General features: G+C 72.3%; 48 protein-coding genes, 1 tRNA gene and 1 pseudogene (1 of these 50 running past the window's edge). 34 read left to right on the forward strand and 16 right to left on the reverse strand.

Translation table 11 applies throughout. The annotated features are described in order from the left end of the window. Both BL253_RS21295 and BL253_RS45860 read left to right on the forward strand, forming a co-directional pair. A partial coding sequence (locus tag BL253_RS21295) for an IS66 family transposase (RefSeq protein ID WP_158230388.1) occupies positions 1-367 on the forward strand: 367 nt, incomplete at its 5' end. A gap of 192 nt (positions 368-559) precedes the next feature. Further along, on the forward strand, positions 560-724 hold the full coding sequence (locus BL253_RS45860) for a hypothetical protein (protein WP_198946342.1): 165 nt from the start codon (positions 560-562) through the stop codon (positions 722-724). A gap of 268 nt (positions 725-992) precedes the next feature. Here BL253_RS45860 and BL253_RS21300 read toward each other — a convergent pair whose 3' ends face one another. The 3 genes and pseudogenes from BL253_RS21300 to BL253_RS21310 all read right to left on the reverse strand — a co-directional run bounded on the left by BL253_RS21300 (position 993) and on the right by BL253_RS21310 (position 4648). Then, positions 993-2333 carry a nitrate- and nitrite sensing domain-containing protein gene (locus BL253_RS21300; RefSeq protein WP_241834998.1) on the reverse strand — a complete coding sequence of 447 codons (1341 nt, stop codon included), beginning with the start codon at positions 2331-2333 and terminating at the stop codon, positions 993-995. Positions 2334-2342: 9 nt separating this feature from the next. Then, a pseudogene (locus BL253_RS44810) lies at positions 2343-3111 on the reverse strand (serine/threonine-protein kinase); the annotation flags it as partial. Positions 3112-3271: 160 nt separating this feature from the next. Beyond that, positions 3272-4648 (reverse strand): FAD-binding oxidoreductase, encoded by a 1377-nt coding sequence (locus BL253_RS21310; protein WP_081438527.1) that lies wholly within the window; start codon positions 4646-4648, stop codon positions 3272-3274. A 319-nt stretch (positions 4649-4967) separates the two neighbouring features. Between BL253_RS21310 and BL253_RS41845 the strand changes: the two genes are divergently transcribed. The 3 genes from BL253_RS41845 (at position 4968) to BL253_RS21320 (ending at position 8464) form a co-directional block, all read left to right on the forward strand. Further along, on the forward strand, positions 4968-6335 hold the full coding sequence (locus tag BL253_RS41845; protein WP_131831536.1) for a MurL-like N-terminal domain-containing: 1368 nt from the start codon (positions 4968-4970) through the stop codon (positions 6333-6335). Next, on the forward strand, positions 6259-7629 hold the full coding sequence (gene murD, locus BL253_RS21315) for a UDP-N-acetylmuramoyl-L-alanine--D-glutamate ligase (RefSeq protein WP_081438529.1): 1371 nt from the start codon (positions 6259-6261) through the stop codon (positions 7627-7629). The genes BL253_RS41845 and murD overlap by 77 nt, the downstream gene beginning before the upstream one ends. Positions 7630-7720: 91 nt before the next feature. Beyond that, positions 7721-8464 (forward strand): purine nucleoside phosphorylase YfiH/LACC1 family protein, encoded by a 744-nt coding sequence (locus BL253_RS21320; protein ID WP_076818907.1) that lies wholly within the window; start codon positions 7721-7723, stop codon positions 8462-8464. Here the strand turns inward: BL253_RS21320 and BL253_RS21325 are convergent. Next, entirely contained in the window at positions 8436-9380 is a 945-nt protein-coding gene (locus BL253_RS21325; protein WP_081438531.1) for a phosphatase PAP2 family protein, read from the reverse strand. The two genes, BL253_RS21320 and BL253_RS21325, sit on opposite strands and share 29 nt — an antisense overlap. Before the next feature lie 479 nt (positions 9381-9859). Between BL253_RS21325 and BL253_RS21330 the strand changes: the two genes are divergently transcribed. Beyond that, positions 9860-10729, forward strand: coding sequence for a class II glutamine amidotransferase (locus BL253_RS21330; RefSeq protein ID WP_076818908.1), 870 nt, complete (start codon positions 9860-9862; stop codon positions 10727-10729). 47 nt (positions 10730-10776) lie between these two features. On the opposite strand, the gene BL253_RS21335 is transcribed toward BL253_RS21330, so the two are convergent. After that, a complete protein-coding gene (locus tag BL253_RS21335) occupies positions 10777-11163 on the reverse strand; it encodes a VOC family protein (RefSeq protein ID WP_076818909.1) in 387 nt (128 codons plus the stop codon). A 222-nt stretch (positions 11164-11385) separates the two neighbouring features. Here BL253_RS21335 and BL253_RS21340 point away from each other — a divergent pair, with 222 nt between their 5' ends. From BL253_RS21340 to BL253_RS21355, 4 genes are all read left to right on the forward strand, one after another. Then, entirely contained in the window at positions 11386-12222 is an 837-nt protein-coding gene (locus tag BL253_RS21340) for a helix-turn-helix transcriptional regulator (protein ID WP_241834980.1), read from the forward strand. A 260-nt stretch (positions 12223-12482) separates the two neighbouring features. After that, positions 12483-13805 (forward strand): cytochrome P450, encoded by a 1323-nt coding sequence (locus BL253_RS21345; protein ID WP_241834981.1) that lies wholly within the window; start codon positions 12483-12485, stop codon positions 13803-13805. 102 nt (positions 13806-13907) lie between these two features. Then, complete coding sequence (locus tag BL253_RS21350; RefSeq protein ID WP_076818910.1) at positions 13908-14939, forward strand: enoyl-CoA hydratase/isomerase family protein; 1032 nt, start codon at positions 13908-13910, stop codon at positions 14937-14939. Between the two features lie 287 nt (positions 14940-15226). Beyond that, positions 15227-15934 (forward strand): TetR/AcrR family transcriptional regulator, encoded by a 708-nt coding sequence (locus tag BL253_RS21355; protein WP_076818911.1) that lies wholly within the window; start codon positions 15227-15229, stop codon positions 15932-15934. 224 nt (positions 15935-16158) lie between these two features. Here the strand turns inward: BL253_RS21355 and BL253_RS21360 are convergent, their stop codons facing one another. From BL253_RS21360 to BL253_RS21370, 3 genes are all read right to left on the reverse strand, one after another. Next, positions 16159-17706, reverse strand: a complete 1548-nt coding sequence (locus tag BL253_RS21360) for an MFS transporter (protein ID WP_076818912.1) — start codon at positions 17704-17706, stop codon at positions 16159-16161. A gap of 228 nt (positions 17707-17934) precedes the next feature. Then, on the reverse strand, positions 17935-19935 hold the full coding sequence (locus BL253_RS21365) for an ATP-binding cassette domain-containing protein (RefSeq protein ID WP_241834982.1): 2001 nt from the start codon (positions 19933-19935) through the stop codon (positions 17935-17937). Next, the gene (locus BL253_RS21370) at positions 19932-22109 is read right to left on the reverse strand and encodes an ABC transporter permease (protein ID WP_081438533.1); all 2178 of its coding nucleotides are present in this window, start codon (positions 22107-22109) and stop codon (positions 19932-19934) included. The genes BL253_RS21365 and BL253_RS21370 overlap by 4 nt, the downstream gene beginning before the upstream one ends. A 61-nt stretch (positions 22110-22170) precedes the next feature. On the opposite strand from BL253_RS21370, the gene BL253_RS21375 reads away from it, so the two are divergent. From BL253_RS21375 to BL253_RS21400, 5 genes are all read left to right on the forward strand, one after another. Then, the gene (locus tag BL253_RS21375; RefSeq protein ID WP_241834983.1) at positions 22171-23406 is read left to right on the forward strand and encodes an ABC transporter substrate-binding protein; all 1236 of its coding nucleotides are present in this window, start codon (positions 22171-22173) and stop codon (positions 23404-23406) included. 292 nt (positions 23407-23698) lie between these two features. Next, positions 23699-24715 carry an ABC transporter ATP-binding protein gene (locus BL253_RS21380; RefSeq protein WP_076818915.1) on the forward strand — a complete coding sequence of 339 codons (1017 nt, stop codon included), beginning with the start codon at positions 23699-23701 and terminating at the stop codon, positions 24713-24715. Beyond that, a complete protein-coding gene (locus BL253_RS21385) occupies positions 24715-25461 on the forward strand; it encodes an ABC transporter permease (RefSeq protein ID WP_081438534.1) in 747 nt (248 codons plus the stop codon). The genes BL253_RS21380 and BL253_RS21385 overlap by 1 nt, the downstream gene beginning before the upstream one ends. Before the next feature lie 352 nt (positions 25462-25813). Next, complete coding sequence (locus BL253_RS21395; RefSeq protein ID WP_081438535.1) at positions 25814-27406, forward strand: sensor histidine kinase; 1593 nt, start codon at positions 25814-25816, stop codon at positions 27404-27406. Continuing rightward, the gene (locus tag BL253_RS21400) at positions 27399-28094 is read left to right on the forward strand and encodes a response regulator (RefSeq protein ID WP_076818917.1); all 696 of its coding nucleotides are present in this window, start codon (positions 27399-27401) and stop codon (positions 28092-28094) included. Before BL253_RS21395 ends, BL253_RS21400 begins: the two co-directional genes overlap by 8 nt. Before the next feature lie 87 nt (positions 28095-28181). Here BL253_RS21400 and BL253_RS42970 read toward each other — a convergent pair whose 3' ends face one another. Next, the gene (locus BL253_RS42970) at positions 28182-28322 is read right to left on the reverse strand and encodes a hypothetical protein (RefSeq protein WP_198946343.1); all 141 of its coding nucleotides are present in this window, start codon (positions 28320-28322) and stop codon (positions 28182-28184) included. A gap of 509 nt (positions 28323-28831) precedes the next feature. On the opposite strand from BL253_RS42970, the gene BL253_RS21405 reads away from it, so the two are divergent. From BL253_RS21405 to BL253_RS21415, 3 genes are all read left to right on the forward strand, one after another. Continuing rightward, positions 28832-29296 (forward strand): SRPBCC domain-containing protein, encoded by a 465-nt coding sequence (locus tag BL253_RS21405; protein WP_076818918.1) that lies wholly within the window; start codon positions 28832-28834, stop codon positions 29294-29296. Continuing rightward, positions 29293-29625, forward strand: a complete 333-nt coding sequence (locus BL253_RS21410) for an ArsR/SmtB family transcription factor (RefSeq protein WP_076818919.1) — start codon at positions 29293-29295, stop codon at positions 29623-29625. Before BL253_RS21405 ends, BL253_RS21410 begins: the two co-directional genes overlap by 4 nt. Before the next feature lie 62 nt (positions 29626-29687). Continuing rightward, positions 29688-30128 (forward strand): SRPBCC family protein, encoded by a 441-nt coding sequence (locus BL253_RS21415; RefSeq protein WP_076818920.1) that lies wholly within the window; start codon positions 29688-29690, stop codon positions 30126-30128. A gap of 1188 nt (positions 30129-31316) precedes the next feature. Here BL253_RS21415 and BL253_RS21425 read toward each other — a convergent pair. Next, positions 31317-31592 carry a hypothetical protein gene (locus tag BL253_RS21425; protein ID WP_131831537.1) on the reverse strand — a complete coding sequence of 92 codons (276 nt, stop codon included), beginning with the start codon at positions 31590-31592 and terminating at the stop codon, positions 31317-31319. 159 nt (positions 31593-31751) lie between these two features. Here BL253_RS21425 and BL253_RS42375 point away from each other — a divergent pair, with 159 nt between their 5' ends. Then, positions 31752-31901: a hypothetical protein gene (locus BL253_RS42375; protein ID WP_158230389.1), complete on the forward strand. Its 150-nt coding sequence runs from the start codon at positions 31752-31754 to the stop codon at positions 31899-31901. A 92-nt stretch (positions 31902-31993) separates the two neighbouring features. On the opposite strand, the gene BL253_RS21430 is transcribed toward BL253_RS42375, so the two are convergent. Continuing rightward, positions 31994-32083: transfer RNA gene (locus BL253_RS21430), tRNA-Ser, on the reverse strand. A gap of 156 nt (positions 32084-32239) precedes the next feature. On the opposite strand from BL253_RS21430, the gene BL253_RS21435 reads away from it, so the two are divergent. The 8 genes from BL253_RS21435 (at position 32240) to BL253_RS21470 (ending at position 45379) form a co-directional block, all read left to right on the forward strand. Continuing rightward, positions 32240-37375, forward strand: coding sequence for an FtsK/SpoIIIE domain-containing protein (locus tag BL253_RS21435; RefSeq protein ID WP_081438536.1), 5136 nt, complete (start codon positions 32240-32242; stop codon positions 37373-37375). Further along, positions 37372-37641: a pyrophosphorylase gene (locus BL253_RS21440; protein ID WP_076818923.1), complete on the forward strand. Its 270-nt coding sequence runs from the start codon at positions 37372-37374 to the stop codon at positions 37639-37641. Before BL253_RS21435 ends, BL253_RS21440 begins: the two co-directional genes overlap by 4 nt. A gap of 68 nt (positions 37642-37709) precedes the next feature. Beyond that, a complete protein-coding gene (locus BL253_RS21445) occupies positions 37710-37994 on the forward strand; it encodes a hypothetical protein (protein ID WP_076818924.1) in 285 nt (94 codons plus the stop codon). 386 nt (positions 37995-38380) lie between these two features. Beyond that, a complete protein-coding gene (locus BL253_RS21450; RefSeq protein ID WP_131831538.1) occupies positions 38381-41239 on the forward strand; it encodes an AfsR/SARP family transcriptional regulator in 2859 nt (952 codons plus the stop codon). 168 nt (positions 41240-41407) lie between these two features. Next, complete coding sequence (locus BL253_RS21455) at positions 41408-42937, forward strand: acyl-CoA synthetase (RefSeq protein ID WP_096336056.1); 1530 nt, start codon at positions 41408-41410, stop codon at positions 42935-42937. 343 nt (positions 42938-43280) lie between these two features. Then, entirely contained in the window at positions 43281-44117 is an 837-nt protein-coding gene (locus BL253_RS21460) for an SAM-dependent methyltransferase (protein ID WP_076818980.1), read from the forward strand. A gap of 140 nt (positions 44118-44257) precedes the next feature. Further along, positions 44258-44983 (forward strand): SRPBCC family protein, encoded by a 726-nt coding sequence (locus tag BL253_RS21465; protein ID WP_076818926.1) that lies wholly within the window; start codon positions 44258-44260, stop codon positions 44981-44983. Continuing rightward, positions 44984-45379: an ArsR/SmtB family transcription factor gene (locus tag BL253_RS21470; protein ID WP_076818927.1), complete on the forward strand. Its 396-nt coding sequence runs from the start codon at positions 44984-44986 to the stop codon at positions 45377-45379. It abuts the gene before it with no gap. 87 nt (positions 45380-45466) lie between these two features. On the opposite strand, the gene BL253_RS21475 is transcribed toward BL253_RS21470, so the two are convergent. Genes BL253_RS21475 through BL253_RS21485 form a run of 3 tightly spaced genes read right to left on the reverse strand, consistent with a single transcriptional unit; the run spans position 45467 to position 48299 of the window. Next, on the reverse strand, positions 45467-45700 hold the full coding sequence (locus BL253_RS21475) for an acyl carrier protein (RefSeq protein WP_076818928.1): 234 nt from the start codon (positions 45698-45700) through the stop codon (positions 45467-45469). A 2-nt stretch (positions 45701-45702) separates the two neighbouring features. Beyond that, positions 45703-47760 (reverse strand): HAD-IIIC family phosphatase, encoded by a 2058-nt coding sequence (locus BL253_RS21480; RefSeq protein WP_241834984.1) that lies wholly within the window; start codon positions 47758-47760, stop codon positions 45703-45705. Further along, on the reverse strand, positions 47757-48299 hold the full coding sequence (locus tag BL253_RS21485; protein ID WP_076818929.1) for a serine O-acetyltransferase: 543 nt from the start codon (positions 48297-48299) through the stop codon (positions 47757-47759). The genes BL253_RS21480 and BL253_RS21485 overlap by 4 nt, the downstream gene beginning before the upstream one ends. A gap of 629 nt (positions 48300-48928) precedes the next feature. On the opposite strand from BL253_RS21485, the gene BL253_RS21490 reads away from it, so the two are divergent. Next, entirely contained in the window at positions 48929-50254 is a 1326-nt protein-coding gene (locus BL253_RS21490; protein WP_241834985.1) for a wax ester/triacylglycerol synthase domain-containing protein, read from the forward strand. Between the two features lie 92 nt (positions 50255-50346). Further along, positions 50347-51141, forward strand: coding sequence for a GNAT family N-acetyltransferase (locus tag BL253_RS21495; RefSeq protein ID WP_076818931.1), 795 nt, complete (start codon positions 50347-50349; stop codon positions 51139-51141). A gap of 28 nt (positions 51142-51169) precedes the next feature. Here BL253_RS21495 and BL253_RS21500 read toward each other — a convergent pair whose 3' ends face one another. Continuing rightward, on the reverse strand, positions 51170-52201 hold the full coding sequence (locus tag BL253_RS21500) for an S-adenosylmethionine:tRNA ribosyltransferase-isomerase (protein WP_076818932.1): 1032 nt from the start codon (positions 52199-52201) through the stop codon (positions 51170-51172). Beyond that, entirely contained in the window at positions 52198-53097 is a 900-nt protein-coding gene (locus BL253_RS21505; protein WP_076818933.1) for an SDR family NAD(P)-dependent oxidoreductase, read from the reverse strand. Before BL253_RS21505 ends, BL253_RS21500 begins: the two co-directional genes overlap by 4 nt. Before the next feature lie 102 nt (positions 53098-53199). Here BL253_RS21505 and soxR point away from each other — a divergent pair, with 102 nt between their 5' ends. From soxR to BL253_RS21530, 5 genes are all read left to right on the forward strand, one after another. Further along, on the forward strand, positions 53200-53670 hold the full coding sequence (soxR, locus tag BL253_RS21510; RefSeq protein ID WP_076818934.1) for a redox-sensitive transcriptional activator SoxR: 471 nt from the start codon (positions 53200-53202) through the stop codon (positions 53668-53670). A gap of 344 nt (positions 53671-54014) precedes the next feature. Continuing rightward, positions 54015-54398 carry a hydrogenase maturation nickel metallochaperone HypA/HybF gene (locus BL253_RS21515; protein WP_076818935.1) on the forward strand — a complete coding sequence of 128 codons (384 nt, stop codon included), beginning with the start codon at positions 54015-54017 and terminating at the stop codon, positions 54396-54398. 28 nt (positions 54399-54426) lie between these two features. After that, complete coding sequence (gene hypB / locus BL253_RS21520; protein WP_076818981.1) at positions 54427-55395, forward strand: hydrogenase nickel incorporation protein HypB; 969 nt, start codon at positions 54427-54429, stop codon at positions 55393-55395. Between the two features lie 73 nt (positions 55396-55468). After that, positions 55469-57349, forward strand: coding sequence for a hypothetical protein (locus BL253_RS21525; protein WP_241834986.1), 1881 nt, complete (start codon positions 55469-55471; stop codon positions 57347-57349). Further along, positions 57346-57671, forward strand: the 5' portion of a protein-coding gene (locus BL253_RS21530) for a hydrogenase maturation protease (RefSeq protein WP_081438538.1). Its footprint extends 388 nt past the window's final position; 326 of the gene's 714 nt are visible here — the first part of the coding sequence; the start codon lies at positions 57346-57348; the stop codon falls past the right edge of the window. Before BL253_RS21525 ends, BL253_RS21530 begins: the two co-directional genes overlap by 4 nt.

Here is a 57671-nt window from a genome sequence, read left to right on the forward strand (position 1 = left end):
CCGCAACCACTACCTCGGCGCACTCGCCCGCGGCGAGACCGACAACCACGGGAAACGGAACCCGCTCGCCGCCGATGCCCGGACCCTGATCCGCCGGTTCCGCGCCTACGAGGACCTGATCCTGCGGTTCGCCACCGACCTGACGGTCCCGTTCTCGAACAATCTCGCGGAGCGCGACGTCCGGCCGGTCAAGGTCCAACAACGCGCCTCCGGCGGCTGCTGGCGCACCCTGGAAGGCCTCGCCGACTTCGCGATCGTCCAGTCCTACCTGTCCACCGCCAGCAAATGGGGCCTCGACACCCTCGACGCCCTCACCCGGCTCTTCACCACCGGCCCCTGGCTACCACCAGCGGCACAACCCGTCTGATGACCAGCACAATCAGCTACGACGCCAGCTGAACAGCTACCCCAGGTCCGCAAATACGGCCTCGGACTCGTCTTCGCGACCCAGGCCCCGAAAGGGCTCCACAACCGAATCCCGGGCAACGCGGCGACCCAGTTCTTCGGTCGGCTGAACTCGCCGGTCCAGATCGACACAGCCCAGGAGATGGCAWAGGTGATGGGCGGCGACGCCCCCGACATCGGCCACCTCGGCGTCGGCGAGTTCTACGCCGTCAGCGACGGCGTCCCGTTCCAGCGACTCACCACACCGCTGTGCCTCAGCCACCACCCGGCCAGCCCGCTCGCCCCCGAGGAGGTCATCGCCCGAGCCAAGAGCTCCTGAATGGATGATTCGATGACTCTCCATAACTGATGATCGCTGCCGTGTCGAGCGCGCCGTCGCGCCCGGTATGGGCTCGTTGCGTCGTCCGACGCGCGACAATTCGGAGAATGCGTCGCCCATCGCGGCTGGGACCGGAGCGGGTTCGCGGCTCAGCCAAGATCATCGACATGGTGGGGCTTGACGACGACGACTGGGGCGATGCTTCGTCTGACTGGCGGTCAGGATTGGCCGTCGCGCCTGTGCCGTCTTGGGCCGGCCAGCAGCTCAGCTACCTCATGTGGCCGGCTCGATGAGCCAGCCTCGCCTGCGCTTCCGCCTGCCGCTCCGTCCTCCCAGCGGCGACTCGCTGCGCCCGTTGCTGGCGTGCCGCGCGAAACGCCAACAGCGCCAACAGCGCGACCGCAAGCGTGATGGCCAGCGCGGTGGTCCCGGCGGCGAGCCACACCTTGGTCCGTGTCGACGACGCGAGCGAGTCAGCGCGGTCGGTGAGGTCGGCGGCGATCTGCGCCTGGAGGTTGCGTAGCTGGTCGATCTTGGCGTTGGCGGCGGACAGCCAGTCGGGCCCAGTGACGTCGGCGGTCTCACCGGTCTRCACAGCGCGCAGCGCCCGGTTCTGCAACGAGGCCACCGGGCCGAGCGTCGGTCCGACGATCTGGTCGTAGAGCTGGCGCTGGTTCTGGTCGGCGTAGACGTCGAACTGGCTGACCCACGCCGCCTCGGCGCCGCTCGCTGCTCGGATAAGGCCGAAGCTGTCTGGGTCGAGGCGGTGCAGGATCAGCAGGCTACTGATGTAGCCGCGCTGTTGGGCCGACTGCTCGGCGACGTTGCTGATCGCCGTCAGGGCGGCGACGGTGCGGACCACCTCGGGGTCGGTCGTGCCGACACCGGACTGGGCCGGAGTGACGGCGAGCCAGGCGTTCACGATGCCGTTGAAGACATCCGAACCCGTGCCACGTCTCAGGGCGTGTGTGTCGATCTGGCGACGCAGCTCGGGCAGCTTGCCGGTCTCGGTCATGGCGGCGCCGACGGCGGCCCGCAGACGTGCGTCGTCCGGCAACGAGACGGTCGCGCTCCTAGCCTCGGCATAGGTCCGGTCCACTGGTGTGCGGGAGGCCGCGGTCTCCGCCGCGAGCGCGTGATAATCCGAATTGATATATGCCGACGACGCATAGCGCTCCTGGGACAACGCCCGCACCAGCGCGTTCACCTTCACGATGAACTCGGCCGCCGTTTTGCCCTGGCTCGCCGCGCGGGCCGCGCCTACCTGTTCATGCAGCGTAAACCCGCTCAGTCCCGCGAGCGACAGCAGCAGCACAAGCAGCCCGCCCGCCAGCCAGGACCGAATCGGCGAACTGCGGGTCCTCCGCCGCCCGGCCGCTCTGCGCCTGTGCGGTGTCGGTCCCGTTCCGCCATTCGGTCTTCGTTTCACGCGCGAGAGGGTGACCGTGGCCGGCGTCAGCGTGACCGGCTCGCGCGCAGCAGGTACGGCCTCGGCAGAGGAAGCCAGCTGGTAGGCCGCACCGGAGGCCGCGGCGGCCGCGAAATACGCATCGCCGAGGTAGTCGAGCAGTTCAGCCGCGGTGGGGCGGTCGGCAGGGCTCTTCGCCATGGCGTGGGCGACGAGGGGACGCAGGACATCGGGAACACCCTTGAGATTTGGTATGTCCTCAATGATCTGGCGCATGACCGCGGGGATCGTCGCGCCATCAAACGGCGCATAGCCCGTCGTGGCGAACACCAGTACCGCCCCCCAGGCATGGATGTCCGCGGCGGCGGTGACGACCTGGTTGAGGGCCTGCTCCGGTGCCATGTACGCGGGGGTACCAATCATGCCCTGGGTCTGCAGCGAACTCGCGTCGAGGGYGCGCGATACCGARGTCGATGACACGAGTGCCGAACGGTGACAGCAGGATGTTGCCGGGCTTCAGGTCGCGGTGGACGACACCGGCCTCGTGGATCGCGCGTAATGCGGCAGCGACCGCCCTGGCGAACCATTCCAGTTGGGTCGCGGACAACGGCCCCTGATCGTGAACCCGCGCGGACAACGTCGGCCCGTCGATGTACTCGGTCACCAGATAAGGCCGGCTGCCCGACGTGTCAACATCGAAGACCGCGGCGGTATACGCATGGTGAACGCGCTGAGCGGCTCTGGCCTCGTGCTCGAAGCGTCTCCGGAATTCCGGGATGCTCGCCAGATCAGGCCGGATCACCTTGATCGCTACCAGCGGTCCGTTAGCTTGGGAGCCAGTTCCGCCGGGCGCGAGGTGATCTTCGGCGCGGCGGCCGAGGTAGACGCTGCCCATGCCGCCATGACCTAGCCGGCCCAGCAGAACATAGGGGCCGAGCCGAGACGGATCGAACTCGTCGAGCGGGGCCGCCAATGGCATGCCGACCACGCCACCCCCAGTGAAGACCCCGCCCGTCCAGGCCCGCTCAAGACCAGGAAGCTGTCGGCACGGACGATATCCCAGCGGTACCACCGCCCTCGAACCCACTCGATTACCCGACGGTCACCAGGCCTCGGCGTCAGGGACCGGTATAGGCGCCTCAGCGGGGTAGGACGCTGGGGTTGAGAATTCCCGCTGGGTCGAACGCGGCGCGGATGCGGGCGAAGAGTGCCCGTTCGGCGGCTGTACGGGAGAGCGGCAGCCAGGCGGCCTTCAGCGCGCCGATGCCGTGTTCCGCCGAGATCGAGCCGCCCAGGTCGGCCACGAAACCGAAGACCGCGTCCTGGTGCCGGCCGTCCGCCTCGGCGCCCGGGGCGATGTTGACATGCACGTTGCCGTCGGCGACATGGCCGAACGTGATGACCCGCGCGCCTGTGTCCACGGCGGCCACCACGTCGCCGATACGCGTGGCCAGCTCCACCCAGCGGGCGGCCGGGACCGAGACGTCGAGTTTGAGGGGCGGCGCCAGGAAACCCGCCGCTTCGGGATGGCGCTCCCGGTACGCCCAGAGGCGGGCACGCTCGGCCGCGCCGCTGGCGACGGCGGCTGGCAGGTCGCCGGCCAGCTCTGCGAGGGCCTCCATCGCGCCGGCGTCACTGACCTCAAGCAGCAGATAGGCGTCGGTGGGCACGCTCAGCGGCGGCGTCAGGTCGGTGTGCCGTAGCAGGACGTCGAGCCCCGTGCTGGTGAAGAACTCCGCCGAGACCAGCCCGGGGATCTCTCGGACGGCCCTGACCGCCAGGCTGTGCAGGTCCGCCAACCCCGGCAGCCCCAGGAGCGCGACGACCGGATCGCGCGGGCGCGGCACCAGCCGCAGGCGCGCCTTCGTGACGACCGCCAGGGTGCCTTCCGAACCGGCCAGCAGGCTCGGGTAGTCATAGCCCGTGTTGTCCTTGACCAGCCCTGACAGGTGCGACAGGACCGTGCCGTCCGACAGCACCGTCTCGATGCCCCGGATCTGCGCGCGCATGGGCCCGTAGCGCAGGACGCGCAGGCCACCCGCGTTTGTGGCGATCGCGCCGCCCACGGTCGCGCTGTGGCGGCTGGCGATGGCCACCCCGAAGTCCAGGTCGGGATGCGCGTCCGCGAGCCGCTGGAGAGTCACACCGGCCTCGGCCGTCACCTGCGTCGCGTCCCGGTCGACCGGGCCGAGACGGTCGAGGCGCTCCAGGCTCAGCACGAGCTCGCCGGAGCGCGGCACCCCGCCGCCGACCAGGCCGGTGTTGCCGCCCTGCGGGACGACGGGCATGGCCGCCGTGGCGCACAGCGCGAGCACCGCGGCGACCTGGGCGGTATCCCGCGGCCGGACGACGGCGGGGGTGAGGCCTCGGTACCGGCCGGTCCAGTCGACCGAGTACCCGGCGGTCCGCGAGTCCGTCAGCACGTGCTCCTCGCCGACCACGTCGACCAGGGACCGGCGCAGAGCCGCCGGGAGCCCGCGACGGGAACCCGATCCGTCGACGGGTGGCACTGCCATCGCTCGCTCCTTGCCTGGGTTCCCCTTCCGGCACCCACATTCTGGGCACCCGAGCGTGGTCGGACATATCGCTCCACCCGAATCCGCACGCCCGGCCATCGTCACCCACCGTGACAAGGGGCCTCCGTCCACCACGCTATTGATCAGGCGCRGGCCCTCCTATTGACCCAAGACTCCGCCCCGCGAGCCGGCCCAACCAGCAAGATCCGGCATCCGGCCTGACCAGCAAGATCCGGTACCATCTCCTAGACTGCGGACCTACCTGACGTCGGTTATGGGAAGGTAGAAGCTTGCGCGGCAATCAAGGTGGAGGTAGTCGATGAGTAGTCTGCCCATGGTTATCCGCCAGGTTGGAGAAGAGGGGCCGCCGCGCGGGGACCGGTTCGTCTACCAGGGGTTCGACATCGATGCCGGCACGGGTACCGTCCGCTGTAGGTACAGCACCGACACCGACGACTTCACCGAGGTGTTCACGTTCTCGCCCGACGGCGGCTGGGACAGGCCGGAGGTGCGGGCGGCCGCAAGAATACTGTTCCTGGCCGCGGGCGTCTCCTACTACAAGACGACGGCCGCTCGAATCATCGACCTCGGGCCCGCCGGGATGTCCAAGATCGAGGAGCGGTTTCTCCGGGCGTATTACTTTCACGGCCTTGGTGAGTATGCCTTCAAGAACCGGCTCGACCTGAGCGACATCGAGTTCAGCGGCGATCTTCGCGACCCCTCCCCCGGCCGTTACCGGAGTGTGAGCCGCAGGCCGCTGATTCCCTTCGGCGGCGGAATCGACTCGATCGTCACGACGGAACTGATGGCGCCGTACAGCACGGACGCCGCCCTGTTCATCGTCAATCGACGGAACGACAGGTTCTCCGCGATCGAGGCTCCCGCCGCGGTGACCGGCCTGCCGATCGTGCGGGCGGAACGAGAGCTCGACCCGAAGGTCCTGGCGCCGACGAGCAGGACCGGCTATCTGAACGGCCACGTCCCGGTCACCGGCGTCCTGTCGGCGGCGGCCGTGCTCGCGGCGGTCCTCGGTGGCCGCGACGCGGTCGTGATGTCGAACGAATGGTCGGCGTCGTCCCCGACCGTGATTCGTGACGGCACGCCCGTGAACCATCAGTGGTCGAAGTCGGAAGAGTTCGAGACGCTCTTCCGCGAGGTCGTGTCCGAGAGCCTGGGAGACGGACTCCAGTACTTCTCACGCCTGCGCTCGTTCAGTGAGCTGAAGATCGCCGAGATATTCTCGTCACTCGAGCGTTATCACCACACCTTCAGAAGCTGCAACAGGGCCTTCGCGCTCAAGCCACAGGACCGGTACGAGAAGTGGTGCGGCGAATGCGACAAATGCTGCTTCATAGACCTGATCCTGGCACCGTTCATCGAGCCCGAAGCGCTGCGCGAGGTATTTTCCGGCACGGAGCCGCTTGATCGCGTGGAGCTGCTGGACCGGTTTCGGACGCTGGTCGGGACGATGCCGGACTCCAAGCCGTTCGAGTGCGTGGGTGACCAGCGGGAGTGCATAGCCGCGGTGAAGCTCGCCGTGAAGAACCCGAGGCGGAAAGGGCAGCGCGTCCTGGAGGCCATCGACAACGAACTAGGGGAGCCGGCCACCGGTGTCGAAGAGCTACTCCGCCCCATCGGACGGAACTTTGTACCCGACACCTACGCGTCCGCGACTGAGGTGGTCTGACCTCTCCGGCCGGCGAGTCGGTATCTGGGGATTCGGCACGGAGGGCCGCGCGAGCGTCGCCCGCCTTCAGGCGATGGGAACCACGCCGGCGGTGATCGTTGATGACCGCGACGTCGAAGGCGGCGGCGTGCCGGTCATGAGTTTCGACCGCGGCGGCCTGGAGGCTCTCGCGGACTGCGACGTCATCATCAAGACGCCGGGCGTCACCCGCTACTCCACAAGATTTCGCACGCTGGCGGACAAGGGAATCCCGATCGTCGGAGGTCTCGCCCTCTGGCTGGAGGAGCGCGACCTTTCCCAGGTGGTCTGCGTGACCGGCACGAAGGGCAAGAGCACGACGTCGGCCATAGTCGGCCACATGCTGCGTGGGCTTGGAAAATCCCCTTTCGTGGGAGGCAACATCGGGCTGCCTCCCTGGGATCCCAACGTCGACCACGAACGCCATGACTGCTGGATCATCGAGACGTCGAGCTACCAGGCCACGGACGTGAGCGTGTCACCTCCGGTCGTCGCGGTCACCTCGCTCTCGCAGGACCACATCGACTGGCACGGAGGATCGCCGGAGAACTACTACAGGGACAAGCTGTCCGTCTGCCGGCAGCCGGGGGCGGACCTGACCGTCGCCAACGGCGATGACAAGCTGATCCGGGATCGGAGCGGACTGCTGGGTCCCAGGGTTCTATGGGTCTCGTCGGCCGAGGCTTCGCCGTCCTGGATCCGCTCGATCAAGCTTCCCGGAAGCCACAACCAGATGAACGTCCTCATCGCCGCGGCCTGCGTCCGAGCGATGGGGGTGGCCGGCGCGGACCGGGACGAGGCGCTTCAGGACGCCCTCCGGGGGTTCGAGGGCCTCGAGAGCCGCCTGAACCTGATCGGCGAGGCCGGCGGCGTCACGTTCGTCGACGACAGCCTCTCGACAAACGTCCTTCCGACCCTGGCGGCGCTCGACTCGTTTCCGGGTCGCCGCATAGCGCTGATCGTCGGCGGCTACGACCGGCAGATCGACTATGCCCCTTTGGGGGTCGCGCTGCGTGACCGAAAGCACCCGACCGCGGTCCACACGCTTCCGGACAGCGGTCCGCGCATCCGGGCGGCGATCGAGGCGGTCGACGGCACCCCTCCCGTCACCGATCACGACGATCTGCGGTCCGCGGTGCGCGCGGCCTTTGCCTGGGCGTCGCCGGACGGGATCGTGCTGCTGTCCCCGGCGGCACCCAGCTTTGGGCATTTCGCGGACTACCGCGACCGGTCGGCGGCGTTTCGGCGAGCCTTTGACGAGTGCGCGCGAGGCTGACATCTCCGGCACGGCTCGGCGGCGGCGTCACTACAGTGAGCGGGTGGATCCGAGTCTCGCGCCGCGGCCATTCCCCTTCAGCGGAGCCGACGTGACCGCCGTCGTCACGACGAGGCACGGCGGAGTGAGCTCGGGCAGCTACGCGAGCCTCAACCTCGGGGACCGCGTCGGGGACGACCACGAGGCCGTGCTGGAGAACCGGCGACGGGTCGCCGACGCGCTCGGCGTGGACCGGCTCACCGTGCCCGACCAGCGGCACACGAACCGGGTGGCCGTTGTCGGCCCGGCGCTGGCCGGCCGCGGCCATGAGGGTGCGGCGGACTCGGTCGCCGCGTTCCCCGCGACCGACGCGCTCATCACGGACCTGCCCGGCGTCGCGCTCGCGATCACGGGGGCCGACTGCACTCCGGTGGTGCTGTTCGACCGCGGCCGCCGGGCGATCGGAGTGGCGCACTGCGGCCGCGCCGGCACCGTGCTCGGCATGCTGCCGAGGACGATCGAGGCGATGACCGCGACCTACGGCACAGAGCCCGGTGACCTGCTCGTCGGCATCGGCCCGGCGATCGGCGCCGCGAGCTACGAGATCGGCGACGCGCAGGCGGCGGAGGTCACGGCCGCGTTCGGCGACGCGGGCCTTCTCACGCCGACCCGCCCCGGCCACTGCACGCTCGACGTCGTCGGTGGCCTGCGCATCCAGCTGCGCGCCGCCGGCGTCAAGGACGCCAACATCCACGACATGGCCATCGACACCAGGACCTCGACGGACATCTTCTTCTCCGACCGAGCGACCCGCCCGTGCGGCCGTTTCATGGCTGTGGCGGTCCTCCCGGCCTGAGCTCTCGCCGGCCCGGCGCCCCCGCTCGCGTGGCATCCGCTGGACGGGCGGTGACCGGACCGGCCGCGGTCGCGGTGGCCGGCCGGACGGCCACCGACGGCGTCGTGGGCAGCCGCGCCGCGAGCTGGCTGGTTCGGCCGGGCGTGGTGATCCAGATCGCGCCGACGACCAGCAGGCCGCCCACCATGCCGTCCATCCAGTAATGGTTGCCGGTCAGCACGACGACGAGCGTGGTGACGACTGGCTGGGCGAGCGCGAGCCACCGCGCCCGGGACCGCAGGATCGTGACGACCCCCCACGCCTCGAGGATCGCCCAGCCGACGTGCATGCTCGGCATGGCCGCGTACTGGTTCGCCGAACCGCCCGTCGGCGACGGGTACGGCGACGGGCCGATGAGCCGGCCGGTGTCGACGATGCCGACGTCCGGCAGCACCCCGGACAGGAAACGCGGGGGCGCGAGCGGGTAGGCCAGATGAATCACCAGCGCGGCGCCGGTCAGCGCGATCAGCGCGTTGCGCACCCGGGCCCAGTGATCACGGTGGCGCAGCAGTACCCAGGCCAGAAAGACAATCGACGCCGGGAAATGGACATACATGTAGAACCGGTTCGCCAGCTCCACCAGCGTGGTCGAGTGGAGGGCCAAGTGCTGCACGGACTCCTCGCTCGGCAGGCCGAGCGCCCGTTCCAGATGCCAGACCTCCCGTGCGTGCCCCAGCGCGTCGCTCTCGTGCCCGGCCGCGAGCTGCCGCCCGAGCCGGTAGATCTTGAACAGCCCAGCGAGCAGCAGGGCCTGTCCGAGGACATATCCGAGCCACCGACCGAGCGACCGCGCCCGTCCCAGCGGCTCGTCGGCGGACGGCGACGAGCCCCTGTCCGCCGTCTCCTGCCCCCCGGCACCCACCACCGCCGCGCTCATCGCGCTCCTCCTGCTCGCCCGCTCGCCTCGCCGCCGCCGCCGCTCACGCCAGGCCGCGCGGGCCGGCGTGAGCGTGGACCCCGGGTGTTCTGTTCATGTCTGGTTCGTGAACTCCAGGGTTGCACGTTCGGGACTTACCACCATCAGGCGGGTAAAACACCCGGCGACGCGGGCGGCCGACCGCGGACGGGCCAGGTCAGACGCACCGGGTCAGGCGGATCACGGCACGCCGGCCGGGCAGGCGAGCACGGCCCGGTCCGCGATGGGACGGTCTTCGGTGGTCGGCTGGAGGTGGGCCGGCCGGCAGTGAGTCAGCCGGCAGTGAGTCAGCCGGCGGGCCGAACCGCCGCCTCAGCACGAAAGGCTCGTGCGCCGACTCACGCGGGCCGATGCCAGCGGGAAGTGCCAGGGTGCCGGTAGCCAAGGCCGTCACCCGCTGGGACCGGCCACCCGGATTCCGGCGAGGAGCGCGATAGCGTATGTGTCGTCTGTTCGGTATGAGTAGTTCGCCGCGGCGTACTCGCGCCACCTTCTGGCTGCTCGACGCCCCCGACAGCCTCAGCGACCAGAGCAGGCGTGAGCCGGATGGCACCGGGCTCGGCTACTTCGACGCGGATGGCTCCCCGCGGCTACTCAAGGCACCCATCGCCGCCTACGAGGACCGAAGTTTCGCCGAGGCGGCCAGGCAGGTCGAGTCAGCGACATTCCTCGCCCATATCCGTTTCGCCTCCACGGGAGGAGTGGAAAAACGCAACACCCACCCCTTCGAACAGGAAGGTCGCCTGTTCGCGCACAACGGGGTAATCGAGGGCCTGACCGAGCTGGACGCCGAGYTCGGCGCCGACCTGTCGGCGGTGAAAGGCGACACCGATTCCGAGCGGTTCTTCGCCCTCATCACCCGTGAGATCAGATCGGCCGGCGGCGACGTGGCCGCCGGCATCGCCCGCGCCGCCCGCTGGGTCGCCCAGCGCCTGCCCCTGTATGCCCTCAACATGATCATCACGACCTCGCGAGGGCTGTGGGCGTTGCGCTATCCCGACACCCACCCGCTGTACGTCCTCGAACGCCGCGCCGGCGGCCATCACGGCGACCGGCATCTCGACCACAGCGGCACCGCCGGCCACATGCGCGTCCACTCCCGCGACCTGGCCGACGTTCCCGCGCTCGTGGTCGCGAGTGAGCGCATGGACGACAGTCCTGCCTGGCGCCTGATGGAACCCGGCGAGCTCCTCCGCGTCGGGCCTGACCTGCGTGTCACCCGCCAGATCGCCCTTCACGACGCGCCCGTGCACCAGCTCTCGCTGGAGGACCTCCGGCCCGAGGCCGCGGCGTCGCAGCAGCACGGATAGCGGACCGGTGGCCCCGGTCCGCTATCCGCGAGGTCATGCTCGGCCTGCTACCGGCCGAGCATGACCTCGAGCGCGATGTTGTCCGGGTCGCGGAAGGTGAGCAGCCAGCCATAGGGCAGCTCCCGCTTCGGCGTGAACGAGGCACCCACCGCGGTAAGGTTTTTCTCGAGCTCGTCGAGGTCGGCCTCTGTCTCCACGGAGAACGAAAGATGATCCAGCCCGGGACGTTTCTCGTCGAACGGCTCCACGACGCGCTGGTCGTGTTCGCGCAGGACGAGGCTCAGCCCGCCGGGAAGAACACCGTGCGCGAAGGACGTCGTGTCTCCACGGTCTCGAAGCAGCTCCTTCCAGCCCAGAACCTCGGCGTACCAGGCGCAGCTTCGATTCAGATCCGTCACCGTAAGACCCACGTGTGACACCCCGCTCGGCGGCATTCGATCCTCCAGGTAGGCGAGTCGACGGCCGCCCAGCTTCACGCTGACYGACCGGGTTGAGTCCACGGCAGGACGCCGGGTCCGCTCGAGACCTCGGACGTGTGGCCATCGGACCCAACCGACTGTAGGCAGGAGAGACCGCGGATGTACGACCTGGACGGCCTTCCTCGGTACCGATCCGGCCGCGCTCTGGAGCATGACGAGAGGACCTACGATCGCGTCGTGACCGCCGCGACCGCCGCGACCGCCGCGCCGCTCATCGCGATGCGTCGGCACGTCGCCGTGGCCGCGGGCACGGTCGAACACCACGCCACCGATGCCATCTCGTACTGGCATCGCCACGACCTGCACGAGATCGAGTACGCCGTATCCGGTTGCGCCGAGATCCGCACCCCCACCACCCACTACCTGCTGCCGCCGTCCTACGCGGCATGGGTGCCCGCCGGAGTCGAGCACTCGCCCCTGCTCAGGGACGTGACCACCATCGCGGTGTTCTTCGACCCGGCCGCCTTCCATTTTCCGCACGCGCGGGCCGCCATCATTCCGGTGCCGCCGGTATTGCGCGAGATGATGAGGTACGCCACCCGGTGGCACATCGRCCGGACCCACGATGACGCGGAGGCCAGCGGCTTCTTCACCGCGCTCGCCGGCGTCGTCCGCCGCCAGCTCGCGTACGAGGCGCCGCTGTCACTGCCGGTCTCGGACGATCCCGTCGTCCGGGATGTGATCGCCTATACCGCCGCTCACCTGGCCGATGCCCGGTCCGCGGCGGTGTGCCGTGCCGTCGGAATCTCCGAACGTGTACTGCGTCGACGGTTCGCTCTCGTCCTGGGCCAGACCTGGCAGGAGCACCTTCGGCAGGCTCGGCTGTTTCGGGCCATGGCTCTGCTGAGCACGTCGACGATGTCGGTCAGCCAGATCGCCACCACGGTCGGATTCGGTAGCGCGAGCGCGTTGGCCCGTGCCTTCCGGGCGTGGACGGGAGAGACCCCCTCCGCGTATCGCGACCGGTCCCTCACCACGGTCGGCGCGGATGAGGGCACTCCGAACCGGGCGTAGAGCGGATGGTCGACGGGCTCGCCTGAATCAGGGCGTGCCAGCTCCCCCGTAGCCGTCATGGGCTCGACGGGTTCTCCGCCTGGTCTGGCCCTCAGCGGGCGCGTGCCTGACCCGCCGGCCGCCCGGCGTCGGTCACGCGCTCCCTTGAACGCGCGGGCCGCCTATGACGTACTTGCCAGCCAGTGTCACCGACGTACTTATCAGTCTGTGTGTTGTATGTAAACTGACGACGCCTCGTACCGCCGGCCCGTGGGGGATTGATGGCGACGGACAGCACCGCGACTCGCGGCACGACGACTGACAGCACGGCGGCCGGTGGCACGACACCGGACGGCGGGGCGGGGAACCGCGCCCCGGCCGACCACAGGCCGGGCGAGYTCCCCGAGGACAAGCCCGACACCCGTCTGATCAGCGGCGACTTCTGGGGGGACGACCCGCATCGCGGGCTGACCTGGCTCCGGGCCAACGACCCGGTCCACTGGGATCCGGACGGCGAGATCTGGGGCATCACCAAGTACCAGGACGTCCGCGAGGTCTCCAGGAATCCGGAGATCTACTCGAGTGCGGGCGGCTTCCGGCCCGATGTCAGCGGCTTCCCGATGATGATCGAGATGGACGACCCGGCGCACTGGCACCGTCGCAAGCTGCTGAACAAGGGTTTCACCCCCCGGCGCGTCCAGGACCAACGGGCCCRCATCCAGACCGTCTCGCACGCGCTGATCGACCGGGTGTGCGAACGCGGGGAATGCGACTTCGTCTGGGACGTCGCCGCCTGGCTGCCGCTCATCGTCATCGGCGACCTGCTCGGCGCGGTGCCCGAGATGTATCCGGACCTGTTGCGGTGGTCCGACGACATGATGCGGGGCCAGGGTCAGTTCGACAACGCGGAGGCCGCCGAAAAGATGATGACCGCCGCCGCGGAGTACTCCACGTACTTCACCGCGGTGCTGGCGGACCGGCGCGCGCATCCTCGCGACGACCTGCTCGGCGTGCTGGCCCACGCCGAGGTCGACGGCGACCGGCTCGACGACGAGTCGATGTTCTACGAGTCGCTGCTCCTGCTGATCGGCGGCGACGAGACCACCCGCCACGTCATCACCGGCGGGCTCTACCAGCTGCTGGTCGACCGGACGAACTGGGAGCGGCTGCGCGCGAGCCGCGCCCTGCTGCCAACCGCCGTCGAGGAGATGCTTCGCTGGGTCAGCCCCATCCGGAACATGGCCCGCACGCTGACCAGGGACACGACACTGCGCGGGAAACAGCTTCGCGAGGGCCAGAAGCTGCTACTGCTCTACCCGTCGGCCAACCGCGACGAGGAGATGTTCGCGGACCCGTTCCGGTTCGATATCGAGCGCAGCCCGAACGAGCACCTCGCCTTCGGYCTGGGCACRCATTTCTGCCTGGGYAACTCGCTCGCGCGCCTCGAGCTGAGCATTGTTTTCGACACACTGCTCGACCGGCTGCCCGATCTCGAGCTCGTCACTCCCGACGAACCGGCGCTGCGCCCGGCGAACTTCGTCAGCGGCTACGAGTCGCTCAAAGTCACCTTCACACCGACGAAGCCGGTGGGTGCGACGCTGTGATCGGTCGAGCGCCGACGCGAGACGCCAGCGACGTCGCGGACAGGCACTCACCGGTGCGGAAGCCCTCGACCGGAATGGCGCCTCGGGTCGACACTGCAGGGCATGCCTGAGACCACCGCGGCGCCTCACGCCACCCACGAGCCGGAGTCCAAGGCTGCCGAACTCAAGGTTGCCGAACTCAAGGTTGCCGAGTCCCAGCCCACCGGGTCCGAGTCGGCCGAATCCGAGCCCGCGGAGTCCGCGGAGCCCGCGTTAGGCGCGGCTCCCGAAGCGGCGGCGCCCACGACGTCGGGTGACCTGCTGCTGACGTCCACGACCGGTCGGGTGCGGCTGCTCACCCTTAACCGGCCCCGACAGGCGAACGCCTTCAGCTCCGGCCTTTACCTGGCCGCCGCCGAGGGGCTGCGCGCCGCGGCCGGCGACGACGCGATCGGCGCCGTCGTGCTGACCGGCGCGGGCAAGTACTTCTCCGCGGGCACCGACCTGGTCGAGATGGCCGCCCAGGCGTCCACGGTCGCCGCGGGGAATGCCGAGACCACCGAGACGGCGAAGGCGACGAAGGCCACCGAGGAGACGGAGGCCGCGGGCACGACCGGCGGCGGTCCCTTCAACGCCTTCCTGGACGCGCTGACGACATTCCCGAAGCCGCTGCTCGCGGCCGTCAACGGCGTGGGCGTCGGGCTTGGCCTGACCATGCTGGCCCACTGCGACATCGTGCTCATCTCCGAGGAGGCTCGCCTCCTGGCGCCGTTCACCACGATGGGCGTCGCTCCGGAGGCCGGCAGCAGCTACCTGCTGCCTCGCCGGATGGGCCGGCAGCGGGCGGCGCGGGCCCTGCTGGCGGCGGAATGGATCTCGGCGGCGGAGGCGGTGGAGACGGGCCTGGCGCTGCGGGTCTGCCCGGCGGAGACGCTGCTGGCCGAGACGTTGGCGCTCGCCTCGACGATCGCCGACAAGCCGCTCGCCTCCGTCCTCGCGACCACCCGGCTGATCCGGGATGCCGAGCGGGCAGGCATCGAGCGCGCCCGGCAGGCCGAGAGCACCGCCTTCCGCGAACTGATGCGTCGCCCTGACCTGGGCACCGCCATCCTGGACCGGCTCGGCCCGTCCACCGGCGACGAGCGGCGGAGCTGACGGCGCAGGCGCAGGCGGAGGCGGAGGCGAGGCAGCCAAGGGGGACCCGCAGGACCCCCGCAGGACCCGGCTGGCCCGACGCGGGCCGGCCCGGCAGGGCTAGCCGCGCACAGCGCGTCCGCCGCGTTCCAACAACAATTCCCGCTTATTCCACATACCCATAGTCACGCAACCCGCCGGCACGTTGGCGGGGCGGATAGGCTGTAGATTTCCTCGGCAATAGCATGACGCGTTGCCTAACAGGCACGACGCCTCCGACGCTGCCACGTCCGATACAGAGGAGAACGGTGGAACCGATCCGCGAGCGCGCGGCCGACGCGCAGCCGCGGCCGGTCCGCCGCGCCCCCTGGTCGGGCCGCTCCCCCGCCGCCGCCGCCGAGTCGGCCCGCGAAAAGATCATCGACGCCACGTTGACCTGCATCCGGCGGCACGGCCTGGAACGCACCTCGATCAGCGCGATCGCGACGATCGCCGGCGTCTCCCGCCCGACCGTCTACGCGTACTTCGAGACCCGCGAGGCGCTGGTCTCGGTCGCGCTCGAGCAGGCGGGCGCGTCGATCGCCGAACGGGTCGTCGTCGCGGCCCGGCGCCGGTCGAAGACGGCCGGCGACTTCGCGGTGGAGGCACTGATCGCCGCCCGCCGGGAGTTCCGCGCCGAGCCGGCGCTGCACCCGATCAGCCAGGCCCCGGCGGACCCGTGGGCCGCGAACGAGGCGTTGTCCGAGAACTCGCTGGAGATCGCCAGGGCCATCCTCGAGCCGATCACCAGCTACGACCCGTCACTCGAGTCCCGGCTCGACGAGATCACCGAGACGCTGATCCGCTGGCTGCTCTCGCTGCTCATCTTCGACAGCGACCGCACGTCCAGCGACACCAAGCTGCGCGCCTACCTACGCCGCAGCGTAGTCCCGGCGATCCTTCCCCCCGACTCCCTGGAAGGCTCCGCCGAGCCCGGTGACGCCGAGCCAGCGGACACGGCCGCGACCAAGGACTAGAGCACCGCCCAGGTGATCGCCGGGTCCGGGTTGTCATCGTCGCGAATGCGGTCAGATCACGACGCTGGCAACACGGTGGTGGCGATCAAGGCTGGGCGCATGTTCGCGGCTACGCCACTGGCCGGCACCCGCGGGCCCATCCCCACCGACCGCGCGCCCTGACGCGCCTCGCCGGGGCGGCGCCGGAAACCTCAGCGCCACGCACGCCCGGCGAGGCGCGCGGCTCAGGTCGTCGACGGGACGGTCTCGCGTTCGTCCGTCCGGCCGGCCCCGGCGGCCTCCGTCGACGCCGCCGCCCTGACGGGGCGCATGAGGATCAGAACGAGGATCGCGGCGAGGACGCCGACGGCGCCGGCCACGGCGAACGTCGCCTGGACGCCGCTGACGGCCGCGGCGTGCGCGGCGGTATCGAGCGCGGGCCGGGCATCCGGCGGGACGGCGTTCAGCAGGCCGGGGGTCTGCCCGCCGGCGATGGCGTGCGCCGCCGGGCCGCTGCCCGCGGGGATGGGCTTGCCCGCGAGGGTGTCCTGCGCGCGGGCGACGAAGACGCTGCCGAGCGCCGCGATGCCGAAGGCGAAGCCCAGCTGGCGCATGGTGTTCACCGCTCCGGCGGCCATCCCGGTGCGCTGGACGGGCACCAGGGACATGGAGACCGATCCGAGCATCGGGGTCGTCATGCCGACGCCGATACCGATGATCGCAAAGCCGGGAATCAGGGCCGGCCAGCTGGCCGACCCGTGCACGAGCAGCGCGACCACGAGGCCGCCGACGCCGATGAACGCGAGCCCGCTGCCGATCACCAGGTCCGGCCGGCGCTCGTGCAGGATCCGGCCGAGCAGCGCGGAGACGAAGAACGCGGTGATGGACAGCGGAATGCCGGTGAGGCCGGCCTCCAGCGGGCTCATCCGCAGCACCGACTGCAGCCAGATCGACGTGTAGGTGAAGGCGGAGAAGGCGGCGAACGTCATCAGCAGGCCGGCGACCAGCACGCCGACGAACGAGCGGTTGCGCAGCAGCGACAGCTCGAACATCGGGTGCGACGAGTGCGCCTCCAGCGCGGCGAACGCCGCCAGCAGCACCACCGTCCCGCCCAGCAGCAGCCAGACGCCCGCGTCCGACCAGCCGTCGTCGTTCGCCCTGATCAGCGCGTACGTGGCGGCGGCGGCCGCGGCGGTGAAGCTGACGATGCCCGGGACGTCCACCCGGACGCGCAGCTGCGCGCGCGCGTCCGTGAGGACCGTCAGCGCGAGCACGACGGCGACCGCGCTGACGGGCAGGTTCACGAAGAAGATCCACCGCCAGGAGATGTACTCGGTGAGCACCCCGCCGACGATCGGACCGATGGCCGACGACGCCCCGGCGACCGCTCCCCAGATCCCATAGGCGGCGCCCCGGTCCCGGCCCGTGTAGGAGGCGTTGAGCAGCGGGAAGTTGGTCGCGAACATCGCGGCGGCGCCGATGCCCTGGACGGCGCGCGCCGCGACCAGCAGCCCGTCGTTCGGGGCGAGGCCGCACATCAACGACGACAGGGCGAACACCACGAGCCCGGCGACGTAGGCGCGGCGGTGCCCGACGATGTCCGCTATCGAGCCGGCACCGAGCACCAGCGCGGCCAGCGCGAGCGCGTAGGCGTCGATGACCCACTGCAGCGCCCCGAAGGACGCGTGCAGGTCGTCGACCATGCTCGGCAGCGCGACGTTCACGATCGTGACATCGATCAGCAGCATGAACGTGCCCAGACAGACCGTCAGCAACGGCAGCCACTTGCGCATCGTGATACCTACGATTCCGGCGAGACAGTGGTACGCGGTTGGGCCCCTCGTGGGCGGCTYGGTCTCTCAGCATGCTCCACGGGTCCGACAAGTCGGCCGTTCCGGGCGGCCGATCACAACTCATGACCGTGTCTGGCGGGAACGACACATCCGCCGATCCATCCGGGCCGGGGCGGAGCAGGACCGGGACGACGCGGAGCCGGACCGGGGCGGGCGAAGGGTACGCCTTCAGTCGGGCGGTTGCGYGGTCCCGCCGAAGTAGCTCTCCTCGATGAGCTCGGGATGGGCGGCCAGGTGCGCGGCGTCCTCATGCAGGGCGATGCGGCCGCGGTCGAGGACGTAGGCCCGGTCGGCGACCCGTAGCGCAAGCGAGACGTGCTGCTCGACGAGCAGCACCCCCAGGCCGGTCTCGTCGGCGACGCGGCGCAGCGCGGCGAGCAGCGGCGGCACGATGYCGGGCGCGAGGCCGAAGGAGAACTCGTCGACCAGCAGCAGCGCGGGCCGGCGGACCAGCGCGAGGGCGAGCGCGAGCTGCTGGCGCTCGCCGCCCGAGAGCGCGCCGGCCGGCCGGCCGAGCAGCGCGCGCAACGCCGGGAACAGCTCGAGAACGGCCGCGATCCGCTCCCCGGCCCGCTGGGAGCCGACGGACGGGGCGGTACCGGCGCGGGCGGCGTCACCACGGGCGGAATCAGCGTGGGCGGCGTCACCACGGGCGGAATCGGCGCGGGCGGCGTCACCGCCGAAGAGGTTGACGCCAGCGCCAGTGCCAGCGGCTGGGGCGCCAGCACGCGGGGCGCTGGTGCCCGCGCCAGTGCCAGCCGCGGTGTCGGAACCGGCCCAGCCAGCCCCGGCGGCGCCACGCGGCGCGGGATGGCGGACGGCCAGCCGCAGGTTCTCCCGGACGGTCAGGGTCGGAACCGAGCCATGCCCCTGGGGCACGACAGCGAGCCCCCGCCTCGCGAGCCGGTCGGGAGTCGCGCGCCGGGTGGGCGAGCCGAGCAGCGTGACCGTGCCGGTGACCGGCGGCAGCAGCCCGGAGATCATGCGGATGAGCGTCGTCTTGCCCGCGCCGTTCGGGCCGAGCAGAGCGACGATCTCTCCTGGGCGGACGGTGAGCGAGACGTCGCGCACGACCGGCGCCCCGGCCGGGACGCCACCGCCCGCGAGGGCGAGCACGCCGCGGCGCCGCCCGCCGTAGCGCCCGACGACCCGGTCGACCTCCAGCAGCACGGGCGGCATCGCCCGCGCCGCGGCGGAACCGGGCTTCGCCGGCGTGGTGTCGCCGGCGGGCGCCGGCCGGCGGGGCCGCGGCGGGGTGGCCGTGTCGGCGTCGCCCGGCCCGGTGCCCAGGTAGGCGCTGCGCACGGCGGGATGCACCCGGACCCGCTCGGGCGGTCCCTGGGCGACCACCCGTCCGCCGTCCAGCACGACCACCTCGTCGCAGACGGAGAAGACGAGCTCGACGTCGTGGTCGACGAGCAGCACGCCTATCCCGGCGGCGGCCAGCCCGCGAAGGCGGGCGGACAGTGTCGCCCGTCCGGGTACGTCCAGGCCCGCGGCCGGCTCGTCGAGCAGCACGGCCCGCGGTCTGCCGGCGAGCGCCCGCCCGAAGGCGAGCGCCGCCCGCTGGTCGTGCGTCAGCGTGTCCGGCATCCGGCCGCCGACCGCGGCGAGGTCGATCCCGCCGCGCCCCGCGCGGGCGAGCCCGTCGGTGATCGCCGCGCCGATGGCCAGCGGCCCGGTGGCGGGGCTGATGGTGATCGGTCCGGTGGACGCGGGCCCGGCGGAGGAGACCGCGAACGCCAGCGACGAGGACAGGGCCGGGCTGGCGGGTCCGCCCGCGCCGCTGCCGGCGACGGCGAGGTTCTCGGAGACCGAGAGGTCCTCGAACAGCTCCAGCGACTGGAACGTGCGGGCCAGGCCGCGCCGGAACCGCTCGTGCGGCGCCAGCGACTCGATCCGGGCGCCGTCGAGCAGGATCGACCCGTCGGTGTCGGCCCCGGGGACGAAGCCGGTGATCGCGTCGATCAGGGTCGTCTTGCCGGCGCCGTTCGGGCCGATCAGTCCGATGATCGTGCCGGCTGGCACGACGAACGACACGTCGTCGACGACGGTCACGCGTCCGTAGCGGACGGTGAGCCCGTCGACGGCGAGCCCGCGCTCGGGCGCCACCAGCGCCCCCATGTTCGGCAGTGACCCACGCGCCGACCCACTCGCTGACCCGCTCACCGGGCGTCTCCCTCCGGCGTCGCCCCACCGGCCACGCCAGTTCCGGGCCGCTGGTCACCCGGGGTCCCCGGCTCGCCCGCGGGGGCGGCCCCGGCCCGGGAGTCGGCACCGGCCGGCGGGGCCGGTCCTCTCGACGGGCCCGTCCTGCTCTCCGGCCTCAGCTGGGCGGCGATGCCGCGCGCCCCGCCCGACCGGACGCCGCCGCGGCCGGCCCGGTGCGCGCCGGCCGTCACGGGCACCGCCGGGCGCCGGTAGGCGAGTCCGGCGGGCCGCAGCACCGCGAACACCACGACGGCGAGCCCGCAGATCAGCGACTGGTAGTCGCCCAGGCCGGCCAGGTCGTCGAGCGCGGTGAACACCAGCCCCCCCGGCACCAGCAGCCCGGCGACCAGCGCCCCGGACACCGTCGTCACCCCACCGACCGCGACGACGGCCAGGAAGAACAGTGAGGCGGTGACGCCGAACGAGTCGAAGGACAGGGTGCCCTGGCCGTAGCCGAGGAGGCAGCCACCCAGCCCCGCGATTCCGGCCGAGATCCCGAACGCGAGGACCTTCGTGCGCCGGACGTCGACGCCGGCCGCCGACGCCGCTCGCTCGTTGGCGCGGACGGCGAGCATCCGCCGCCCGAAGCGGGAGCCGCGCAGCCGGACGACGCCGTAGCAGCAGGCGGCCAGCACGACCAGCGACAGGAGCCCGTACTGCACCCGGGGGAAGCCGGGGCCGTTGAGCCCGAAGTCAATGCCGAACACCTTCGGCGCCGGCACCTTGGTGCCGCCGAGCCCACCGGTGATCAGCGGGTTGGCGAACACCGCCTCCTGGATCGCGACGCCGGCGGCGAGCGTGATGACCGCGAGGTCGATGCCGCGCACCCGGCGGGCGACGAGACCCAGCAGCAGGCCTACGGCGGCGGCCACGGCCGTCGCGAGCAGCGGCGCGACCGGGAACGGGATGTGCAGGCCGCGCTGCAGGCGGGCGAGCAGGAAGCCGGCGACGCCGGCGATCGACATCTGCGCGAGCGAGAGCTGGCCGACGTAGCCGACCAGGACGACGAACGACAGGCAGACGACCGCGCCGGCGAGGCTGCGTTCCAGGCCGAGCCGGTAGGTCCCCTGCAGGAGGAACAGCGCGCCGGCGCCGACGGCGACGCCGGCGAGCAGCGTGAGCGCCGCGCGCCGCGCCCCGGTCGGCGGCCCCACCGGTGGCAGCCGGGTGGTGGCCGCGGCGGTCGTGACCCTGCCCGGCACCAGCTGCCCGCGCGAGACGGCGACCCCGATGAGCAGCAGCAGTGGCAACAGCTCGCGAAGCCCCGGCTGGTCGAGCCAGCTCACGTCCTGCCGGACCTGGAGCAGCACCGACTGGGCCATGCCGAGGGCGAGCGCGCCCGCCACGGTCGCGCCGAACGACGACAGGCCGCCGAGCAGCGCCGCGGCGAGCGCGGGCACGACGAACAGCGAGAACGTCCCGGGGTTGAGGGACGAGACGGGCGCGATCAGGATGCCGGCCGCCGCCGCCAGCACCGCGGCCACCACCCAGTTCGCGGCGGCGATCAGCTCGGTGCGGTAGCCCCACAGCGCGACCGTGTCGGGGTCGGCGGCGACGGCCCGCGTGGCGAGCCCGAACCGGGTCCACCGGGACACGGCCCACAGCACCAGCCCGGCGGCGATGGCGAGCGCGGCGAGCAGCAGCCGGTCGCTGGGGACCGTCGTGCCGAGCACCTTGACGGGCCTCTGCGTCAGCACCGGGTCAAGGGACCGGCTGTCGGTACCCGACGGGCCGGAGACGAACTGGATCACGGCCACGGCCTGCAGCGCGATCATCAGCCCGACGGCGGCCACGACGGCGGTCATCGGCGGCGCGGAGCGCAACGGCCGGAACACCAGCAGATAGCCGATCAGCCCGAACAGTCCGGCGAGCACCAGCGAGACCGKGAAAGCCAGGATGAACGACGGGTGGTCGGTCAGATGAATTCGTGGCGGCACGCCGACGATGGGGAAGACGATGTCGCCGACCTCACGCAGCTCGGCGTACTGGTACGTCGCATACATGGCGAAGGCGCCGTGCGCCACGTTGACCACGCCAGATGCCCGATAGGTCAGCACGAGGCCGAGTCCGAGTGCTGCGTATACGGCCCCGGTGCCAAGCCCGAGAACCAACGCGGCTAGATACGTGGACACACCTGTCCCCAACCTCGACTCGACCGCGCCCGGCTGCCGACGGGAGTGTAGCTTCCTGGGCGTGATCCGTTTTGGGCGTGTTCTCGCGGCTGGCTGCGTAGCGCTGGTGATGGTTCTCGCCGGGTGTACGAGCCAACGCGGAGGGGATTCGGCGGGCGACGGCACGGGCAGCGGGACGCCCGCCGCCGGGCCGACCGGGCAGCCGCTGCTGCTCGGCTATGTGACCCAGGAAAACAGCTCCGTCGGCTCGTTCCCGGAGACCAGGGTCGCCGCGGAGGCGGCAGCCGCGTACGCGAACGCGGACCTGGACGGGGTCAAGGGCCGGCCGGTCAAGCTGGTGACCTGCGCGACGAACGGCTCGCCCGAGTCGTCGCAGGGCTGCGCGAACAAGCTCGTCGCGCAGCACCCGGTCGCCGTCATCGGTGGGATCGACGTCGGCGCCGAGGCGGCGATGGACGTCTACAAGAACGCCGGCATCCCCTACGTGAGCGGCTCGCCGCAGCTCAACGGGGAGCTGAACTCCCCGAACTCGTTCTCGCTGACCGGCGGCACCGCCGCCGAGCTGATCGGCATCACCGACTACCTCACGTCGGTGAAGAAGGTCCACAGCGTGCACGCGCTGTACGTCGACCTGTCCGGGCTGCTCAGCATCGCGATCAACTACTCGAAGCAGATTCTGAACAAAAAGGGCGTGACGGACGTCACGCTCACCTCGGAGAAGGCTGACGCCGCCGACTTCGCCCCGGCCCTCAGCAACGCCGCCAAGGGCAATCCCGACGCGATCGTCGTCGTGTTCCAGGCGCAGGCCTGTGCCCGCATCGTCCAGGCGGCGAGCGCGCTCAACATCAAGACACCGATGTACCTGATCGGTTCCTGCGCGAGCCCCGCCGTCGCCAAGGCGGCCAACGGGCACACCGACAACCTGGTCTTCGCCTCCGGCTACCTGCCGGCGACCGACGGCGACAAGGACCCCGCCGCCGCGGCCTTCGCCAAGCGGGTGCCGGCCGAGCAGCGGACCTCCGGTTCTGAAGGCTCGTTCTCGGCGGTGCTGGTGGTCCGCAACCTGCTCGAGACCCTGCCGGACCCGACGCCGGCGGCGCTGACCACCGCGCTTAGGGCGACCACGGAATACCCGAACGTCATGGCGCATCCGTTCACCTGCGACGGCAAGCAGATCAATCTCCTGCCGTCGATCTGCAACTCGGCCGTGCGCCTGCTCACCTGGAACGGCAAGGGGTTCACGGACCTCACCGGCAACTGGGTCGACGGCCGCAAGCTCCTCGACCTCGTCAGCTGACGCCTGGTCCCACGGGTCGAAGAGCGCGCGAGGCTTCGCCATGACCGCGCACTCTTCGGCCTGACCAACTCGAACCAGCTCGAACCCGCTCGCCCCTCGGCGGCCCCGCCCACAAGGGCCGGGCCGCCGAGCCGTCTCACCTGTCCTGGCGCGGCTGCTCGGCCTCCGCGAAACACTGGCCGGCACGGCGTATGCCATCGACCAATTGGCTGATGGACGCATCAGCCGGCCCGCGGCAGGGATGGCCGGATGGTTGATCCACAACGAGGGCCGGCGGCGGCAGGGTTGAGCCATGGCTGGTTCAGGCTCCACCACGATCGAGGTCGCTGGCCTCGAGAAGCGCTACGGCGACCGCGAGGTACTGCGCGGGGTGTCGTTCAGCGTGCGACAGGGTGAGATCTTCGGCGTCCTCGGCCCCAACGGCGCCGGCAAGACCACGACCGTCGAGATCATCGAGGGACTGCGCGGGCAGGACCAGGGCACGGTCCGCGTCCTCGGGCTGGACCCGTGGGCGGACCGGCAGGCGCTCACGGCCCAGCTGGGCGTCCAGCTGCAGGAGAGCGAGCTGCCCGCTCGGATGACCGTCGACGAGGCGCTGGCCCTGCAGGCCGCGTTCTACGACGCCCCGGTCGACACCGCCGCGCTGCGCGACGAGCTCGGCCTCACCGAGGTACGCCGGACCCGCTTCGGCAAGCTGTCCGGCGGGCAGCGCCAACGCCTCTCGCTCGCGCTGGCGCTGGTCGGCGACCCGCGGGTCGCCGTGCTCGACGAGCTGACCACGGGCGTCGACCCGCACGGCCGGCGCGACGTCTGGGACCTCGTCGAACGGGTTCGCGACCGCGGCGTGACGATCCTGCTCGTCACCCATCTCCTGGAGGAGGCCGAGCGGCTCTGCGACCGGGTCGCCGTGCTCGACGCCGGCCGGATCGTCGCCCTCGACACCCCGGCCGGGCTGGTCCGCGCCGCCAAGGGCGCGTCGACGATCCGGTTCAGGCCCTCCGTACCGATCGACGACTCCCTCCTCACCGCCATTCCCGAGGTCGCCTCGGTGACCCACGCCGGGCCGACCGTCCGGGTGACCGGCACGGGCGAGCTGGTGCACGCCGTGGTCGCCGTGCTCGCCCGCCACCAGGTCGTCGCCCAGGACCTGCGCATCGAGCAGGCCACGCTGGACGACGCCTACCTCTCGCTGACCAGCTCGCCGGCCCCCGAACCGAGGGGCGCCGGTGAGAGCGCGGGCGAGAGCGCGCCCCAGACCAAGGCATCGGCCAAGGGAAGCACCGCCGGCCGCGCGACGAGGAGGTCCTGATGTCCCGGAAGATGCTCGGAGCGCTGGTGCGCAGCGAGGCACGGCTGGCGCTGCGCGACCCTGGCACGACGCTGTTCGCCGTCGGCCTGCCCGTCGTTCTCGTGGTGATCCTCGGCTGTGTCCCGTCCTTCCGCGAGCACAGCGCCGACCTCGGCGGAGCACGGGTCATCGACCTCTATCTGCCGATCACGATCGTCATGGTCGTCGCGCTGCTGGGGCTGAGCCTGGCGCCGGGGGCCCTCGCCAGGTACCGGGAGAAGGGCGTCCTCAAGCGCCTGGCGACCACGCCGGCGAGCCCCGCGTTGCTGCTGGCCGCGCAGGGCGCCGTGATCGCGGGTCTCGCGGTCCTCGTCGCGGCGCTGCTCCACGTGGTCGGCGCCGCCGCGTTCCACGTGCCCACGCCGGAACAGCCCGTCGGCTACGTGCTGGCGCTCCTGCTGACGATCGCGACCCTCATCGCGCTCGGCCTGTTCATCGCGGCCGTCGCGCCAAGCGCCGGGGTCGCGAACGGCATCGGCGTCGGGGCGTTCTACCCGCTGATGTTCTTCGCCGGGCTGTGGGTGCCCCGGGAGGCGATGCCGGACGCGCTCGTGCACATCGGTGACGCGACCCCCCTCGGAGCCGCGGTGGGCGGGTTGCAGGACTCCATGTCCGGGTCGTGGCCCAGCCTGTCGCATGTGGGGGTGATGGTCGCCTACATCGTCCTGTGCAGCCTCGGCGCGGCCCGTTGGTTCCGCTGGACATAAGGAATCGGGACGCTGGACGCGCCCGATTCCGTCGGGCGCCTGGGCGCCCTCCCCGCCTGGTTTCGGGGCTGGCGTGCTCGGACGGGGTTGGCCTGGTTCGGGGTCGGTGGGGTGGTTACGTTGGCGCTGCGCCAATGCGCCGTCACCAGGCCACACCAGGTACAGACGTTCGAGGTCGGTCCGGTGGTTACGTTGGCGCTGCGCCAACGCGCCGTCACCAGGCCGTGCCAGGTACCGATGTTCGAGGTCGGTCCGGTGGTTACGTTGGCGCTGCGCCAATGCGCCGTCACCAGGCCGCGCCAGGTAGAGACCAGGTAGACGATCTGGAGCGAGTTCGGGAAAGGGGKGTCGCATGGCCGAGCCGTCTGGTCTGTCGGCCGAATCGGTGACACCCGGCGCGTCCAGCGTCGCGGCCGAACCGGCGGCGTCCCGCGCGTCTGGCGTCGGGGTCGCGGCCGAGTCGACGGTGCCTGACGTGACGGGCTCACCGGCTGGGCAGGACCTTCCAGACGGGGCCGGCGACGCCGCGTCGCTGACGAGCGCGGATGTCGTCGTCGAAGCCTGGGAGCGGCGGGAGCTGCTTGCCTACCGCATCATCCCGTATATCGGCCTTGGTATCTCGGTCCTGCTGTCCGCCCTGGTGCCGAGCGATGACCGCTGGTCACAGATCGCGGTGGAAATCGGGCTCTCCATGGTCGCCGCGGGCTGGATGGTGTGGTTCCGCGTCCTGCATCCGACCTGGGCCGGCCGGCGGCGGCTGATGACCGGCTACCTGGTCATCCTGTTGGCGCTGATCGCAACCCTGGTCATCCTCGCGCCTTGGTACGGCTTCTTCGCCTTCACCGGCTACCTGGAGTCCACCGCGCTGCTGACCGGGTGGCGGCGCATGCTCGGCGCGGTCGTCACCGCGATGATCGTCGCGACGTCGCAGGTCGGTGGGGTGCCGACGTCCTGGGGCTACCTGCTGCTCTACGTGGTCGTCTTCGGCTTCAACGTCGGCGTCGCCGGCACCCTGACCTGGTTCGACGCCATCTCGACCGAGCAGCGGGCCGCTCGCGGACGCGCGATCACCCAGCTCGGCGAGGCCAACCGGCGGTTGCAGGCCGCGCTGACCGAGAACGCCGGCCTGCACGCCCAGCTCGTGGTACAGGCCCGGGAGGCCGGCACCCTGGACGAACGGGCCCGCCTCGCCCGGGAGATCCACGACACGCTGGCGCAGGGCCTGGCCGGGATCATCACCCAGCTACAGGCAGCCGAGCAGGCGGGCACGCATGGACATCATCTGTCGACCGCGCTGCGGCTCGCCCGGGAAAGCCTGACCGAGGCCCGTCGGTCGGTGCGGGCGCTGCGCCCCGCCGAGCTCGCCGAGGCGGCGCTGCCCGACGCGCTGGCCGACGTCGCGGCCCGGTGGACGCAGGCGAACGGAGTGCCGGTCGAGGTGTCGGCCACTGGGCCGGTCGTCGTCCTGCACCCGGAGGTGGAGGCGACGGTGCTGCGGGTCGCCCAGGAGTCGCTGGCCAACGTCGCCAGGCACGCGAGCGCGACCCGGGTGGGGCTGACGCTGTCCTACATGTCCGACGTGGTGACGGTCGACATCCGCGACGACGGCGTCGGCTTCGACACCGACCAGGTTGCCGGCCCCGGCCGAGCCGGGGGCGACGGGGACACGCGCGGCGGCGGGTTCGGGCTGGCGGCGATGCGCCAGCGGGTCGCCCGGCTCGCCGGCGGCCTCAGCGTCGAGTCGGAACCGGGCGCGGGTACCGCGGTTTCCGCCGCGCTCCCGGCGATCCCGGCGCCGCGTGGCGACGCCGGGACGAGGGCCGACGCCGAGGCGACGGACGACACCGGGGCGACGGTGGCCAGGACAAGGGAAACGGAAATGAGGGGGATGAAGGGGACGGATCGGCCGATGGCCGGGACACCTGCGTGGGCCGTCGATGCCTGAGGCGTCCGCTCCTGGCCCTGACCAGGAGAGACAGGCCGACCATCCGGTACGGGTGCTGCTCGTCGACGACCACCCGGTGGTGCGCGACGGGCTGCGCGGCATGTTCGCCGCCGCCCCGTCGATCGAGGTCGTCGGCGAGGCCGGCGACGGCGCCGCCGCCGTCCGGCTCGCCGGGGCGCTGCGACCGGACGTGGTGCTCATGGATCTGCGGATGCCCGGGCTCGACGGGGTCGGCGCGATCACCGCGCTGCGCGCCGGCGGCAGCGACGCCCGGGTGCTGGTACTGACGACGTACGACACGGACAGCGACGTCGTCCCGGCGATCGAGGCGGGCGCCACCGGCTATCTCCTCAAGGACGCGCCCCGCGACGACCTGATCCGCGCGGTGCGCTCGGCCGCCCGCGGTGAGGCGGTGCTCTCGCCGTCGGTCGCGACCAGGCTGCTCGGCCAGATGCGGGCGGCCCCGGCCCCGACGCGCGACCCGCTGAGCGCCCGGGAGCTGGAGATCCTGGGGATCGTGGCCCGCGGCGCCACCAACCGGGACGTCGCCCGGCGGCTGTTCATCAGCGAGGCGACGGTGAAGACCCACCTGCTGCACATCTACGCCAAGCTGGACGTGAACGACCGAGCCGCCGCCGTTGCCGAGGCGTTCGGCAGGGGCCTGCTGCCCACCCGCCGTGCCGACTGACCGCCGAGACCATCGGCGAGCGGCCGGACGGCCGGACGGCCGGACGAACGCGCGGGCCAGGGCGCCGTCGCGGCACCTGGCGCGGAGCTAGCGACGCCTGAGTCCCTGCACCATCTTGGCCACGGTGCAGAAGTACTGGCGGTGGATCTCCAGCAGCTGGGCGGCCTCGGCGCGTGTGGCAACCCGGTCGGACTTGGTCTTGCAGCCGGGGCAGACATAGTGAGCCATGACGGGGATCCTCCTCCGGAAGTTCTGACCCAGGGGATTGCTGTGTTCCCTGGTGAGTCGCCCACTATTCCTCAGGTAGGGGCAGACTTCAGGCAAGTCACCGAAAGCGCCCATGTGCGGACGGGATGCAACGCATCCAGGTTAGTCCGGGGACGGCGCAGGTGCCGGGAGTGTCGGCCGGATGGCAGGCGCCACCGCCGGAAGATCGGGATCCTCCCGGCCCGTCCGGGCGCGCCTGACGAGCGGGACCCGGGCCGGTCGGCGACACCGACGGCGCCCCGCCCCTGCCGGTTCCAGCGGTTCCAGCGTCGCCTCCGCCGTGGCCGTGTCGCCTCCGCCGTGGCCGTGTCATCTCAGCCGTAGCCGTGTCATCGCCGCCGCGGCTCTGCCATCGCCGCCGAGGTCGCGCGGCACCGAGCGTCTCCACATCAAGCAACCGATGGTTGCGCTTCCCTGGAAGCGGCGATAACCTGACTAGCAACCAATGGTTGCGATAGTCGGGAGATCTCATGGAGTACGCCAGCATCGAGCGCGAGATCCACGTCGATGCCCCGCCCGAGGTGGTGTTCGAGGTGATCAGTCAGCCCGAGCACGTCCGGGAGTGGTGGTACGCCGAGTCCGATGTCCAGCCGACCGCCGGCGCATCGGGAGAACTGGCGTGGGCTGACGGCGACAACCCGCGAGCCCAGGTCGTCCCCATGACCGTGGTGGTCGCCGAGCCGCCGCGGCTGTTCACCTTCCGCTGGACKCATCCGGCGGGAGAGACAGCGGTCGACGGCAACTCGCTGCTGGTGACCTTCGAGCTCGTTCCGTCCGGCTCGGGCACGCTGCTCCGGCTCACCGAGACCGGATTCCGCGAGCAGGGCTGGGAGATCGCGACGCTGGAGCACCAGTACAACGATCACGTCGCCGGCTGGGACACCTACGTGCCCCGCATCGGGGCATGCGCCGAACGCCTGGTCTCGGCGCGATGACGGTCACGATCAACGACGACCTGTGGTCGGCGATCGGGGATCCGACCCGCAGGCGTCTGGTCGACCTGCTGCTCGCCACCGGCGCCGGGACCGCCACGTCGCTGAGCGAACAGCTGCCGGTGACCCGGCAGGCGGTGGCCAAGCACCTCGGCGTCCTCGACCGCGTCGGCCTGGTTCACGCGACGCCGTCCGGGCGCGAGAAGCGCTACCAGGTCGACGAGGCCCAGCTCGCGCGCGCCGTGGCACAGCTGAACGCCGTCGGCGACGCCTGGGACGCCCGGCTGCGGCGGATCAAGCGGATCGCCGAAGCCATCCAGAAGAGCACCTGAACGCACCTCGGCCGCGGCAGCGGACGGGTGGAGCCGGCGGAGAAGGACAAGAGGAGGCAACGATGGTGGACATTCTGCATCGCGTCGGGATCACGGCATCGCGCGAAGCGGTGTTCCGTGCGCTGACGACGGTGGAAGGCCTGGCGGGCTGGTGGACCGACGACACACGCGGAGACGGCGAGGCCGGCGATGTGCTCAAGTTCCAGTTCCTGCCGGGCGGCTTCGACATGAAGGTGCTGGAGACCCAGCCGGCCGAGCGCGTGCTCTGGGAAGTGATCGACGGCCCGGAGGACTGGATCGGCACCCAGGTCAGCTGGGATCTGCGGACCTCGGGCGACTACACGATCATCATGTTCGCGCACCGGGGCTGGCGTGAGCCCGTGGAGTTCATGCACCACTGCAGCACCAAGTGGGCGACGTACCTGATGAGCCTGAAGTCGCTCGTGGAGACCGGCACCGGTGCCCCGTCACCCCGCGACGTGCAGATCAGCGACTGGCACTGACCGGGGACCGGGGCATGGACGCCTAAAAGAAATCCAGGGCTCCCGCGCTGTGTAGCGCGGGAGCCCTGGTTGGAACGGGCGACGCGGGCGGCGTTACGCGGGCGGCCTCGACTCTGTCGACCGGGGCCCGACGGGTGTCTGCCTGGCGGGTCACTTCCAGTCGGGCGGGCGCAACCCGAGTGCGCAGCCGTCGGTAGGCAGCGCGGGGCAGGTTCCCGCGCAGTCCGGCCATACGCAACGGGTACGCGGCTTGGCGGGCGTACGGGTGAACAAGCGGCGAAGCAGGCGGAGCAAGGCAGCCACGAAACGCCTCCCATCAGCGGATGTATGGATTCCCCATGAGCCGCCGGTAGCGGCGCCGTGCACGTGGTCTCTTCTGGCCTCGGCCCGCATCGGCAGGTGCCGAGCGCCCTGGGCGGAGCGGTTCCGTCGCCTGGTCGGCAGGCGACGTCGCGGCCAGCCACGTCGGGGTGCGGGTCGATCAGGCTCCCGCCGGCTTCTGGATCACCGCCGGGCGGACGGTGTCGGCGCGGCGATCACTGTCGGGGCGACGTCCGCCGGCCGGTAGGCGCCGCTGCGAGCGCGGCGTGAGTGCGGCTGGGGCCRCCCGCGTCAGACAGAGGCCGCCGTCACCGGGTCGCCGCCTGCGCTGGAATGGAATGCGAGCGCATGGGCCGCCCGGGCGGCCACAAGGGAGCGGATCCGGTACATCGACATTCCCTTCACAGCAAGATCATCTGAGGTGCGCGAACAGCGACGATCCCGTCACCGAACAGATCACCGACACCGACATTAGCCCCGTGACCTGCCGATCCTCTGTCGCGTTCCCGACCGGCGGCGAGGCGCCCACGGCCACGAGGGCCAAGACCTGCGGTTCGAGAAGGGCCAGCGCGGAAGAACCAGCGGAGGCGGGGGCCATACGCCTCGCCACGTTCGTGCCGCACCGGTACAGGACCAGGACCGCGACGCCGGCAATGCCCCAGCGACCGACAGTCGGTGCCCGGCAGTCCGCGACCGACGGTCCGCGACCGACGGTCCGCGACCGACGGTCCGCGACCGGCAGTGTCGGTGCGGCACCAGGACATCGACAGGGGGCTCCGGGCTGAGCTCCGCCCGAGACACACCAGCCCCTCGATGATCGCCGCGTGTGCCCTCGCAGCTGGGAGGACGGACGCTCGCCGCTTCGGCTCAGCTGGCGGTCGGCACGGGCTCGACTTCGGTGACCGTGGTTGCGATCTTCCAATGCCGGCCTCGACGCCACGGGCCAGTGCGCTTCAAGCCGTTCTCGGCGAGCAGCATGTCGGCGGCCCGCTCGAGCTGCCCAAGGTCGGCCTCATGGTCCGGTCTGTCGAGCCGGAGGACGCCGGTGTTGCCGATGCTCTCGCCATCGTCATGGCGGTGGCGGCTGATCCGGACCTCGCCGGTGTCATAGTCGGCCTGGGCGCGTAGATCCACTTCTGTCAACGGGACTCCTTGGGCGGGCTGGGCCAGCGCCGTGCCGCGATTCAGACCAGGCTGCCGTCGGTCTGCTCGCCTCAACCCAGGCCCGGCTGACCTTCATCCACGTGCAGCCCGAGCGAACGCAACCAAGGGGCAGCGCCGCCGCGGCTGGATGGCGACGCCGTGGCACTGACGAACATCCCGGCCCGGTTCGAGCGCAACAGGACCATTCCCGGGCCGTCGACGTCGGAGGAGATCGCGATGCTCGCGAAGACGACCACCTGCGACCACCTGAGCGAACTCGCCGCGGCGAGCACTGCGACGGGTGGCTGAGCCAATCAGAGGATCTCAGGAACGACGCAGGGGCCCGATCTGAAGATCCGCTACTGGCGAGCGGGTCCCTGGTCAGGCCCCTGATCTGGGAGCGGAGGCTCGGGGATTTGAACCCCGGATGGGCTGTAGACCCAAACCGCATTAGCAGTGCGGCGCCATAGACCGGACTAGGCGAAGCCTCCCAGCGTGCTGGCCAATCATAGCGGTTGGACCGAGGGGTGTGGCGRCCGACCGGGCGGCGAACGCCATCGCCCGAGTCGGGTCTGTCAAGTGGCCGCGCGTTGGCGGGATGCCCGGCCTGGTGGGGTTCGCGGTGTTCTGGACGTACCTTGCGCGGCATGCGAGTAGTACTGACCGTCGTTGATCCGGTCCGTGGGGTCAGCAGGGACGTCATGCTGGAGGCGGACGAGGAGACACCTGTCCGGGAGGTGGGGCGGGCGCTCGCCGGCCGCGTCCGCGGCGGGGCGGGCGGCGTCGAGGTGTTCGTCGGCGGGTGCGCGGTGGACGGGCGGCTTGGCCTGTGGGAGTCGCCGCTGGTCGACGGCGCGGTGGTCAGCCTGGGGTCGGCGGCGGGGTGCCCCGCGGTGGGCGAGCCCGTCGGGCTGGTGGAAGCTCGGGTCGTCGGCGGGCCGGGAGCCGGTGTGGTGCATCGGCTCGGGCCGGGCGAGTTCCTGATCGGCACCGGACCGGACTGCGCCGTGACGCTCGACGACCCGACGGTCGCGGGCGTGGCGATGATGCTCGTCGTCGGAGCGGATGGGTCGTGCGCGGTGCTCCCGGCGGGGGTGGGCGACGAGTTCGACGAGGTTCTCCTCGACGGGGAGCCGTTGCCCGCGGCCGGGCGGCTGCTGCCGCTGCCGCTCGTCGCCGAGCACGCCGAGCACGACGAGTCCGGCCTCGGCGGCCGCGTGGCCGGCGGCAGCGACAGTCACAGCCACAGCGACGACGGCCCCCCCTATGGGGACGGCCGCTATGGGGACGGCGCCGCCCAGGGCCGCGCCGCGAACCTGGGCGGCGGTCGCGACGGCGGCACGCCGCTCCGGCCCGCGCCGATGTTGGCGGTGGGGGCGGTGCTGTTGACCGTGGTGGTCGCGAGGCCGCCGGATCTGGCGACCCGGCCGGCCGCGGACGGGCACCGGCTCGACGTGAACCGGCCGCCCCGGCTGTCATCGCCGCGGCCCGACGTCCGTTTCCGGCTGCCGTCCATACCCGCGCGGCCCGAGCGCCGCCCGGTACCGATCCTTGGGGCACTGCTGCCAGCGGCGGGCGCGGGCGCGATGGCGTTCGCCCTGCACATCTACTACCTGCTGCTGCTCGCGCTGCTGGCGCCGCTGGGACTGGTCGCCTCGCATCTGAGCGGCGGCCGGCGAGCCCGCCGGGAGTACCGCCGCGGCCTGGCCGAGTACCGGCGCCAGCTCGCCGGTACGGAGGGCGAGATCCAGGCGGCGCTGGTCCGGGAGTGCGCCGCGCGCCGCGCCAGCGCGCCGGACCCCGCCGAGGTGCTGCTCACGGCGGTCGGGCCGAGGCGGCGGCTGTGGGAACGGCGCCGTGGCGATCCGGACTACCTGCGCCTGCGGCTCGGCACCGCCGACCTGCCGAGCGAGCTGACGGTCGAGGATCCCGCCGAGCAGCGCCCGCACGGCGGGCACCGGCCATGGGAATGGAGCCGGACCGTGCCGGACGTCCCGGTCACGGTGGCGCTCGCGGAGCGCGGTGTGCTCGGCGTCGCCGGCCGCGGCGAGCTGCCGCGGGTGATCGGCTGCTGGCTGCTGGCCCAGGCAGCCGTCCTGCACAGCCCCCTGGACCTGGTCGTCTACCTGCTGACCTGGCCGGACGCGGACGGCACAGCGGACTGGGACTGGACACGCTGGCTGCCTCATACCCGCCCGCCGGCTGAGGCGGGCGACCAGGACGCCGCCGCCGTCGTCAGGGTCGGCCTGGACGACGCCAGCAGGGTGCGCCGGATCGAGGAGCTGACCCAGCTGGTCGCCGCGAGGACCGCGAGCCGGGGCGGCAGCTTCGTTGCCCCCTCTTCCCGCGGCGGCGCCCCCGCCGGCCTGCCGGGGCGCTCGGTCGCCCTCCCCGGGGAGCCGGACGTGCTCGTGATCCTCGACGGGGCACGCGCGCTGCGGGCACTGYCCGGAGTGGTGTCGGTGCTACGCGACGGCCCGGCCGTCGGCGTGTACTCGATCTGCCTGGACCGTGACGTCCGGCTACTGCCCGCCGAATGCCAGGCGGTGGTGGAGGAGGCCCCCGGTGGGCTGCGGGTCAGCCAGGCGGGCGAGGCCGCGGCCGTCGACGACGTCCGGCCCGACCTCGTAGCGACCGCGGCGGCGCTGGACCCGTCCGGCCAGGCGCTCGGCGAGACGGTCTCCGTGCGCGGCGCGGCGGCCTGGTGTGAACGGGTGGCTCGTGGGCTCGCGGCGCTGCGCGACGTCGGTGGCGGCCGGCGGGAGGAGTCGACGCTGCCCACCGCGGCGCGGCTGCTCGACGTCCTGGGCCTCGATCCCCCGACGGCGGCGGCCCTCGCCGCCCGCTGGGCGACCGGACTCGGCGGGGACACCTCGTTCACGGTCGGCGTCGGCCTGAGTGGGGCGTTCACGCTGGATCTGCGGCGAGATGGGCCACACGGGCTGATCGCCGGCACGACCGGTTCGGGAAAGTCGGAGCTGCTGCAGTCGATCGTCGCGTCGCTGGCCGTGGCGAACCGGCCGGACGCGCTCACCTTCGTGCTCRTCGACTACAAGGGCGGAAGCGCCTTCGCGGACTGCGTTGACCTTCCCCACTGCGTGGGCCTCGTGACCGATCTGGACAGCCATCTGGTCGAGCGGGCGCTCGCCTCGCTGAACGCCGAGCTGCGGCGTCGCGAGCGCGTACTCGCCGACGCCAGCGCGAAGGACCTCGAGGAGTACGAACGCCTCGCCGGTCTTTCTCGCCTGGGTGCCTCCGATGCCGCCGGCCGGCTGCCACGACTGTCACCGCGGCCACTGCCAGCACTGCCAGCGGTGCCGCAGCTCCCAGCACTGCCACCGCTACCGCCGCTGCCACGGCTGGTGATCGTGATCGATGAGTTCGCCTCGCTGGCGAGGGAGCTGCCGGAGTTCGTCGCCGGGTTGGTGAACATCGCGCAGCGCGGCCGGTCACTCGGCATCCACCTGCTGCTCGCTACCCAACGGCCCGCCGGTGCGGTCTCGCCGGAGATCAGGGCGAACACCAACCTGCGGATCGGGCTGCGGATGACCGACGCCGGCGAGAGCGCCGACGTTCTCGATGCCCCAGACGCCGCGTGGATCGCCCGCTCGACGCCGGGGCGGGCGCTCGCGCGTCTCGGGCACGCGTCGCTGGTGACGTTCCAGGCGGGCCGGGTCGGCGGCCGATCGCCGTCGCCCGGCCTGGCGACGGATGGAGGCAGAAGTGGGTGCGGGGTCGCGCGGAGGCCGTGGGTGGTCGAGCTGCCCTGGGCCGTGCTGGGCATGCCGCCTCCCCGCCGGCCGGCGCAGGTCGCGGACGACGACGCCGTCAGCGACCTGCGGCTGCTCGTCGGCGCGGTGCGCGCCGCGGCCGAGCTGACCGGTGTGCCCCGGCAACCTGGCCCCTGGCTGCCGCCGGTGCCATCGCTCGTCACGTTGGGCGGCCTGCTCGCCGGCTCGGCACGCTCGCCGGCCGCCCGCGGCGCGCCAGGCGCTCACGCGCGGCTGGCCCCGATCCCGATAGGGCTGTCGGACTTCCCGGACGACCAGGACCAGCGTCCCTACCTGATCGACCTGGACAGGTACGGCCACCTGCTGGTCGTCGGGTCGGCGAGATCCGGCCGGTCGACCGTGCTGCGGACGTTCGCGGGCGCGCTGGCGGCCACCGTACCGTCGCGCGACGCGCACCTGTTCGGCCTCGACTGCGGTAACAACGCGCTGCTGGCGCTCACCGCGCTGCCGCACACCGGGGCCGTGGTCAGCGCGGACGCGCCCGAGCGGGTGGAGCGGCTGTTCGACCGGCTGCGCGCGGAGGTCGCCGCCCGGCAGGAGGCCTTCGCCGGGCGCGGATACGCGGACCTCGGCGAGCAGCGGGCGGCCGAGCCGGCCGCCGCGCTGCCCTACCTGGTGCTGTTGCTCGACAGGTTCGAGGGTTTCCTCGCCGCCTTCGAGAACCTCGACGGGGGACGGTTCGTCGACGAACTGTCGCGGCTGCTGCGCGAAGGCCCGGCGGTCGGCCTGCGGGTGGTCGTCAGCGCCGACCGCCGCGGCCTGACCGGCCGGATCGCGTCCGCGATCGAGAACCGGCTGGTGCTGCGTCTCGCCGACCGGGGCGACTATCCGCTGGCTGGCCTCGCGGGCTCGGCCGTGCCGGACGGGCTGCCGCCGGGACGCGGGTTCCGGCTCGGCGACGCCGACGAGAACGCCGCGGTCGAGACCCAGGTCGCGCTGCTCACCCCGGACCCGTCCGGCCAGGCGCAGGTCGCCGCGCTCGCCGGTATCGGCGTGTGGGCCGCGGCGCGGGATGGCGTGCCGCCCGGCCCGGCGACCGGCCCGCGCACCGACCAGCGCCGGCCGATGCGGATCGATGCCCTGCCGCCACGGATCACCCTGGCTGAAGCGGCGGCGCTCACGGGATCGCTGTGCCCGACGCCGGGCACGGTGGTGGGCACGACAGGGGGCACGGCGGGGGCGGCATCGCTGGCACCGCTGACGCCGCTGCGGGGCCTGATCGGTGTGGGTGGCGACGAGCTGGGCCCGCTGATCGTGGACCTGGCCGAGGACGGCCCCGGCTTCACGATCGCCGGGCCCGCGCGATCCGGGCGCAGCACCGCTCTGGTCACCCTGGCGACGACCCTGCTCGCCGGCGGAACCCGGCTGGTCCTGGTCACGCCGCGGCCCTCGCCGCTGCGCGGGCTGGCCGGGGCGCGCGGCGTGCTCGGCCCCCCGCTGGACGCCGCCGCCGACGCCGGTGACCTGGCCCGGCTGCCGCGGCATGTCGGCCGGGACGACGACGAACCGACGGTCGTGCTGGTCGACGACGCGGAGCTGCTCGCCGACACGCCACTGGCCGCCGGGCTCGCCGACTTCCTGCGCCGGGCGCGCGACACCCGGTCCGCGCTGGTCGCGGCCGGGACGACCGACGATCTGCTCGGCCAGTTCCGCGGGTTCCTGGTCGACGTGCGCCGCTCCGGGTGCGGCCTGCTGCTCTGGCCCGGCGGACCGGCGGACGGCGAGCTGTTCGGCCGGCGGCTCTCCCGCTCGGTCGCCGGTGCCCGTCCCCCGGGGCGGGGGCTGTATATCCGGCGCGGCATGCCGGCACCGGTCCCAGCCCAGGTCCCGGTCCCGGTCACGTCCGGCGAGGTCCAGATCGGGGGGTCTCACCCCCGAATCACAGGCCCGCCTAGATCACCTAGGCTCGCCCCGCTGCCCGCCCCGGACGTCGACCAAGGCGCGGACAGCCGGACCCCCTTTCCCCGCGACGGCGAAGGAGCCGACCCATGAGAACGGTGACGACCCCGGCGGCGCAGGCCGCGGCCCGCGGCCTCGGCGGCGAGCTGCACGGCCTCGCCGCGATCACGACCGACCTGAGCCGCCACGGCGGCACGCTGGCTGACTCGAGGAACTGGGAAGGCCCCAAAGCCCAGACCTTTCGCGCTCAGGTGTGGCCGGAGGTGGAGACCACCCTGACGAACCTGCGGACCAACCTCGACGAGCTCGCCAGATCCATCGCCGAGATCAACCGCCGGATCGCCGACGCGGGCGCCTGAGCCCACGCGCGCAGGCCCTCCTCGACGCCATCCTCGCCTCCGGCCTCTCGACACCCAAGGAGATACGCATGTCCGCCTCGGATGGGACCGTCCGGAGCACGCCGGAGGCCGTCGCCGCGGTCGCCGGGCTCGGTGCCCTCGTCAACGGGCCACTGCTGAGGAGTTTCGACGACCTGCGCCGGCACGCGGGTGTGCTCACCGACCCGGACTGCTGGGACGGCCGCACGGCCACCGAGTTCCGCTCGACTATCTGGCCGGCATACGAGCGCGCGCTCGCTGACCTGCACACCCAGCTCGGCCGGCTGCGCACCCGGCTCGGCGAGATTCAGGACGACATCCAGAGCGCCGGCTAGGCCTCCCCCACCGGATGCGCCTCCGCGCCGATCTCGCCGATCAGYCGGATAGAGGTTCGACTCACGTCGACACGTCCGGCCGGCGGCACCAAAACAACCAAACCCACCCCGGAGACGTGCGGACATCACGGAAGGTCGGAGTGAAAGGGCCAACTACTCGGTTTTCGGATGGGACAGGCGACAACACCTCTTGTCGGCACGCACAACAACGACGCAAAGTGATCAGACGGCGGGAAGGAGGGTCGCGGGTGGCCTTCGGGGGTGTGGGCAGGCGAAGGAACGGCCGGCGTGCCCGGCCGACCGGGCCGGGGGTGCCAGGCCGGTGGCCCGGCGGTGGGGAGGCGCCGAGCCGTCCGGAACCGCCGCCGGTCGACGACGCCGAACCCGTGACGCGCCGAGCGGAGCCGCGGCGCGGGCCGGGTGGGCGGTCGCTGCTCGCCGCCGGCCTGCTGGCCGCGCTGGCCAGGCGGCGCATGTCGACGCTGGCCGCCCGGCACCGTTCGGTCCGCGAGGCGCTGCGGCTGGCCGCCGACGTGGACGCCGCGAATTTCCTCGACCGCGCGACCCGGCTGCTGTCCGCGGGACTGGCCGCCGAGGGCAGACCGCTGCCGCCGGTGTTCGCGGCGACGCTCACCGACAACGCGCTGATCCTGCACCTCGCGCCGGCGCCGCTTGACCCACCGCCAGCACCGTGGTGGAAGGGCGGCGCGCCCGGCACATGGCGGATCGAGCGTCCCCCCGAGACGCCCGGCGCGCTGCCGGCCGGTGCCGACGAGACGATCCCGCCCGCGGTCCCGGCGCCCTTCCCCGGCCTCGCGACCGTCGGGCACAACGGGAACGGCGCGAGGATCCTCGTCGACATCGAGGGCGCGCCAGGCGTGATCGCGATCGGCGGTGACCAGGCGCGCGGCCGGGAGATCGCGATGTCGATCGCCGTCGAGCTGGCCACCAACCGGTGGTCCGACGACCTGCGGATTCACCTGATCGGGTTCCCGGACGACCCGCCGGCGGTCGCGCCGGACCGGCTGCGCACGGTCGCGACCGTCGGCGAGGCGCTGGCCGAGCTCGCGGCTCACGAGGAGCGGCGGGCCCACGCGACGGGCGTGCCCTGGGATGGCTCGGACGCGACGGCCGTGCTGCACGGCCGGCGGGAGGCGAGGACGCAGGCGCTGTGGGCGCCGGACCTGCTGGTGCTGGCCAGCCCGCCGGACGAGGCCGACACCGCCCGGCTGGCACGGTTCGCGCGCGGGCGTGGCCAGGCCGTCGGCGTGGTCGTCGTCGGCGACATGGCGGCGGCCCGCTGGGTCTTCACCGCCAGCCAGGACGGCCGGCTCGCGCTGGGCGTCCTCGGCATCGAGGTCACGGCGCAGCTTCTGCCCGTCGCGCAGCACGCCGCACTCGTCGACCTGTTCCGTTCCCTGGACGACGACTCCCCACACAGCGGCTCCCAGGACGACAACCCCCAGGACAGCGATTCTCAGAACGGCGGCGCACCCGGCGGCCCGTCGACCACGGCCGGCGAGGACGGTTCGTTCCCGCCACCGACCGTGGGCCGGCAGGACGACGAGGAGGACCGCGCCGGTCCGGGCCGTCCGGGCGGTCAGACACCCCTCGCCGCCGGGCCGGCCACCGCCGCCAGGCCCGTCATCCCCGGTAGCGGCCCGCGGACCATGCCTGACACGTTCATCCCCCCGGAACCGTTCCTGCCGACACTGCCCGCCGCGAGCCCACCCGCCGGTCCGTCGGCGTTGCCTGTGGCGGCGGCCGATCCCGGCACGACCGTCCCCTCCCGGACCGGCGGGCCACCGCCCCGCCTGGTTGATCCCCGTGTTCCCCCTGATCCGCGTGTTCTGCCGGGACCGGGCCCGGCGATGGTGCGCGAGCCGGCCGTGACAGCTCCTGGTCCAGCGACAGCCGCGCCATCCGGTGCCAGCCAGCCACCGCCGCGCCCGACTGGTCCGCCTGCCCAACCCGGCCCGGATCGCCCACCGCCCCCGGCGCCGGGCGCAACCGGTCCGACCGATACCGACCCGCACTCGACTACCAACCCGCGCTCGACCACCGACCCGCGCTCGACGTCGCCCGACGCGCCGCGCACGCTGCCGAGGACGGGCGGCCCCACCACTCCCCCGCCCACGGGACTTCCCGACGCTCCGCCGGCCAGACGGCCGCTGTCGATCCTGGTCCCGACGGTGCGTCATCGCACACCCCCGCCCCCGGACGACACGCCTGCGCGCGACGCGCCCCCGCCAGGGCTCGGGCGGCGGCACCGAGTGGCCGGGCCTCCCGGCCCCGGGACACATCCCTCCCCGACGGGGCCGGTCTCGCCCCTCCATCTCCCCTACGCGTCCGCCACGCCACCCGCCGAGCTCGCCGACCCGAGGGAGGCGGAGATCCGAGTGCTCGGCCGGCCCACGGTCTATGCGCCGGGACCGGTGGCGCGCGACCAGGTCGAGCCGTTGACAGAGCTTCTCGTCTATCTGGCCCTGCACCCGGACGGCGCACATCCGCGGGCACTCGCGGCGGCGCTGCGGCCGGACAGCGCCAGGAGCGCGGCCTCAGGCGGGGCCGCTCCCGACGTCGTCACCGCGGCCTCCCTCGGCCACGCCAGAGACTGGCTCGGGACGGGCCCATCCGGGCACCCCCGACTGATCATCAGCGAGGACGGGCGGCTGCGTCTCGGCCGGGACGTCCGCTGTGACTGGTGGGCGTTCGCCGCCCACGCTCATCGCGCGGGCCAGCCGCCGAGCGCCGCCTCGGGCGGCGCGGGCATCGCCACGGTCGGGAGCGGGGCCGAAGCGGAGCTGGCGGCCGCGCTGGGCCTGGTCACCGGGCCGCTCCTGGCGGATCTCCCGGCTGGCAGGTACGGCTGGCTGCGCTCGACCGGGCTTGAGGCCGGCCTGCGCGCCGCCGTCGTCGACGTCGCCCACCGCCTGGCCGAGCGCAGCCTGCACGCGGGCGACACCGCGACCGCGATGGCCGCGTGCCGAACCGGGCTTCGCGCCGTCCCCGCCGCCGAGCCGCTCTGGCGGGACCTGCTGCGCACGGTCGCCGCCCGCGGCGACCGCCGCACCCTCGAGGCCGTCGCCGCCGAGATGTACCGGGCACTGCCCGCCGTGACGGCGCCGCGGCCTGGCGTCAGCCTGCCGCGTGGGCGCCGCCCGCAGAACCGTCCAGCCGAGCCCGAGACGAACGCCCTGCTCAAGGCCCTCCTGCCCGGCTACCGCCACCGCGACCGCCGCTGAGCCCGAGCCGACCAGCCCAAGCCGGCCAGTCCAAGCCGACCGGGGGGGCGCGGGCACCTCGGCATCCGGGCACGATGACAGTGCACGATGGATTCCGCCCGCCGCGAGCCCTCGCGACTCGCGCCGGCGGCGGACTGAAACTCGAACTGGAATGGGAAGAGGTACCGCGTGAACATTCACCAGTTGCTTGGTACCGCGGACGACGTCGCGGCGACCGGGGGGCTGGCCGACCGAACGGCGGTGCGGATCGCGGGCGAGGCGCTGCCGCGCGGGGAGCTCTGGGCCGCCGCGGCGGCCGTCGCCGACGAGGTCTCCGGGGCCAGGGTCGTGGCGGTGCCAGGATCGGCGAGCCTGCCCACGGTCGTCGGGATGGTCGGCTGCCTGCTCGGCGGCGTCACGGTGGTGCCGGTGCCAGCCGACGCCGGCCCGCGGGAGCGCGCGCACATCCTCACGGACTCCAAAGCCGAGCTGTGGCTCGGCGAGCCGCCCGCCGAGGACGGCGCGGCGGGTGGCAACGGCCGCGGGCTGCCGGTGGTGCCGATCGACCCCGCCCGCCGATCCGCCAGCACATTCCCGGAGCCGGATCCCGCCACGGCCGCGATGGTCATGTACACATCCGGTACGACCGGGGCGCCCAAGGGGGTCGTGACGTCCAGGCGGGCGATCGCCGCCTGCCTGGACGCGCTCACGGACGCCTGGGCATGGACGCCCGACGACGTGCTCGTCCACGGGCTGCCGCTGTTCCACATACACGGACTGGTGCTCGGGGTTCTCGGCGCGCTGCGAGTCGGCAGCCCGCTGGTTCACACCCGCCGGCCACGCCCCGCCGACTACGCGGCGGCCGCCGAGCGGCACGGTGGAAGCCTCTACTTCGGCGTGCCGACGGTCTGGTCACGGGTCTGCGACGACCCGGCGGCCGCGGCGACGCTCGGCCGGGCCCGGCTGCTGGTCTCCGGAAGCGCGCCCCTGCCGGTCCCGGTGGCGCGGCGGCTGCACGAGCTCACCGGGCTCGTACCCGTCGAACGCTATGGGATGACCGAAAGCCTGATCACGGTGGCGGTTCGCGCCGACGGCGAGCGCCGGCCCGGCTGGGTCGGCCTGCCGCTGCCCACCGTGGCGACCCGCCTGGCATCGATCCCCGATGCCACCGACGTCGCGGGCAGCGCCCACGGCGCCGCCGCGCCGCTCGGCCCGCCTGGCGGTGGGGACGTCGCCGACGTGCCGCGTGACGGCGAGTCCGTCGGCGAGCTGCAGGTCCGCGGCGCGACCCTGTTCGACGGCTACCTGGGCCTCGCGGAGGCGACCGCGGCCAGCTGGACGCCCGACGGCTGGTTCCGGACCGGCGACGCCGCGGTCATCGACCCCGACGGCTGGCACCGGATCGTCGGCCGGACCTCCGTCGACCTCATCAAGAGCGGCGGGTACCGGATCGGGGCCGGCGAGGTCGAGGCGGCGCTGCTCGCGCATCCCGCGATCACCGAGGCGGCCGTCGTCGGCGTCGCGGACGCCGACCTGGGCCAGCGGATCGTCGCCTACGTCGTCGGCGACGGCACGGCACCGGTCGACCCGGACGCCGTGTCCACGTTCGTCGCCGAACAGCTCTCGGTCCACAAGCGCCCCCGCGAGGTCCGCGTCGTCGACGGCCTCCCCCGCAACGCCATGGGCAAGGTCCAGAAGAAGCTCCTCGCCAGCTCCTGACGCCGAATCCCGGCTCACCACCGACCACCGCCGCCGCCACCGACCACCGCCGCCGACCACCGCCGCCGCCACCGACCACCGCCGCCGACCGCCGGCGCCGGCGCCGGTGGTCGGCGAGACGACTACTCGACTCCGGCCGTCGACCGGGCGGCTATAACACGGTCACCAACGCAGCCTTACAGGCAGTGAAATCAGTTAGTGAAATCTTCACGCATCGTAACTTATAGAACGAATTCAGTCGCCAGCGCCTTTATAGCGGGCGCTGGTGCCGCTAAGGTGCGACGAGCACCTACCCAGCGAAACCGCCGGAACCACCGGCGCCGATCCGAACTGGTGGCGCGCGATGTCAGGTTGGAACTTCACGTCGGCGGCTCCCGAGCCGCAGCCGCCCCCCGAAGCCTTCGCCATCCAGACGGACCGACCCACCCCCGCGCGGATATACGACTATCTGCTCGGCGGCAAGGACAACTTCGAGGTCGACCGTCAGGCGGTCGCCACGATCACCACCGCGATCGGCCAGACGGCGGCGGTCGATGTCCCCAGGGAGAACCGGCGGTTCCTGCAACGCGGGACCCRCTGGCTCGCGAACGCCGGGATCGACCAGTTCCTCGATATCGGCACTGGCCTGCCGACCGCCGGAAACGTGCACGAGGTGGCCCAGACGGTCAACCCGCTGGCCCGGGTGGTCTACGTGGACTACGACCCCATCGTGCTCGCGCACGGCCGCGCGCTGCTGGCCCACGACAACTCGACGACCATCATCACCGCGGACGCACGCGACCCAGAAACGATCATCACTCATCCGGACACCGCCACGCTTCTGGACTTCTCCCGGCCCGTCGGTGTCCTCATGGCCGCCGTGCTCCATTTCGTGCGGGACGACGAGAACCCGGCGGGCATCGTCGCGAAGATCATGGGTGCGGTCCCGGCGGGCTCATACCTCCTGCTCTCGCACATGACGTCGGACGGCCCGCCGGCCGGCGCCGTCGCCAGGACGGCGGCGGTCATGAAGGCCGCGACGTCGCCCATGCTCTTCCGCCCGCGCGCCACCATCGAGAGCTACTTCGCCGGGCTGGAGCTCGTCGAGCCGGGCATCGTCCGGCCCTGGCAATGGCATCCCGCGGGCGACGACAGCCCTCAGACCGACTGGCTGCTGGCCGGTGTGGCCCGAAAGCCCTGACCGACCCAGACGCGGYCCCCTGACCAGTCCCTCGCGCGGTCAAAGCGGGGCAGGGCGGGGTCGAGTCGGCCGGTGCGGCGCGCCGGGGCCCGTTCCACCCATCCGGCCAATAGATAAGTAGCGACTTATATAGTCGAGCCATGAACACCATCGATCCCGTCGCCACCGCCGGACTGGTCGCCCGTGAGGTCCGCAGTGGTTCCCGGAATGGAACACCAACGAAGATCGCCGTGGCCCGCCGGACGTATCGCACCGACCAGGCCGATCTCTGGGACGCCGTGACCAACATCGACCGCATTCCCCGCTGGTTCCTGCCTGTCAGCGGCGAGCTGGCGCTGGGCGGCCGCTACCAGCTCGAGGGAAACGCCGGCGGCATCGTCGAGCGCTGCGACGAGCCCGCGTCGTTCGCCGTGACCTGGGAGTTCGGCGGCACGGTGTCGTGGCTGAACGTCACTCTCACACCGGCCGGAGGCGGCACCGTTCTCGAGCTGGTTCACGAGTCGCCCGTCGACCCCGACTTCTGGAAGCAGTTCGGTCCCGGCGCCGTCGGAGTCGGCTGGGACCTGGGCCTGATGGGCCTCGGCCTGTACCTCGACACCGGGGTGCCGGTCGACCCGGCCGAGGCCGCGGCCTTCACCGTCTCGCCGGACGGTGTCGAGTTCGTGCGGCACTCGGCCGCGGGCTGGGCCGACGCCGCGGTCAGCGACGGCGACGAGCCGGGAGCGGCGCACGAGGCCGCCGCGCGCACCGCGACCTTCTACACCGTCGTCCCCGACGACGCCGCTCCCAAGGATGCCGCTCCCAAGGAGACCGCCGCCACGGACGCCACGCCGGAGACAGGCGAAACCGAGAGCGCCGGGAGCTAGGTGGACGGCGTCTTCGAGGCGCTCGGCGAACCGGCCCGCCGGCAGATCCTCGAGCTCCTCGCCACCGGCGAGCAGCCCGTGGGGACGATCGTCGCCGCGCTGCGAGCGCGGGCGCCGATCTCGCAGCCCGCCGTCTCGCAGCACCTCAAGGTGCTGCGCGCGGCCGGGCTGGTGACCGTGCGCGCCGAGGGCACCCACAGGTACTACGCCCTCGACCAGGCCGGCCTCGACGCCGCGCGAGACTGGCTGGCCGCCCTGCTCGCCGACCCGCTGGCGCCGTTCGCCCAGCCGCTCGACGCCCTCGCCACCGAGGTCGCCCGCGGCCGCCGAGGCCACCAGGCCGGCCCCGCCAGCGAGACGGAGGCATCAGAGCGGCACCGCGGTCGGTCCGCCTGAGGCACGTTCCTCAGGACGAGAGGCGCCGCGCGATCCTGGCAGCCGCGGTTGGCGGTTGTCGGCGGTGCTCGGCGGTTGTCGTGCGGCTCAGCGAGCGCCGGCTCTCGCCTCGAGGAACTGGCGTAGCTCGCCGACGGTGCCGAACGAGCCGAGCTGGTCGTCGGGGATGTCGATCTCGAACTCGTTCTCGACGGCGAACATGAGATTGATGTGCGCCAGCGAGTCCCAGGCAGGGATGTCGTCGGCGGTCGTGTCGTCGGTGACGACGAGGGCGTCGTCGGCGAAGATCTCCCGGAAGACCTGCTGCAGTCGATCGTCCATAGTCAGCTCGCGGTCCCTTCTAGTTCCCGGTCGGTTCGGGTGATCTGGATGAGGCCGGGCGGGCTGACGGCGTCGTCAACGGCAAGCAGCCACGAAGTCGCGCCGGACCGGTGTTCGGGCATCCCGCCATCGGAACGAGGCCTCTCGGAACAAGGCCTGTCCGAGCGAAGCCCGTTCGCACCAGCGCCGTCCGCATGAGCGCCGTCCGAACAGGCGCCGTCCGAACAGGCGCCGTCCAGGCGAACGCCGTGAGAGGCGGCCGGCTCGACGAGGGCGAATCCGAGACGGGTGAACAGATCGGCGACCAGCCCGTTCTTGGCCGTCGGTAGGTAATGCCCACGCACATAGCGGCATCCACGAAGGCGCGCCTCGGCAACGAGAAGCCCGGCTGTCTCGTCCTCCAGCGTCCGGCCGATCACTCGGCAGCTCATCAACCAGGTATCGATGTCGAGCACGTCGTGCTCCTGGCTGGCGATCGCGACGGTGACCAGACCGTGGTCGGCGAACTGGTCGGTGAGCCGGACGCAGAGCACCGCCGTGCGCGGGTCGGCGGCGAGCTCGGCGAGCTCGGCCTGGCTTCGGCGCCGGCCGGTGAGGTTGAACTGGTTGGTCTTGGCGACCAGCTGCGCTACCCGCGGCAGGGTGACCTCGTCGAGGGGGACGACGGTGGCGACCATGGCGAGGCTTCGGTGGAAGTCCTCCAGCGAGGTGGCGCCGGCGGCGAGCTGGGCCGCCTGGGCGCGGGCGCGGTACTGGGCGGCGCGGCCCGCGTCCTCCGCGGTGAGGGCCGGGGTCTCGAAGAACGGGTAGGACGCCAGCGCCCGCACGTAGCCGTGCGGGTCGGGTGGCAGGTCGATCACGTCGACCTCACCGACCAGCTGACGCACGACCTCCCTTTCGGCGGGGTTGTCGTCGACGAAGACCAGCGATTCCAGGCCGATCCCGAGCGTGCTCGCGATCTGGCGGATCTGCGCCGGCTTGTCCGCCCAGGACGCGGAGAACATCGCGATGTCGTCGAGCCGCAGCCGCATCGCCGGATGACGTTCGAACACCTCGCGCGCGTCGGCGTCGTTGTTCTTCGAGCAGACCGCGAGAATGACGCCCTTCGCCTTCAGCTCCAGGATGTGGTCCTGGAACGCGGCGAACGCCTCGCCAGCGGGACCGTCGCCCAGGGCGATGCCGCCAAGGCCCTCCTCGCCCAGGACGCCACCCCACAGCGTGTTGTCCAGGTCGAGCACCAGGCACTTGCGGCTGGCGCCGAGCTGGGCGCCGAGCACGGCGCCGGTGTGCCGGGCGAGCAGCGGCACGCAACCGAGCGACACCGCCTGCTTGGCTCGGTGCCAGTAGCGGGCGTCGAACCACCGCCGCTTGCCGACCTCGGCGGCGAGCCGGTCGCAGTCGACCAGCGCCACCCGGCTGCCGGCCGCCCGCCCGAGCGCGGCGTTCACCGCGGCGAGCATCGTGGCCCGGCAGCCCGGAGTGCGCGCGGCCAGGTGCCCCAGCGCGACGTCCGGCGGGATGGCGAACAGGTGCTGCACGACCCTCGCGCCGGTCCGCTCGACGAGCAGGTCCCACAGCGACGTCCAGCGGGCGGCCTCGGCCGCCACGTCCGCGTCCGGGTCCTGGCTCATCGCCGGCAGCTGGGCCTCGCCGGCGTGCACGGCGAGGACGACGACGTCCGGGCCGAACCGGTACAGCCCGCTCGACGGGTCGAGGATCTCCTGGCGGTACTGCCCGTAGCCGCACTCGTAGACCTCGACCGCCACCCCCGCCCGGGCCGCCGCGACCGGCAGTAGCGCCGAGAGCTGCGACGTCGTGTAGCTGCCGAGCACGGCCACCCGCGCCCCGCGGGACAGCGACGCCGTCCTCGGCAGGCAGCGCGCGATGACGCCGGCGGCGGCCGACCAGGCGGCCAGGTCGTCGCCCGCGTCGGTCGCGGCCAGCGCCCACCGCACCGCGCCGGCGTCGTCGCCCGACCGTTCGGCGGCTCGCGCCCGGTCGAGTCCGGTCCGCATCGCGCCAGCCCCGGCATCCCGGCCGTCGTCCTGCCTGGTGGTCATGTGGCCCGCTTCATCACGCGGGCGGGCGCCGCGAACACGGTCGCGCCGGCCGGGACGTCAACGGTCACGATCGAGTTCGGGCCGATCCTGACGTCGTCCCCGATCTCGATGGGGCCGAGCAGGTGCGAACCGGGGCCGATCTCCACCCTGGCGCCGATCGCCGGCACGGCGTCCCGGGACGCCGTGCCGGAGGCGAACCCGATCGTGACGTTGTGCCGGATGAGGCAGTCGTCGCCCAGCACGCAGAACGCGGGAATCTGCACCGCCTGGTGATGCCCGATCCGGACCCGCCGGCCGATGACCGCCTCGTCGGCGATCTCCACCCCGTACAGGCCGCGGATCACAATTTCGTTGACGAGTTTGTAGAGGATGCCGACCGGCGAGCGAAGCCACGCGGGCGCAGTGAGCCGCCAGTGGCCCACCCGGTACGCGACCAGCGCGTGYAGGCCGGGATGGACGAAGGAACGGCCATGATTGATCCAGTCCTCGCGGATCAGCGCCCCAAGGCTCGGGCCCGCGGCGGACCCTGGATCGGGCACACCGGTTCCATCGACGGCTGCCACGGTGAACCTGCCACGACCTGTCTGTCTGCCCATCCAGTCGGACCCTCCGTGCCGCCTCCGCCTATTCCAACCATACAGTTACGTAACAGTCGAGTCAGCGCAAGACGGACCCGGTGGCCTCCCGCGCAGACCACACCCGCGCGCCTGGCCAGCCCCCGCGCGCCGCCCGTAGCCGGGTCAGGCCGACGCGCCCGCCCCCCCTCCTCAGGCATCGGGCGCCCGGCGGCCGAGYAGGAGACTCCGCGCATTCGATGCCCGCGAGCTCCACCCGCCACACGGCCGATCTCCTGCGCGATCTTCTCGACCAAGGTCGCCCAGGATCGCGGGGCACCGATTGCGCCCATGGCGCGGGAAGACACGGTCGGAAACCAAGGAATAGTTTCCCGGGAACCTCYGGTATCGCTGCGCAGAACGGACGGATGAATCAACGGCGACCACGCCGGCCTACGGTCCCGTGGTCGCGTCTGTTCGTACGGCAGGTGTCATTCCTCCGTCGTCATGCTCGTTTTTCGGATCGCCGACGAGGGAAGACGCCCTGCGATGTGGGGGGAGTTTGGATGCGTCCTGAGGCGGTTTCTGAAACGGAGTCCCATCCGCTGGGCCGGATGGACAGCGCACTTCTCGGGTACCAGCGGAAAAATAGTGCCGCGCCGGTGGCTGTCGCCTATCTGCTGCGGGTGGCGGGCACCTGCGATCTCGGCGCCGCGCGAGCCGCTGTACTCGACCGGGCGCGAAGGTTTCCGGCCCTGACACATCGGCTGGCACCGGCCGCGGGCCGGTCCGGATGGCCCGCCTGGACACCCGAGCCGGAGTTCGACGTGTCGGCCCATGTCCGGGTGCATCACCTGTCGGCGGCCGCGGACGAGGCCGAGCTGCGGAACTTCGTCGAATGGCGCTGCCGGGCGGCGATCCCGCTGGACGCGCCGCCATGGGAGATCTGCCTGCTGCCCGGCCCCGGCGCGGACGAGTTCCATGTCCTGTTCCGCGCCAGCCACATCTGGCTCGACGGGGCGGCCCTGCACCAGGTACTGGGCATGCTCTTCGGGGAGGGCCACGCCGCCGCGCCGCCACGCCGGGGGCGCGACGGGCAGGTCACCCGTCGCGTGCTGGCGGTGGCCCTGGGGCGCCTCCTCGGCTGGGCGACGCCGGCCGGCAGCCTGGAGGCGCTGGCACGGCCATGGTCGAGACGCCATGACCTGCACTGGGCCACGACGAACGCCGAGCGGCTGCGCGCTCTCGCCCGCGCCTACGACGCCACCGTCAACGACGTCTTCCTGGTCGCGCTGGCCGGCGCCCTTGATTCCTGGTCGCGGCCGGTTGGCGGGCGCCGCGAGGTACGGGCGCTGATGCCCGTCAGCATCCGCCGGAAAGAGGAGTTCGGCGGCCTGGGCAACTATGTCGTGGGGGCGCGCGTTTCCCTGCCCCGCGGTCCGATATCACCCTGGAGTCGTTTCGAGGCAATACGGCGGCAGACGTCACGCTACCGCGGCCCCGAGAACGTGGCGGCGGGCGAGCGCTGGTGGTTCGAGAAGATCCCGGCCCGTTTCGGGCCCATGGCGGTGACGATGGGGATGGATTCCCGAAGGGTGCCGGTAACCACGTCGAATGTCGGTGTCCTGCCCGGCCCGATGGCAGTGGCGGGCTGCCCGGTCACCGGCGGGATGCCGATCCCGGTGCTTCTTCCCGGGCAGCGCCTGTTCGTCATGCTGGGCGTCCTCGGCCCCACCGCCTCGCTGTCCGTGGCGGTCAACGGCAACGTGCCGGACGGCGATCGGCTGGTCAGCCTCTGGCTCGCCGAGCTCGACGGCCTGGAGCAGGCCGCCGGCCTCACCGCCGTCCCGGCCCAGACCCCGGCCCCCGAGACATCCGCGGCTCCCACGACCCCCACGACCCCCGCGGCCCCCGGGACATCCACGACGGCCACGGCCTGACCAGCTCCGCGTGACCACCTCGACCACCTCGGCCAGGTCGGCCAGGTCGGCACGTGGGCGGGGCCGTCCGCGCGCGGCCCTATGATCGTGCGGTGCAGGTGATCTCGCTGGGGTTCCGGACCGACCTGATGGTGCGGAGGCTGACGGGCTCCCTCATCACCGAACACGCGTCCCACCTGGCCGTCCGTACCCCCACCAACCCCGGTTTCTGGTGGGGGAACTTCATCCTGGTCGACGGCCCGGTGCGCCGCGGCGACGCGGACCGGTGGGCGGCCGCGTTCGCCGGCGCCCTTCCGGGGGCCGCCCATCTCGCCCTGGGCGTGGACGGCATCGACGGCGAGGCCGGGGACGAGTCCGAACTCGCCCGGCTCGGAGTCACGGTGGAGGTGAGCTCGGTCCTGACCGCCGACCGGCTGACACCGCCCACCCGCCCCGTCGCGGATGCCACCATCCGCCCGCTGGCCGGCGACGACGACTGGGCACAGGCCACCCGGCTCCGAGCCGTCTGTCACAGCGACGAGGAACCGCCGGCCGAGGAACGACTGTYCATCGCGAGGACGGTCGCCGACGAACGCCGGCTCTGCGAGGCGGGCGACGGCGTCTGGTTCGGTGCCTTCGTCGACGGCCAGCTGCGGTCGAGCGCGGGCCTGGTCAGCGACGGCGGCGGGCTGGCCCGCTTCCAGAACGTCGAGACCCACCCCGCCCATCGCCGCGGCGGCCTGGCCTCGGCGGTCATCCACGGCCTTGGGCGGTGGGGCGAGCGCGAGCTCGGCGCTGGCACGCTGGTCATCGTCGCCGACCCCGACGACCAGGCGATCCGCGTCTACCGCGCGCTCGGCTTCACCGACACCGAACGCCAGGTCCAGCTGCAGCGCGCCCCAGCCTGACGGCCGGCCGGCCCGCCGGCCGCGGCCATCAGGGCAGGAGCAGGCAGCTGTCGCCGAACTCGTGCCATAGATAACGCTCGCGCAGGGCCTCCCGGTACGCGGTGGCGACGAGGTCGGGACCGGCAACGGCCTCGAGCAGATCCAGGTGCGACGCTCCGGGCGCGTGCCAGCCGGTGACCAGCCCGGTGACCGTGCGGGCGGGCCGGCCCGGGCCGAGGACGAGGTCGGTCCAGCCGGCGGCGGCGCGCACCGCCCCGTCCGGGCCGGCGGCCGACTCGAGGGCGCGGGTGGCGGTGGTGCCGACCGCGACCACCCGCCCGCCCCACCGGCGCGTCGCGTTCACCAGGCGGGCAGTATGCGCGTCGACCCGGAACCGTTCCGGCTGCGGCGGCTCGCCAGGCTCCTGCGAGGACACACCGGTGTGCAGCAGCACCGGCGCGACGAGGATGCCGCGGGTGACCAGGTCGGTCACGAGGCCCGTCGAGAACGGGCGCCCGGCGCTCGGCATCTCGGCGCTGCCGGGGTCGCGGCCGAACACCGTGCGATAGGCGTCCATCGGCTGGGGGTCGGGCACGTACGCGTAGCGGATCGGCCGGCCCACGTGCCGCAGGTACGGCACGACGCCGCCGTCGACCGGCACGCTCGCCCGCCACAGGCGGTCCTGGCCGGCGGGGTGCGCGGCGCGCACCGTCAGCCAGACGCCGGAGGGCAGCGCGATCCGCTCCCCGGGCCGCAGGTCGTTGACCGGTCCCGTCGCCGCCGGGTCGGACTCCCGTACCTCGACGACCCAGTCGCCGTCGTCGAGCGCGGTCGCGAAGTGGACGACCACCGCGCGGTCCCCGGACCGGCCGCCGTGACGGGAGCCGCTCACGGCGGCCGGGAGCATCGCGGAGGTGTTCACGACAACCAGGTCGCCGGGCGCCAGATGTTCGCCGAACTCGTCGAAACGGGCGTGGCGGACGCCGTCCGCGCGCGCGACGAGGAGACGCACGCCGTCGCGGCGCTCGGGCGGCGCGGACGCCTCCAGGCCCGTCGGCAGGTCGAACGCGACGGCGCTCATCGAACGGCCCGCGCCGTCAGGAGATCTGCCGGGCGATCGACGGCGAGACCGGCCGCGAGATCGGCCGCGAGATCGGGCCCGCGGCCGACGGCGGCATCGACGGCGAGATCGGCCGCGCGGTACCGGCCGCTGGCCGGGCGGGTGGCGATCAGCCGCAGGATCGCCGGTACCACCTCCTCGGGCGGCGGCCGGTCGGAGATGTCCTCGTCGGGGAACGCCCGCTGGTGCATCTCGGTCCGCATGTCCCCTGGGTCGACCGCGTACACCCCCACCGCTGGCTCCTCGACGGCGAGGATGGCCGCGAGGTGGTCGAGGGCAGCCTTCGACGGCCCGTACACGCCCCAGCGCGGATAGGCCTCGACCGCGGCGTCGGAGCTGATCGTGAGCAGTGTTCCGCCGCTCGCGCGCAGCGGCGGCAGCACCAGCTGGACCAGCGCCAACGGCGCGATCACATTCGTCTCGTACACGGCGCGGACCGCGTCGAGCGGCGCGCCGGCGAGCGTGGGCAGCGGGCTCGGGCCGAGCTCGCTGGCGTTGGCGACGACGAGATCCAGGCGGCCGAGGCGCGCCGCCGCGTCGACGAGCGCCCGCCGGTGCGCCGCGTCGGTGACGTCGCCGGCGATCGGGATGACCCGGCCGGGGACGGCGTGACGCTGGCGAAGCCCCGCGTCGTCGGAGGCCATTTCTGGTGCGGCGGCCTTGTCCGGCACGGAGGGCTTCTCCGGCACGGAGGGCGTCGACGGCACGGTGTTCGCGGACGCCGCGGCGGCCGCGAGGCGCGTGGCGTCGCGGCCGTCCACGACGACCCGCCAGCCGCGTTCGGCGAGGGCACGGGCCAGGGCGAGGCCCAGCCCCCGCGACGCCCCGGTGATAAGTGCGACAGGATCGTTGGTCATGCCGCGATCGTCATAGTTAAAGTTAACTTCAAGTCAAGGGTGGAGCGTGCCTGGGCCGGCGGGGTAAGCCGCGAGGGGCGCCGGGCGGCGAGGGAGAGTTCTGTGCGGGCGACCGATCTGCTGACCGTCGGGGAGACGTCCGCGCGCAGCGGCCTCCCCGCCTCGGCGCTGCGCTACTACGAGTCCCAGGGGCTGCTCGAGACCACTCGCACGACCGGTAACCAGCGCCGCTACCCGCGCCACGTCCTGCGCAGGCTGGCGTTCATCCGCGCCGCGCAGAACATCGGGCTGTCGCTGGACGAGATCAGGGCGACCCTGGCACGGCTGCCGGGCGGCCGCACCCCGACCCGCGAGGACTGGGCGCTGCTGTCCGAGTCGTGGCGCACCCGCCTTGACGAGCAGATCGCCGCCCTGCTCAAGCTGCGTGACGGGCTCGAGTCCTGCATCGGCTGCGGCTGCCTGTCGCTGGACCGCTGCGCCGTGYCCAATCCCGGCGACATCACCGCGCAGCGCGGACCCGGCGCGAACTACCTTCCCCGCGCCCTGCGCGGCTCCCCGCCCCACGACGCCTGACCGGCCCCGGCGGGCGACCGTCACGCCGGTTCGACTCGACCGTTCCAGACCGCTGGAAAAGCGGCGTACCCGCTCACCGGCGCGACTGGAGAACGCGCCGGTAATCGGGTTCACATCATGTTTCCGGGCCTTTGGGAAATACCGCGAGACGCGGGCCGCGAGGCCGGTATCCTCCATGGCCGCGCCGGTGCTGGAATCGCCGCACCCCCTCGACGCGACACATCCCGTGGCCGCCGCTAAATTGTATGGGCGGGGTGACGGTCGCGGAAGATTACCGGTAGCCGTCAGGAAGATCGTGCCGGCGGAAGTCATCGGGGGGCATCCCGTGAGCAGGCGAATCGCGCATGCATGAGCTTTCCGTGACACAGGGCATTGTCGAGATGATTTCCGAACGGATGCCAGACCGGCGGATTCTGGCCGTCAACCTCACGATTGGCCAGGTATCGGGCGTGGCGCCGCACGCCATTMGTTTCTGTTTCGATCTGGTCGCCGCCGGCACCGTCGTCGAGGGTGCCCGCCTGCACATCGACACCCCGCCAGGGCGGGCGCGCTGTCGAGGCTGCGGGCGGGACGACTTCGCCATCGACACCCCGCTTCCTCTGTGCCGCTGCGGCAGCGCAGACGTGGCGGTGATCGGTGGCGACGAGCTGACCGTCGCGTCGGTCGAGGTGGCGGCCGACGCGGAATCCCGCGATCTATGCCCGGCAGCAGAATCGCGAGATCACTGATGKCGCCGCGGTGGAGGTGGGGAAACCGGTGTGCGTGACCTGTGGGTGCGACGGCGACGCCCGGCCCAGGATCGTCGGGCCCGTCGATCCGGCACGGCGTGGCGAGGATCCGGCGCGCCGTGAGGGGGACGAGCGGGATCCGGCGCGGGCGGATGACCGGCACGCCGGCCATCCCGCGTCCGAGGACCAGCCGGTCCTCGTTCCGTCGGGTCGCGGGGCCGCCGGCGCCCAGGTGGTGACCCTCGAGGAGCGCGTGCTCGCGAAGAACGACGCCATCGCCGCTTCCAACCGTCATTGGCTGGCTCATCAGGGCATCCTCGCCGTAAACGTTATGAGCTCGCCGGGTGCGGGGAAGACCACCCTGCTCGAACGCACGATCCGCGAGCTGAACGCCGAATGGCCGATCGCGGTCGTCGAAGGCGACCAGGAAGGCATGTTCGACGCGGACCGCATCATGGCCAGTGGTGCGCCGGTGGTGCAGGTGAACACAGGCGACGGCTGTCATCTTGACGCGGAGATGTTCGACCGCGGGCTGCGCACACTTCCGCTGGCGCCTGGGACGCTCGTATTCGTCGAGAATGTCGGCAACCTGGTCTGCCCCGCGCTCTTCGACCTCGGCGAGGGTGCTCGCGTCGTCGTGACGGCCGTGACCGAGGGCGAGGACAAGCCGGCCAAGTACCCCCGGATGTTCGCGTCCGCCGACCTCGTCCTGATCAATAAGTGTGACCTCCTCCCACATGTCGACTTCGACATGGCGGCCTGCGAGCGGTGGATTCGCCTCGCCAGTCCGCGGGCCGAGGTCATGGCGGTCTCCGCCCGGACGGGCGAGGGCCTGTCCGCCTGGTACGGCTGGCTTCGTCACCATCGCGGCCAGCATGAGGCCGAGATTTCGGCCCACTCGACGCGTCATCACCACCCCCATCACCACCCCCACCCGACGACCGACCCGGCGGACTCCCTGGCAGGGGCCGCGCCGGTCGAGTCCTCCGCGCCCTGAACGGAGTGGACATGCGCATCGCTCTGGGCTACCGCGCGCTGAGGGTGGCCGCCGGGACCACGGGGGCACGATCGTGACCGCGGACCTCGGCACCGGGACCGAGGAGGCCTCGCCGGTCGCCGTGCCGCCTCGGCGGGACGCGCCGATCACGCCGGTCGCGCCGATCACGCCGGTCGCGCCGGTCGCGCCGAGCCGAGCCGTGCGGCCGGATGCTCCGGACGCTTCCGGTGAGGCGGCCGAGGCCTCCGGGGCAGCCGAGCTGGGACCACCGCCGCCGGGATTCGCGGCGGCGCGGGCGGTCGCCGACGCGGTGCTGTACGAGGGCTACCTGCTCTATCCCTACCGGCGTTCCTCCGGAAAGAACCGGGTGCGCTGGCAGTTCGGTGTCCTCGCGCCCCGGCCGTGGGTCGAGGCGAACTGCCTCCCCACCGTCACCATGGCGGGTTCATCCGACTCGTGGCAGCAGCAAACCGAATGTCTGGTCGAGGCGCCGCCGAGCGCGGTCATCCACATCCGGCTGCGTTTCCTGCATCTACAACACCGTTCGGTACAGCGGCGGAACGAGCGCGCGCGGCCCGCCGAGGCGGGGTCCTCCGAGGCGGGGTCCTCCGAGGCAGAGTTCCGTGAGGCAGAGTTCCGTGACACCGAGTTTCGTAAGACGGAGTTGCGTGACACGGAGTTCGGTGACACAGAGTTCGTCGAGGTCGACGCGGCGTCCATTGGTGACCATCGGTACCTCACCTTCGACGAGGCCGTCGAGCGCGAGATCGACATCGCGGTCGAGCTCTCCGAGCTGATCTCCGGACCGTGCCAGCGCCAGGTGTTCTTCCCCGCCACCGAGTCGGTCGAGCCGCTCGGTGACGACACGAGAATCGTGCGCACCCAGCAGCCGGTGTCCGCGGTGATGTCCCTGTCCGCCGGGGCCGCCACGACCCCGTTCCCCGCGTGGCGGCTGTGCCTCGTCACCGAGAACACCGTGACCGACCTGGCCACGCTGGCCTCCCGCCAGGAGGCGCTGCACCGCGCGCTGCTCGCCACGCATTCCCTCCTCGGCGTGCGCGGCGGACGGTTCCTCTCCGTGCTCGATCCCCCGGCCTGGGCGGCGCGGGCCGCCGAGGCGTGCGAGAACCTGCACACGTTCCCGGTGCTGGCGGGCGCGGCCGACTCCAGCGACGTCGTCCTGTCCGCCCCGATCATCCTGTACGACCGCCCCGCCGTCGCTCCCGAAAGTCCGGGTGACCTGTTCGACGCGACCGAGATCGACGAGATCCTCTCGCTGCGGACGATGACGCTCACCGAGGAGGAGAAGCGGGAGGCCCGGGCGACCGACCCGCGGGCGGCGAAGCTCATCGACCGGGTCGACCTCATCCCCGACGACGTCTTCGCCCGCCTCCACGGCGCCGTCCGGTCCCTGCGCCCGGCATCGACGGCCACGGGCTCCATCGCCAGCGTCGGCGTGGTCACCGACGGCGCCACGGACAACGTCACCAACGATGTCACCAACAACGCCGCTGACGATGTCACCAACGATGTCACCAAACCCGTCACCAACGCCGGCGAGGTGACACCGAGCCGGCCGCCGGCGACGACGTCCGCGCGAGAGCCGTCCCCGCCGCGCTGGTGGGATCCGGAGGCGGACGCCGCGGTGTCACCCGACCGCGAGGCCGTTCTGGTCGACGGCGTGCGGGTGACCAGGGGAGCCCGCGTCCGGCTGCGGCCCCGCGATCGAGGCAGCGACGCGCAGGACATGTTTCTCGACGGGCGCGAGGCCGTCGTCGAGGGGGTCTTCCTGGACGTCGACGACGCACGGCACCTCGCCGTGATCCTGGTCGACGATCCGGGTGCGGACCTGCACAGGTGGTATGGGCGTCACTACTACTTCGCTCCGGACGAGGTCGAGGTCGTCTCCCCCGCCGACGACGGGGCGGCACCAGCCGTGGAGCCGGGGCGATGACCACGTTGCCCGCCGGGCGGACGGGCGCCGGACCGGATCCGGGCCGCGCCGGCCTGGATCCGCGCCGAGGCACTCGCCCCGGCGGGCCCGCCGCGCCCCGGGTTCTCGTCGCGGGAATAGGCAATGTGTTTCTCGGCGACGACGCGTTCGGCGTCCAGGTCGTCCGCCGGATAACGCCCGACCTGGTCCCCGACGGTGTGGACGTCGCCGATTACGGCATCCGTGGCGTGCACCTCGCGTACGACCTTCTCGACGGTCCGTACGCCACGGTCGTGCTGGTGGACGCCGCGCCGCTCGGCAAGGCTCCCGGAACGGTGGAGGT

Source organism: Pseudofrankia asymbiotica, from assembly GCF_001983105.1.
GTDB classification, from domain to species: Bacteria; Actinomycetota; Actinomycetes; order Frankiales; family Frankiaceae; genus Pseudofrankia; species Pseudofrankia asymbiotica.

Bases quoted from the DNA above. Each gene is read 5' to 3' on its own strand.
- BL253_RS21380 (WP_076818915.1), top strand. From the start codon at position 23,699: ATGGCTGGTTCAGGCTCCACCACGATCGAGGTCGCTGGCCTCGAGAAG.
- BL253_RS21480 (WP_241834984.1), bottom strand. From the start codon at position 47,760: ATGACCACCAGGCAGGACGACGGCCGGGATGCCGGGGCTGGCGCGATG.
- BL253_RS41845 (WP_131831536.1), top strand. From the start codon at position 4,968: ATGAGTAGTCTGCCCATGGTTATCCGCCAGGTTGGAGAAGAGGGGCCG.
- BL253_RS21500 (WP_076818932.1), bottom strand. From the start codon at position 52,201: ATGAGCGCCGTCGCGTTCGACCTGCCGACGGGCCTGGAGGCGTCCGCG.
- BL253_RS21490 (WP_241834985.1), top strand. From the start codon at position 48,929: ATGGACAGCGCACTTCTCGGGTACCAGCGGAAAAATAGTGCCGCGCCG.
- BL253_RS42970 (WP_198946343.1), bottom strand. From the start codon at position 28,322: ATGGCTCACTATGTCTGCCCCGGCTGCAAGACCAAGTCCGACCGGGTT.
- BL253_RS21385 (WP_081438534.1), top strand. From the start codon at position 24,715: ATGTCCCGGAAGATGCTCGGAGCGCTGGTGCGCAGCGAGGCACGGCTG.
- BL253_RS21445 (WP_076818924.1), top strand. From the start codon at position 37,710: ATGTCCGCCTCGGATGGGACCGTCCGGAGCACGCCGGAGGCCGTCGCC.
- BL253_RS21440 (WP_076818923.1), top strand. From the start codon at position 37,372: ATGAGAACGGTGACGACCCCGGCGGCGCAGGCCGCGGCCCGCGGCCTC.
- BL253_RS21335 (WP_076818909.1), bottom strand. From the start codon at position 11,163: ATGCCGCCGAGCGGGGTGTCACACGTGGGTCTTACGGTGACGGATCTG.
- BL253_RS21325 (WP_081438531.1), bottom strand. From the start codon at position 9,380: ATGAGCGCGGCGGTGGTGGGTGCCGGGGGGCAGGAGACGGCGGACAGG.
- BL253_RS21400 (WP_076818917.1), top strand. From the start codon at position 27,399: ATGCCTGAGGCGTCCGCTCCTGGCCCTGACCAGGAGAGACAGGCCGAC.
- BL253_RS21505 (WP_076818933.1), bottom strand. From the start codon at position 53,097: ATGACCAACGATCCTGTCGCACTTATCACCGGGGCGTCGCGGGGGCTG.
- BL253_RS45860 (WP_198946342.1), top strand. From the start codon at position 560: ATGGGCGGCGACGCCCCCGACATCGGCCACCTCGGCGTCGGCGAGTTC.
- BL253_RS21415 (WP_076818920.1), top strand. From the start codon at position 29,688: ATGGTGGACATTCTGCATCGCGTCGGGATCACGGCATCGCGCGAAGCG.
- BL253_RS21410 (WP_076818919.1), top strand. From the start codon at position 29,293: ATGACGGTCACGATCAACGACGACCTGTGGTCGGCGATCGGGGATCCG.
- BL253_RS21465 (WP_076818926.1), top strand. From the start codon at position 44,258: ATGAACACCATCGATCCCGTCGCCACCGCCGGACTGGTCGCCCGTGAG.
- BL253_RS21310 (WP_081438527.1), bottom strand. From the start codon at position 4,648: ATGGCAGTGCCACCCGTCGACGGATCGGGTTCCCGTCGCGGGCTCCCG.
- BL253_RS21395 (WP_081438535.1), top strand. From the start codon at position 25,814: ATGGCCGAGCCGTCTGGTCTGTCGGCCGAATCGGTGACACCCGGCGCG.
- BL253_RS21475 (WP_076818928.1), bottom strand. From the start codon at position 45,700: ATGGACGATCGACTGCAGCAGGTCTTCCGGGAGATCTTCGCCGACGAC.
- BL253_RS21350 (WP_076818910.1), top strand. From the start codon at position 13,908: ATGCCTGAGACCACCGCGGCGCCTCACGCCACCCACGAGCCGGAGTCC.
- BL253_RS21360 (WP_076818912.1), bottom strand. From the start codon at position 17,706: ATGCGCAAGTGGCTGCCGTTGCTGACGGTCTGTCTGGGCACGTTCATG.